Here is a 56,234-nt window from a genome sequence, read left to right on the forward strand (position 1 = left end):
CCTGGTGGGCCTGTCCACCTCGGTGTTTCTGGGCCGCCACGGCATCAGACCTCTGCTGGTCGAGAAGCATTCGGGCACCTCGACGCACCCGCGCGGGCGGGGCATGAACGTACGGACGATGGAGCTGTTCCGGGGCGCCGGTGTGGAGTCGGAGATCCGGCAGGCCGCGGCGGTGCTGGCGGACAATCACGGAATCCTCCAGGCGGGCTCGCTGACCGGCGACGACCAGGAGTGGCTGTTCAAGGAGATCGACCCGGGCGGCGCGCTCAAGCGTTTCAGCCCGACCACCTGGTGTCTGTGCAGCCAGAACGACATCGAGCCCGTGCTGATGGCCCGCTCCCGCGAGCAGGGTGCCGACCTGCGCTTCTCCACCGAACTGCTCTCGTTCGACCAGGACGCGACGGGTGTCACCGCAGTCGTGAAGAACCGGGACACCGGCGAGCACACCACCATTCGGGCGGACTATCTGGTCGCGGCCGACGGGCCGCGCAGCCCCGTCAGGGAGCAATTGCAGATCGGGCAGAGTGGCCACGGCGACCTGTTCCACAACGTGAGCATCACCTTCCGCTCCCGGCAGCTCATCGACGTGCTGGGCGAGAAGCGCTTCATCGTCTGCTATCTGACCAAGCCGGACGCGGACGGGGCGCTGCTGCCGGTGGACAACCGGGAGCAGTGGGTCTTCCACGCGCCCTGGCACCCGGACCGTGGCGAGACGCTGGAGGACTTCACGGACGAGCGCTGTGCGGAGCACATCCGCAGGGCGGTCGGCGCGCCCGTGGACGTCGAGATCACCGGCAAGGCTCCGTGGCACGCCGCCGAGCGGGTCGCGCAGCGGTACTCCGGCGGCCGGGTCTTCCTGGCCGGCGACTCGGCCCACGAGATGTCCCCGACCGGGGCGTTCGGCTCCAACACCGGCATCCAGGACGCGCACAACCTGGCCTGGAAACTCGCGATGGTGCTGAACGGCTCGGCGGCGCCCGGGCTGCTCGACACGTACGGCGAGGAGCGGCAGCCGGTGGCCAGGGCCACGAGCGCGCGCGCCTCGGTCCGCTCGGCCGAGCACAGCCACCCTGGTTACGCGCCCGCGAACACCCCCGCCGGCGGCGGGGGACGCCCGGGCGGCATCCTCTCGGTGGCGATGGGGTACGGCTATCCGCACGGCGCGGTCCTGGGCGTCGACCCCGGCCTGCCGGTCGTGCCGGAGCAGATGCAGCTGACAGGCGCCCCGGGCACCCGGTCCCCGCACATGTGGGTGACGAGGGCGGGCGGGCGGATGTCCACGCTCGACCTCTACGAGCGGTCGTTCGTGCTGCTCAGCGCGGAGGGCACGGCGTGGCGGACGGCGGCACGGAAAGTCGCCGAACGGCTGTCGGTACGGATGGACGCATACGCGATCGGTACGGGCCGCGACGCCGACCTGGTCCCCGAAGACGATGTCGACTGGGCCGAGCTGCACGGCACGACGGCCGACGGCGCGCTGCTGGTGCGTCCGGACGGCTTTGTGGCATGGCGGTCGCAGGAGGCCGTCGCCGATCCGGAGCGGGAGCTCCACGAGGTCATGAGCACGGTGCTGCGCCTGGCCTGAGCCCGTTTCATGAACCGGTTTCGGGAGCCGGTCCGGTGAGTCCCTTGCGCCGTTCTGGCGGTGCAAGGGACTCATTCATGTGGTCAACACACCCGGCCGGGCGACGAAAGTTGTCGCGAACGCGTCGCGCATACGCCGTCCGCGCTCTACGGTGCGCAGATAGCTCTGCGTATGCGGGAGGTGTAGAAAGAGGACATGGCCGCACGCTACGGCCGCCCGCGCTCGGTTCTGAGAATGCGAACCGTCGCAGGTCAGGTCTTTCTCCTGCAGGTGGCGATCGTGGTGTTGCTGGTCGCCGCCGCCATGGTGGCCCTTGTGCTGCAGTCCCGGGCCGACAGCGAGCGCGAGGCCCGCAACCGGTCGGTCGCCGTGGCCCAGACCTTCGCCCATGCGCCCGGCATCGAGGCCGCGCTGAAGAGTCCCCACCCGACCGTGGTGCTCCAGCCACTCGCCGAGGAGGCCCGCAAACGCTCCGAGGTCGACTTCATCGTCGTCCTCAACACCGATGCAATCCGCTACACCCACCCCAAGCCCGACCGCATCGGCAAGAAATTCGTCGGCAATGTGCAGCCCGCGCTGGGCGGCGGCATTGTCACCGAGAAGATCAACGGGACGATCGGGCCGCTCGTGCAGGCCGTCGTGCCGGTCATCGGCCGCAACGGGGATGTGGTCGGCCTGGTGTCCGCCGGGATCACCATCGAGCATGTCAGCGGCGTCGCCCAGGACCAGTTCCCGCTGCTGTTCGGCGCCGCCGGGGCAGTGCTGCTGGTCACCACGGGCGGCACGGCGCTGGTGAGCCGGCGGTTGCGCCGCCAGACCCACGGACTCGGCCCCGCCGAGATGACCCGGATGTACGAGCACCACGACGCGGTGCTCCACGCCGTACGGGAAGGCGTGCTCATCGTCGGTGGCGACGGGCGGCTGCTGCTCGCCAACGACGAGGCGCGCAGGCTGCTGAACCTGCCGGCGGACGTGGAGGGCACCGCGGTCACCGATCTCGGTCTCGACCCGGCCACGGCCCGGCTGATGGCCTCCGGACGGGTCGTCACCGACGAGGTGCACCTGGTCGGGGACCGGCTGCTCGCCGTGAACCAGCGTCCGACCGACCAGGACGGCGGGCCGCCGGGCAGCGTGGCGACGCTGCGGGACACCACCGAGCTGCAGGCAGTGAGCGGCAGGGCGGATGTGGCGCGGGCGCGGCTGAAGCTGCTCTACGACGCGGGCACCGAGATCGGCACCACCCTCGATGTGGTGCGCACCTGCGAGGAGCTGGCGGAGTTCGCCGCAGCGCGGTTCGCCGACTTCGTCACCGTCGACCTGGTGGAGGCGGTGCTGCGCGGCGAGGAGCCGACGCCGACCTTGGACGCCGTCCCGGAGATGCGTCGTATGGCCTTCAGCGGTCTGCGGGAGGACACCGCGCTCTACCCGCTGGGCAGGCTGATCCGCTTTGCGCCGTCCACCCGGCTGACCTTCGGCATCGGCAATGGCGAGGCGGTCCTGGAGCCGGATCTGGCCGCCTTCTCCGGCTGGCAGGAGCAGGACCCGAAGCGGGCCCGCAGACTCGTCGAGCACGGAATCCACTCGATGATCGCCGTGCCGCTGAGGGCACGTGGCGTGATTCTGGGCGTGGCGATGTTCTGGCGCGCCCAGAAGCCCGAGCCGTTCGACGAGGAGGACCTGTCGCTCGCGGAGGAGCTGGTCGCCCGGGCGGCCGTGAGCGTCGACAACGCCCGCCGGTACACCCGCGAGCACACCATGGCGGTGACCCTGCAGCGCAGCCTGCTGCCGCGCGTGCTGCCCGAGCAGAGCGCCATCGACGTCGCCTACCGCTACCGGCCCGCGCAGGCCGTTCTGGGCGGTCTCGGCGGCGTCGGCGGGGACTGGTTCGACATCATCCCGCTGCCGGGCGCGCGGGTGGCGCTGGTGGTCGGCGATGTCGTGGGCCACGGTCTGCACGCCGCGGCGACCATGGGCCGGCTGCGCACCGCGGTCCACAACTTCTCCAGCCTGGATCTGCCGCCCGACGAGCTGCTGTGGCACCTCGACGAGCTGGTCACCCGCATCGACCAGGACGAGGCGGACGACGGCTGGGAAGCCACGGACGCGGGAGTGACCGGGGCGACCTGCCTCTACGCGATCTACGACCCGGTCAGCGGCCACTGCTCGATGGCGCGGGCCGGCCACCTCCAGCCGGTGATCGTCCAGCCGGACGGCGCCGCGGTCTTCGCCGATGTGCCCGGCGGCCCGCCGCTGGGACTCGGCGGGCTGCCCTTCGAGACCCTCGATCTGCACCTGGCCGAGGACAGCCGCCTGGTCCTGTACACGGACGGACTCGTCGAGGACCGCGACCGCGACATAGACGACGGCCTGGCGCTGCTCCGCAGCACTCTGGCGGACAACGCCGACCGGACCCCGGAGGAGACCTGCGAGGCGGTCCTCAAGGCGCTCCTGCCGGACAACCCGCGCGACGACATCGCGCTGCTCGTGGGCCGTACGCAGATACTCGACTCCGGCCGGGTGGCCGAATGGGAGGTTCCGTCGGACCCGTCGGCGGTGGGCCAGGTCCGGGCGGCCGTGACCGCCAGGCTGGCCGAGTGGGGCCTGGAGGAAGAGGCGTTCACGACGGAGCTGATCCTCAGCGAGCTGGTCACCAACGCGATCCGGTACGCCACGGGCCCGATCCGCGTACGGCTGATCCGTGACCGCAGCCTGATCTGCGAGGTCTCGGACCACAGCAGCACATCACCGCATCTGCGCCAGGCGGCGATCACGGACGAGGGAGGCCGGGGCCTGTTCCTGGTCGCGCAGTTCGCGGAACGCTGGGGCACCCGGTACACGTCCGACGGCAAGGTCATCTGGACGGAACAGCCGCTGCCGTAGCAGAGGGCCGGGCATGGAGTGTGCCGCGCCCGGCCCCCGTTCCTGCACGTCAGGCGGAGCCGGTGCCCGAGCGGCGCCTGAACCACCACACGGTGAAGCCCGCGGCGACGACCACCGCGGCGGCGACGACCCCGATCACGACCCCGTTGCCGGCGTCGTCGTCCTTCTCGGCCTTCTCGTCCTTCTCGTCCGTCTTCGCGCTCGGCGCCGGGGCGGCCTTCGGCGGCGTGGGAGTCGGCGAGGTGGAGGGCGCGGCCGTGCTCGCGGTCGCGCCCGGGGCCGCGGGCTTCAGGGCCAGGACCGGAGCCGGGTTCTCCGGCTCCGCGCCGCCGCCGGGGAGCTCGATCCAGCGGTCGATCTTGCCGTCGCCATAGGTCTCAATGGTCTTGAAAGCAAGCGACTTGGCATCGGGCAGCTGCGTGACGGTGATGCTGTGCACGGCGTCCGTGCCGGTGGCCAGCGCCTTGCCACCGACGGTGTAGCCATCCTTGGACGGCGTCAGCTTCCAGCCCGCCGGGGCCTCCTTCAGGCTCACCGCGTCCGGGGTGATGCCCTCGGGCAGGACGATCTGGAGCTTGGCGATGCCGGCGGTGTCCGACTCGGCCTCGGAGGTGAACGTCAGGGTCACGTTCTTCGCCAGGGCGCGGGGGTCTGAGGCATTCACCTCGACGTGGGCCGCGGCCGGTCCGGCTACGGCGAGCACGGTGGCGAGGGCCGCGGTGGCCGCGAACGCTGTCCGCCGGGTGGCGGCGCGCAGGGGGAAGGTACTCATGGTCGTGGGTCAACTCCTCGAAGCGAACTGTCATGGGTGGGACGGCGACTGCCCATGACCGGGAGGACCGCGGCGGACCACGACATGCGCGAGGACGGCGTACGCGGGCATCCCCGCGGCCTTGCGCGGCCGGCCCCCGGCGCGCGTGGCGTCAGGGCCGGGGCAGGGATGCGTACGCAGCCGGCCGAGCCAACGTGCCACCGTGGCGCGGACGGTGGCCGCGAGCTGGTCCAGGAGCCGTGGGAGCGAGTCCAGTTGGTCGTCCGCCTGCTGGAGCAGCACCGCCACGGCCACGGCGGCCAGCGTGTGAGCGAGCAGCATCACGGCCCCGTCCGGGTGTACGCCGTGCTCGCCGGGAATGGGGTGGCCGGTGCCGTGCAGGGCGCCGTGCCGGTCGGGTCCGGCCTGCGCCAGCACCTCGTGGAGGGCCAGTTGGGCGGCGCACGTCGCGGTCACGACGGCGGCGAGGGAGCGCGGCCGCGCGGCCCAGGGCAGTGCGCCGAGGAAGGCGGTGGCGGCGGCGAGGAACAACAGCCGCCAGGGGACGGTTTCGCCCGACGCGACATGGTGACCGGCAGCGGCGAGAGCTGCGCTCGCGACGGCGAACACACCGGCTCGAGCGCTCCGCACGCTCCACCGGGCGCGCGGCGCGCTGTGGGTGGGGGGAGGGAGGGTTCGCGGCATGCCGGGGCCATCATTCACGAGATGGGGCGGGTGGGTGTGCGGTCCTGGACATCTGCGGCGGGCTTGTTCCCCGGGGCGGAGCCCCCGGAAGGCGGGGTCCGGGGCGGAGCCCCGGTTCAGGGAAGGGGCGGGGTGGAGGAAGGCCCCGCCTCCGGTGCCAGCCGCCGCCCGCACCGCAGGTTCCACCGTCCCGCCCTCCCGCTCAGCTCCGTCAGCGTCAGCGGAGCCACATCCAGGCGCCAGAACACCTCCGGCGCCAACCCCAGGCCCCGCACCACAGCCGCCCGGACCACCGTCGGCTCCACCACCGCCAGCACCCGCCCCGCGTCCAGCGAGTCCAGCCAGTCGCCCACCCGGGCGCACAGCGCCACCAGCGATTCGCCGCCGTGCGGCGCGGCCGACGGGTCCGAGAGCCAGGCGGACACCGCCTCGGGCTCGCTCGCGCTCACTTCCTCCAGGCGGCGTCCACGCCAACGGCCCATGTCCCAGTCGCCCAGTTCCTCCGCGACCTGCGCCTGCGCGCCCAGCTCCGCCGCCGTCTCGCGGCAGCGCGCGGACGGGCCGCTCAGGACCCGGTCCGCGCGCGGCAACGCCCCCGCCGCGGCGCGGGCGCGGCGCACCCCCGCCTCGTCCAGCGGGCCGTCGCCCGCGAAGCGGACCTCCCGCAGCGCCGCGGTCGTCGCAGGTGAGATCAACATCACCCGTACCGTCATCGCGTACGTTCCTCTCCCCAAGTGGGCCATGACGCAAGCACATCACGGCCGTTCAGGCGCCCAGGCGTGCGCCCGTGCGCCGTAGCGGTGCGGGCCCGCAAGCGGTACGGTCTCGTGGACATGACGACGGTGTGACGGAAGTCCGGTGAGAATCCGGCACGGTCGCGCCACTGTGAACCAAGGTTCCCCTGTGGGAAACGCGGGAAGTCAGACCCAGCACCTTCGTCTCAGGCACCACGATCGGGACGCGTGTTCCCCCAGGAGGTTCTGCCATGGCACAGTCTGCCGCGCCCGCCACCGCCGCACCTGTCATCACCCCCATCTCGCTGAAGGCAATCGCCCCGTGGGCACTTTTCTTCGGCATTCTGATGCTGGTTCTGCTCTACTTCGTCGGCGCCGAGCAGGGCGCAGTCTCCGTCATCTCCGGTGAGAACGTGCACGAGTGGGTCCACGACGGACGCCACCTGCTCGGCTTCCCCTGCCACTGATACACCCCTGGGGAAGACTCATGAACTCCATATCTGTCAGAGCCCTGCTGGTCCGCGGCATGATCGCGGGCCTGATCGCGGGTGTCTTCGCGCTGGCCGTCGCATACACGCTCGGCGAGTCCCCGGTGGACGCCGCCATTGCCTTCGAGGAGTCCCACAGCCATGAGCACGGCGGCGAGGAACTCGTCAGCCGTGCCATGCAGTCCACGGCCGGCCTCGCCACCGGTGTGCTGGTCTTCGGTCTCGCGATCGGCGGCATCGCCGCCCTCGCGTTCTGTGTCGCGCTCGGCCGCATCGGCCGGTTCGGGCCGCGCGCCACGGCCGCGCTGGTCGCGCTCGGCGCGCTGCTGAGCGTGTACGTCGTGCCGTATCTGAAGTACCCGCCGAACCCGCCTGCCGTCGGTGACCCGGAGACGATCGGCCAACGGACAACGCTGTACTTCCTGATGATCCTGCTCAGCGTCCTGCTGGCGGTCGCCGCGGTGATCCTCGGCAAGCGGCTGGCTCCCCGGCTCGGCAACTGGAATGCGACCGCCGCCGCCACGGCCGCATTCGTGGTCGCCACCGGTCTTGCCTTCGCCTTCCTGCCGTCGTTCAACGAGGTGCCGAAGGACTTCCCGGCCACCGTGATCTGGGAGTTCCGGGTGGCCACGCTTGCCGTCCAGGTGACCTTCTGGGCCCTGTTCGGGCTGGCCTTCGGCCACCTCGCCGAGCGGCTCCTGACGCCGGGCGCCGCCACGGCATCCGAAGGAAAGGACACGGCTGCCGAGGGGACGGGCACGGCCTCGCGTACGACCGCTGCCGCGAGCTGACGCACAGCGCCACCACTGCGAGAGCCCGCCGGGGCATCCCCGGCGGGCTCTCGCATGTGATCTCAGCCGATCTCAGCCGCTCTGGGTAGCAGCGGCGGGCAGCGACACCTCGAAGCGGCAGCCGCCCGTGACATTGCGTACGTCGGCGTGCCCGGCGTGCGCCTCGACGATGCCGCGGACGATGGCGAGGCCAAGACCCGCGCCGGCCGGGGGCGTACGGGCCTGGGTGCCGCGCCAGCCGGTGTCGAAGACGCGCGGCAGGTCGTCCTCGGGGATGCCGCCGCAGCCGTCCGTGACGGAGAGGACCACTCGGTCCTCGCGGCGCTCCGCGGCGACGGCGACCGTGCCGTCGGCAGGCGTTCGGCGGATCGCGTTGACCAGAAGGTTCGCCAGGACGCGGGTCATCTCCTTGCCGTCCACCTCGACCGGGACCTGCTCCACCCGGTCGCCCACGAGGCGTACGCCGTGCTCGCGCGCGAGCGGGTCCACGCCTGCCAGCGCCTCCCCCACCAGGTCGTACACCGACATCCGGGTCGGGGTGAGAGCCAGGGTGCCCGCGTGGATGCGGGAGAGCTCGAAGAGGTCGCCGACCATGGAGTTGAGGCGGTCGACCTCGGTGCGGATCTGGCGGAAGTAGCGCTCCGGCTCCTGGACGACGCCGTCCTCCAGGGCCTCGGACATCGCGCGCAGCCCCGCCAGCGGGGTGCGCAGGTCGTGCGAGATCCAGGCGACGAGCTCGCGGCGGGAAGTCTCCAGGGCGCGTTCACGTTCGCGGGACTCGGCGAGCCGGTCGCTGGTGGCGGCGAGTTCGCGGCTGAGGGCGGCCAGTTCGGCGGTGGACGCGCCGTCGGGGGCGGCGAAGGATCCGCCGTCGCCGAACGAGCGTGCCGCCAGCGCGAGTTCGCGGCTGCGCGCGACGACCCAGCGCCCGAGGAGCAGCGCGGTGGCGAGCGATACGACCGCCGCCATCGCGACGACGGTGGTGACCACGGTCAGGTCGTGCGCGGACAGGAACATGGCCTGGGCGACGGCGAGGGTTCCGGCGAGCATGGCGGTGACCGCGACGGCGGCGACGACGGTGAGGGAGACGGCAACGGACCGGTGGCGCAGCAGGCGCAGGACCAGCGCGCCGACGAGGCCGACGGCGCCGGCCCCGAGGAAGGCGAACAGGGCGATGAGAAGCATGTCGCTCACGATGATCAGGCCTCTTCCCGCGGCAGCGCGCTCCGGTCCTGCGGCACGTCGAAGCGGTAGCCCACGCCCCACACCGTCTGGATCAGCCGCGGCCTGGCCGGATCGTCCTCGATCTTGCCGCGCAGCCGCCGTACATGGACGGTGACGGTGGACAGATCGCCGAACTCCCAGCCCCATACGTCCTGCATCAGCCGCTCCCGGCCGATCGCCTGCCCCGGGTGCCGCATCAGATGCGCGAGCAGGTCGAACTCCCGTAGGGTCAGGCCCAGTTCATGCCCGTCCTTGGTGGCCCGCCGCGCCGCCGGGTCGAGCACGATGCCCGCCGCGGCCAGCCGTGGCCCGGCCCGCCGCTCGGCCGCCGCGCCGCCCCTGCGGAGCACGGACTCGACACGCAGCACCAGCTCGCGCGGGCTGAACGGCTTGGTCACATAGTCGTCCGCCCCGATTTCGAGCCCGAGGATCCGGTCGTCCTCGTCGCCGCGCGCGGTCAGCATGATCACCGGTACGGCGGCGAGCGTGCCCGCCCGGAGCCTGCGGCACACCTCAAGGCCGTCCATGCCCGGCAGCATCAGATCGAGGACGACCAGATCCGGCGCGCGGTCGGCGGCGAGGCGGAGCGCCTGGGGCCCGTCGGCGGCCCGGTCCACGCTGAAGCCGGCGCGCTCCAGATAGCCGGTGACGACTTCGGCGACGGTCGGATCGTCGTCGACGACCAGAATGTTGTGCATATCGCCAGTGTCCTCTGAACGGCACGCGGTCCACGGCCCGGACCGCCTTACGAAACTGTGACGCCCCCCGAGAACCGGATCCGGCAGGACCGAGGACGTCCGATTCGTTCAAGACCGCAGGTCCCGGCTCTGCCTACGGTGAGGTCATGACTCCACGACTCGACGCGATCGGCCTCGTCGTCGCCGACATGGCCACCTCTCTCGCCTTCTACCGCCGCCTCGGCCTGGACATCCCGGCCGACGCCGACACCGCGCCCCACGCCGAGGCCACGCTTCCCAGCGGGCTGCGCGTGCTGTGGGACACCGAGGAGACCATCCGCTCCTTCGACCCCGAGTGGGCAAGGCCCACCGGTGGCGAACGTGTGGGGCTCGCCTTCCTCTGCGACAGCCCCGCCGAGGTGGATTCGGTCTACGCCGAGCTGACCGGCGCCGGATACAAAGGGCACCTCGAGCCCTGGGACGCCGACTGGGGACAGCGTTACGCGCTCGTTCTGGACCCCGACGGCTGCGCCGTGTCGCTGTTCGCCAACGCCGCATAGGTCCCGAGCGTGATTCCGGCCAGATCGCGCATTTCACGGGCGAGATGCGCCTGGTCGGCACAGCCCGCGCCGAGCGCTGCCTCGGCGTACGGCACACCGTCCCGTACGCGCGTCAGCGCCCGCTGCAGCCGCAGCACCCGGGCCAGCGTCTTGGGCCCGTACCCGAAGGCGTCCAGGGAACGGCGGTGCAGCTGGCGGGCGCCGAGACCGACCGCGTCGGCCGCGCCTGCGACCGTGCCGCCCGCGTCCAGGCGACGGACCACCTCGGCCAGCAGCGGGTCCGGCGGTCCGGCCGCCGCCGCCCTGTGCAGCGCCAGCGCCTCCAGTCCCGCCACCCGGTCCGCGGCCTCGTCGATGCGCTCGGTGAGGCGGCGCGCCTCGGCCGCGCCCCACAGATCGGAAAGGTCCACCCGCCGGTCACGCAGCTCGTGCGCCGGTACGCCGAGGAAGGCGGGCGCGGTGCCGGGCGCGAAACGCACGCCCACATACCGCACGCCCCATACATCGGGGACGTACCCATGAGTGTCCGGTCCGGCCACGAGGAGGCGGCCGTCGGTCCAGAGCAGGTCCATACAGCCGTCGGGCAGGACCGGGCGTACCGCACCTGTGCGGGCGGCCGTGGCGTCCTCCGTCCGGGTCCAGACGACGGCGCCTTCGAGCAGCGACGCCCGTTCCTCGTACATGACAGCGAGGCTAATCGCTTCCGTACACCGCGGCATTGATCCGGATCGGCCGCCCTGCGCCGGCCCTTCCCCCGCCCCCTACTCCTTCGTCTCCTTGCCGTGCTCCCGACCCGTGTGCAGCCTCGACTTCACATCGTCCGGCGGCAGGAAGCGCGACCACCGCTCCGGGAACTCCGACGGCATGTCCCCGCCGCCCTCCTCGTCCTCGGACTCGCCTTCCCCGAAAACCCTGACCGCCTCGGTCCGTGCCACGAGCAGCGCCGCATGCGCGGCCCGCGCGCGCTCATTCGCCGCGCGTGCCGCCGCCGTGGCCACCGACGGCCAGACGCGGTCGATCGCCGCGTTGACCGCCGCGCCCACCAGGACCGCGAACGCGGAGATCCCGATCCACAGCAGGACGGCGATGGGCGCGGCCAGCGAGCCGTAGATCGTCGGGCCCTCGACCGTGCTGGTGAGGTAGATGCGCAGCAGGAAGCTGCCGAGGACCCACATGCCGAGTGCCACCAGCGCGCCCGGCACGTCCTCGATCCACGGCGACCGGACGGGGACCGACACGTGATACAGCGTGGTCAGGAAGGCGATCGAGAGCAGGATCACCACCGGCCAGTACAGGACGGCGACGACTTCCGTGCCCCAGGGAAGCAGCTCCACCACCCGGTCGGGACCGACCACCGCCAGCGGCAGCACCACCGCGCCGATCAGCAGCGCGACGATGTAGAGGAGGAAGGCGAGCAGCCGGGTCTTGACGATGCCCCGCTGCCCGTCGAGTCCGTACATCACGGTGATGGTGTCGATGAAGACGTTCACCGCCCGCGATCCCGACCAGAGCGCGATGGCGAAGCCGATGGAGATGAGCTCGGGCCGCTTGCCCTTGGTGACGTCCGTCAGGAGCGGTTCGGCGATGTCGTGGACGCCCCGGTCGGACAGGACCGTGCGGGCGGCGTTGAGGATGTTCTCCTCGATGGAGGCGACGGTGTTGGTGTTCGTCCAGCCGTCGACATACCCGAGGAGGCCGATCATGCCGAGCAGCAGTGGCGGCAACGACAGCAGCGTGAAGAACGCCGCCTCGGCCGCGAGGCCCAGGATGCGATACTCGATGCACGAGTTGACCGTGTCCTTCAGCAGCAGCCATGCCATCTTCCGCTTGGAGACGTTGCGGTAGAGGACTCGGGCCCGGTGGAGTCGGCCCGATGGCCGCTCGGGTGTTTCATTTGCTGCCTGCACCTCCTTACCGTATCGGCATGGCAGCTACCACCCACACAGTGACCAACCAGGCTCCGCCCCTGGTGGGGTACGACGTCTACTCCGGCGACCGGGCTCTGACGGAGGCCGTGGAACGGCATGTCGCGCCCGAACTCCTCGACGAGGCACAGCAGGAGCTCTCCGGGCTCGGCACCACCGCCGGCTCCGCCCAGGCCCAGGAGTGGGGCACGCAGGCCAATGAGAATCCGCCGCAACTCAAGACCCACGACCGCTACGGCAACCGGATCGACGAGGTGGACTTCCATCCGGCCTGGCACCGGCTCCTCGGCAAGGCCGTCGCCTCCGGGCTGACCAACGCCTGGGGCCGGCCGGCCGGCCATGTACGGCGTGCGGCCGGGTTCCTGGTCTGGACGCAGGCGGAGGCCGGGCACGGCTGTCCGGTCTCGATGACGCACGCCTCGGTGCCCGCGCTGCGTACGGACCCGGCGCTGGCGGCCGAGTGGGAGCCGCGGCTGACCTCGCAGGTGTACGAGGAGGGGCTGCGGCCGGCCGCGGTGAAGGCGGGGTCCCTGTTCGGGATGGGGATGACGGAGAAGCAGGGCGGCAGCGACGTCAGGGCGAACTCGACGCGGGCCGAGCCGCTCGCCGGGGACGAGGAGTATCTGCTCACCGGTCACAAGTGGTTCTGTTCCGCTCCGATGAGTGACGGTTTTCTGGTACTCGCCCAGGCGGCCGGAGGATTGACCTGCTTCCTGGTGCCGCGGGTGCTGGAGGACGAGACCAGGAACGTGTTCCGGATCCAGCGGCTCAAGGACAAACTGGGCAACAAGTCGAACGCGTCGAGCGAGGTCGAGTTCGACGGGACGTGGGCGCGCCGGGTCGGCGACGAGGGGCGTGGGGTGCGCACCATCATCGAGATGGTGGCGGCGACCCGGCTGGACTGTGTCATCGGGTCGGCCGCGCTGATGCGCCAGGCGGTGGCGCAGGCGATCCACCACAGTGCGTACCGCAGCGCGTTCGGCGGGCTGCTGATCGACAAGCCGCTGATGCGCAACGTACTGGCCGATCTGGCGCTGGAGTCGGAGGCCGCGACGACGCTGGGGCTGCGGCTCGCCGCCGCGTACGACGCCGATACGGAGGAGGAGCGGGCCTTTCTGCGTCTCGCGGTGCCCGCCGCCAAGTACTGGGTGACCAAACGGTGTACGCCGACGGTGGCGGAGGCCCTGGAGTGTCTGGGCGGCAATGGCTACGTCGAGGAGTCGGGGCTGCCGCGGCTGCTGCGTGAGTCGCCGCTCAACTCGATCTGGGAGGGCTCGGGCAATGTCCAGGCGCTGGATGTCCTGCGCGCGCTCCAGAGGGAGCCGCAGGCGCTGAACGCCTTCCTCCAGGAGGTCGGCAAGGCCCGCGGGGCCGATCACCGGCTGGACGGGGCGATCAAGGACCTGCTGACCGAGCTGGCCGATCTGAACGGCATCGAGGCGCGGGCGCGCCGGCTGGTGGAGCGGATGGCGCTGGTACTGCAGGGCTCGCTGCTGGTGCGCTGGGCGCCGCCGGAGGTCGCGGACGCGTTCTGCGCGTCACGGCTGGGGCGTGACTGGGGCACGGCCTTCGGGACGCTGCCGCACACGCTCGATCTGGCGTCGGTCGTGGAGCGGGCGCGGGCGGAGGTCTGACACCCCTGTCTGAGACATCCGCCCGAGACCCCTGGTGAATGTCGGGGTGGTGCTGCGCCGACACGGCACCACCCCGCGCTCCGTCATGCACCCGGCAGTGCGGGCAGTGCGGCGCATGACTCACCGGCGAACCGGCGCACCGTCACTTTCGTACACACGCACGCGCGTTCGCGAGGGTTGCAAAGGGTTGCAGCCTTGTCTGCCGTATCACCACGCAAGGCAGGCGGAGAGGGGCAGGATTGAGCCAGCCCCCCCGCTTTGGACGCTGGCGTCGCCAGGAGGACCCCAGTGCAGAACACAACGCTCGACATGGCCAGGCTCGCCGCCATGGACACCGCGGAGGCAACCCGCCTGCTGAAGGGGGTACGGGATGCGGCGCTCAGCGGCCGCCGTTCGCGCGTCGGCCCGCGCGCGGACATCGAGGAGTCGTGGCAGCGGTTGCTGCGCGGCGGTATGGATCCGGACCGGGACCGCAGGGCAGGGCTGCTGCCGCTGGAGGAGATAGAGCGCCGCAGGCACGCCTCGCCGCTGCGGGAGCTGCTGCCCGTGCTGCGGGACGGCCTGGTCTCGATCGCGGACTCGGCGCAGCACATCATGGTGGTGGCCGACCCCGAGGGGCGGCTGCTGTGGCGCGAGGGCAAGTCGAGCGTGCTGCGCAAGGGCGACTCGCACGGCTTCGTACTCGGCGCCGACTGGAACGAGGGTCAGGTCGGCACGAACGGCGTGGGCACTCCGCTGGTGTCCCGGCGGCCGGTGCAGGTGCACTCCGCCGAGCACTTCGTCTCCAGCCATCACACCTGGACCTGCGCCGGGGCTCCGGTCACGGACCCCCGCGACGGGCGGCTGATCGGCGTTGTCGACGTCAGCGGGCCGCTGTCCGCGATGCACCCGGCGACGCTCACGCTCGTCACGTCGGTCACCCGGCTCGCGGAGGCCGAGCTGCGCAACCGGCACTTCGCGGCGCTCGACAGGCTGCGCAGCGTGGCGTCGCCGCTGCTCGGCCGGCTGACCGGCCGGGCGCTGGCGGTGGATGTGAACGGCTGGCCGGCCGCGGTGATCGGCATGCAGCCGCCCGGGCGTCTTGCGCTGCCGAAGTCCATCGGCTCCGGCCTGCTCTGGCTGCCGACGCTCGGCATGTGCACGGCCGAGCCACTGCCCGGCGGCTGGCTGCTGCGGGTGACGGAGCACTCCGCGACCGCGACCCGCGTCGTGCTCGATCTGAGCGGGCCGCGGCCTCCGTCGCTCACGGTGTCGGGCGAGGCGGGCAGCTGGGTGAAGGAGCTCAGCCCCCGCCATGCCGAGCTGCTGTACGTCCTGGCCGTGCACCGGGACGGGCGCAGCGCCGCGCAACTGGCGCAGGACGTCTTCGGGGACCCGACACGGACGGTGACGGTACGGGCCGAGATGTCGCGCCTGCGGCGTCATCTGGCCCAGGTACTCGCTCACCGCCCGTACCGCTTCACCGAGGAGGTGGAGGTGGAACTGGTCCGTCCGGAACAGCCTGCCGCCCTGCTCCCCGACTCCATGGCCCCGGCGGTACGGACCGCCCGCGGGGAAGCGGACTGACGCGCACCGACGCGCACTGACGCCCAAGGGGCCGGGCACGCCGCATGCCGTGGGCGCCCGGCCCGCACCCGGTGCCGATGACCCCGGCCCGGCCCGGCCGGCCCGCACCCGGAAGCCGGGTACTCGCCCCCGACGCCGAGTGAACCGAGGCTCGGCATTGGCCGGATCGTGACGTCATGATTCCCTGGGGCTCATGAGCATCACTGTCACGACCTGGTCCCTGGAACAGACCTCGCCCGCGGATCAGCGGCCTGCCGCCGAGCCCGGCGGAGATCTGCGCATCGTCCGCGCCGAGCTGCCCTCGCCCGAGTTCAGCCGGTTTCTGTATACGGCCGTCGGTGGCGACATCCACTGGAACGACCGGCTCGGCATGACCTACGCGCAGTGGGAGCAGGACCTCGCCAGGCCGGGCACCGAGACCTGGGTGGTGTACGAGAAGGGCACCCCGGCGGGCTATGTGGAGCTTCAGGCGCAGGACGGGGGCTCTGTCGAGATCGTCTACTTCGGGCTGATCCCCTCCTTCCGGGGCCGCCGGATCGGCGGTCATCTCCTGTCGTACTCAGTCGCCAGGGCATGGGACCTCGGGGAGCGCTGGCCGGCGCTGCCGCCGACGAAGCGGGTCTGGCTGCACACCTGCTCCAAGGACGGCCCGCACGCCATGGACAACTATCTGCGGCGCGGCTTCACCGTCTTCGACACCAAGGTGGAAGAGGAGATCGAGACTCCCACGCCCGGACCCTGGCCCGGCGCCCACCGCTGAAGCGGAGCTGAGTGACGGACAACACACCGTCTCGCGATGCGGGACAGTGTTGTCCACATTGTGGATAGCGGTGGACTGTCATCGGATCGCCGTGACACGCTTCCGTCATGTCTGGAACTGGAATTGCCTTGGTGAGTCGGCGACACGTCGATCTCGGCCGCATGTCCAGCGCCATCTGTCCGGCCTGCTGACAGCCCAGCACAGCCGAGCATTCTGCACCCCCCAATCCCCCTGCGCACCGCCGCGCCTCAGCGCGAGTGTGCAGCTCAGAGCCGCCCTCCTGCAGTCTCGAAGGACGTACACCCATGGCCGCCACCGAAAAGCCCGCCCTCGCCACGCCCCGCCGCAAGGCCGGACGCCACCGCGGCGAGGGCCAGTGGGCTGTTGGCCATATGACGCCGCTGAACGCCAACGAGCAGACCAAGAAGGACGACGACGGTCTCAATGTGCGGACACGCATTGAGACGATCTACGCGCACCGTGGCTTCGACTCGATCGACGGCGCCGACCTGCGCGGCCGGATGCGCTGGTGGGGGCTCTACACCCAGCGCAAGCCCGGTATCGACGGCGGCAAGACGGCGATTCTGGAGCCGGAGGAGCTGGACGACAAGTACTTCATGCTGCGCGTCCGTATCGACGGTGGCCGGCTGACCACCGAGCAGCTGCGGGTCATCGGCGAGATCTCGCAGGAGTTCGCGCGCGGCACCGCCGACATCACCGACCGGCAGAACGTCCAGTACCACTGGATCCGGATCGAGGACGTCCCGGAGATCTGGCGGCGGCTCGAAGAGGTCGGTCTCTCGACGACCGAGGCCTGCGGTGACACTCCCCGCGTCATCCTCGGCTCGCCCGTCGCCGGGATCGCCGAGGACGAGATCATCGACGGCACCCCCGCCGTCGACGAGATCCACCGCCGCATCATCGGCAACAAGGACTTCTCCAACCTGCCGCGCAAGTTCAAGTCCGCGATCTCCGGGTCGCCGCTGCTGGATGTCGCGCACGAGATCAATGACATCGCCTTCGTCGGCGTGAACCACCCCGAGCACGGCCCCGGCTTCGACCTGTGGGTGGGTGGCGGGCTCTCCACCAACCCCAAGATCGGTGTGCGGCTGGGCGCCTGGGTTCCTCTCGACGAGGTGCCCGACGTGTACGAGGGCGTCATCTCCATCTTCCGCGACTACGGCTACCGCCGGCTGCGCACCCGCGCCCGGCTGAAGTTCCTGGTCGCCGACTGGGGCGCGGAGAAGTTCCGCCAGGTCCTTGAGGACGAGTACCTTCAGCGCAAGCTGGTGGACGGACCCGCCCCGGAGCAGCCCGTACAGGAGTGGCGCGACCACGTCGGTGTGCACCGGCAGAAGGACGGACGTTTCTACGTCGGGTTCGCGCCGCGCGTCGGACGGGTGGACGGCGCCACGCTCACCAAGATCGCCGAGCTGGCGGCCGCGCACGGCTCGGGCCGGCTGCGCACCACCGTCGAGCAGAAGATGATCGTGCTGGATGTCGACGAGGCACAGGTCGACTCGCTCGTCTCCGGTCTCGAGGCGCTGGACCTTCAGGTCAATCCGTCGCCGTTCCGCCGGGGCACGATGGCCTGCACCGGTATCGAGTTCTGCAAGCTGGCGATCGTCGAGACCAAGGCACGTGGCGCTTCGCTGATCGACGAACTCGAGCGCCGCATCCCCGAGTTCGACCAGCCGATCACCATCAACATCAACGGCTGCCCCAACGCCTGCGCCCGTATCCAGGTCGCGGACATCGGTCTCAAGGGCCAGCTGGTCCTGGACGACAAGGGCGAGCAGGTCGAGGGCTACCAGGTGCACCTGGGGGGCGCGCTCGGCCTGGAGCCCGGCTTCGGACGCAAGGTCCGCGGTCTGAAGGTGACCGCCGATGAGCTTCCGGACTACGTCGAGCGGGTGCTCAAGCGCTTCCAGGCGGAACGCGAGGACGGCGAGCGCTTCGCCACCTGGGCCGCTCGCGCGTCCGAGGAGGCGCTGTCGTGAGCGAGCGTGCCGCGCCCTTTTACTGCCCGTACTGCGGCGACGAGGACCTGCGTCCCAACGAGCAGGGCCACGGCGCGTGGGAATGCGCAGCCTGCAATCGAGCCTTCCAGTTGAAGTTCCTCGGGCTGCTGACCCGGGGACTTCAGCGCACCGACGGTGGAGGGAACGAGACATGACAACCACTCAGGCAACAGATCTGCGGGAGCTCGCCGAGCAGGCAGGGCGGGACCTCGAGGACGCCTCCGCACTGGAGATCCTGAAGTGGGCGGCCGACACGTTCGGTCCGCGCTTCTGCGTCACCTCTTCGATGGAGGACGCGGTGGTCGCCCATCTCGCCTCCCGTGTACTGCCCGGCGTGGACGTCGTCTTCCTCGACACCGGCTACCACTTCCCCGAGACCATCGGGACCCGGGACGCCGTCGAGGCCGTGATGGACGTCAACCTCATCACGCTCACGCCCCGCCAGTCGGTGGCCGAGCAGGATGCCGAGTACGGCCCGAAGCTGCACGACCGCGACCCCGACCTGTGCTGCGCCCTGCGCAAGGTCAAGCCCCTTGAGGAGGGACTGACCGCGTACGACGCATGGGCGACGGGTCTGCGCCGTGACGAGTCCCCGACCCGGGCGAACACCCCGGTCGTCGGCTGGGACGAGAAGCGTCAGAAGGTCAAGATCTCGCCGATCGCCCGCTGGACGCAGGACGACGTGGACGCGTATGTCGCCGAGCACGGCGTCCTCACCAACCCGCTGCTGATGGACGGTTACGCCTCCGTGGGCTGCGCGCCCTGCACCCGCCGGGTGCTGGAGGGCGAGGATGCCCGGGCCGGCCGCTGGGCCGGGCGCGGCAAGACCGAATGCGGGCTGCACGGATGACGATTCTGGGAGACAAGCACGTGACTGGGGCCACCATCTGGCTCACCGGTCTGCCGAGCGCGGGCAAGACCACCATCGCCTACGAGCTGGCGGAGCGGCTGCGCGCCGACGGCCACCGCACCGAGGTGCTCGACGGCGACGAGATCCGCGAGTTCCTGTCCGCGGGCCTCGGCTTCAGCCGCGAGGACCGGCACACCAATGTGCAGCGGATCGGCTTCGTGGCCGAACTGCTGGCGTCCAACGGCGTCAAGGCGCTGGTCCCGGTGATCGCCCCGTACGAGGACAGCCGCGAGGCTGTGCGCAAGCGCCACGCCGCTGAGGGCACGCCGTATGTGGAGGTGCATGTCGCGACTCCGGTGGAGGTCTGCTCCGTACGCGATGTGAAGGGTCTGTACGCCAAGCAGGCGGCCGGCGAGATCAGCGGTCTCACCGGTGTCGACGACCCGTACGAGGAGCCGCAGAACCCGGATCTGCGGATCGAGTCGCACCAGCAGAGCGTTCAGGAGTCCGCGTCGGCGCTGCATGCGCTGCTCACCGAGAGGGGTCTGGCATGACGACCAGCGTCAACGTAGTGAGCGAAGGCACCGACAGCCCGTACGCCCTGTCGCACCTGGACGCTCTGGAGTCCGAGGCGGTGCACATCTTCCGTGAGGTGGCGGGCGAGTTCGAGCGGCCGGTGATCCTTTTCTCCGGCGGCAAGGACTCGATCGTCATGCTGCATCTCGCGCTGAAGGCGTTCGCGCCCGCCGCGATCCCCTTCTCGCTGCTGCATGTCGACACCGGGCACAACTTCCCCGAGGTGCTGGAGTACCGCGACCGCGTGGTGGCCGCACATGGGCTGCGGCTCCATGTGGCCTCCGTGCAGGACTACATCGACAGCGGAAAGCTGCGCGAGCGTCCCGACGGCACCCGCAACCCGCTGCAGACCGTGCCTCTGACCGAGGCCATCCAGCACCACCGCTTCGACGCGGTGTTCGGCGGCGGCCGCCGGGACGAGGAGAAGGCGCGCGCCAAGGAGCGGGTGTTCTCGCTGCGGGACGAGTTCTCGCAGTGGGACCCGCGCCGCCAGCGCCCCGAGCTGTGGCAGCTCTACAACGGCCGGCACGCGCCGGGCGAGCATGTGCGCGTCTTCCCGCTGTCCAACTGGACCGAGCTGGACGTCTGGCAGTACATCGCCCGCGAGAACATCGACCTGCCCCAGATCTACTTCGCGCACGAGCGTGAGGTCTTCAAGCGGGCCAACATGTGGCTGACCGCCGGTGAGTGGGGCGGCCCGCGCGGGAACGAGGTCGTCGAGAAGCGGCGCGTCCGCTACCGCACGGTCGGCGACATGTCCTGCACCGGTGCCGTCGACTCCGACGCGACCACGCTGGACGCCGTCATCGCCGAGATCGCCGCGTCGCGTCTCACCGAGCGGGGCGCGACCCGCGCCGACGACAAGATGTCCGAGGCCGCGATGGAAGACCGCAAGCGCGAGGGGTACTTCTAGTCATGACGAGCACCACCGAACCCACCGAGCCGCTGTCGGTCGAGCAGTTGTCGGCGACCACCCTGCTGCGCTTCGCCACCGCGGGCTCTGTCGACGACGGCAAGTCCACCCTTGTCGGGCGGCTGCTGCACGACTCCAAGTCGGTCCTGACGGACCAGCTGGAGGCCGTCGAGCGCGTCTCCCAGAGCCGCGGCCAGGACGCCCCCGACCTCGCTCTCCTCACCGACGGCCTGCGCGCAGAGCGCGAGCAGGGCATCACCATCGACGTGGCGTACCGGTACTTCGCGACCGCGCGACGCCGGTTCATCCTGGCCGACACCCCCGGCCATGTGCAGTACACGCGGAACATGGTCACCGGCGCCTCGACCGCCGACCTGGCCGTCGTCCTCGTGGACGCCCGCAACGGCGTCATCGAGCAGACCCGCCGCCACGCCGCCGTCGCCGCGCTGCTGCGCGTCCCGCACGTCGTCCTCGCCGTGAACAAGATGGACCTCGTCGACTACAAGGAGTCCGTCTTCGCCGCGATCGCCGAGGAGTTCACGGCGTACGCCTCCGAACTCGGCGTCCCTGAGATCACCGCGATCCCGATCTCGGCGCTCGCCGGTGACAACGTGGTGGACGCCTCAGCGAACATGGACTGGTACGGCGGCCCCACGGTCCTGGAGCACCTGGAGACCGTGCCGGTCAGCCATGACCTGGCCCACTGCCACGCGCGCCTTCCCGTGCAGTACGTAATCCGCCCGCAGACCGCCGAGCACCCCGACTACCGGGGCTACGCAGGCCAGATCGCGGCCGGCACGTTCCGGGTCGGCGAGAGCGTGACCGTGCTGCCGTCCGGCCGCACCACGAAGCTCGCCGGGATCGACCTGCTGGGCAAGCGGGTCGACGTCGCCTGGACCCCGCAGTCGGTGACTCTCCTGCTGGAGGACGACATCGACATCTCGCGCGGCGACCTGATCGTGCCGAGCAAGGACGCGCCCGCGACCACCCAGGACGTCGAGGCGACCGTCTGCCATGTCGCCGACCAGCCGCTCACCGTCGGCCACCGGGTGCTGCTCAAGCACGGCACCCGCACGGTCAAGGCGATCGTCAAGGACATCCCGTCCCGGCTGACCCTCGACGACCTGTCCCTGCACCCGCACCCCGGGCAGCTGGTCGCCAACGACATCGGCCGCGTCAAGATCCGTACCGCCGAGCCGCTGCCGCTCGACTCGTACGCCGACTCCCGCCGCACCGGCTCGTTCATCCTGATCGACCCGGCCGACGGCACCACGCTCACCGCGGGCATGGTCGGCGAGTCCTTCGCGAGCCCCGAGCCGGTCAAGGACGAGACCGACGACGACGGCTGGGACTTTTGATGACCACGGACTTCTACGCGACGTTCGCGAAGGAGGGCGGCCGCGTCGGCAGCGGCGCCCTCGGCGCGGGCACGGGCGGGGTGGCGCGATGTGCGCGATGACGTACGCGCACTGCCTGCGCGCCCTCACCCCCCGCACCCTGCACAAACGAAGACCGCCGACACCCCGGCCGCGTCCGACGTGACGCAAGAACCGGGCCTCCGAGAGGAAACGCCTCCCGTGCCTGCCAACCGTACGAACCTGCGCCGCAGTCTCGCCGCTGCCGCCGCCCTTCCGCTGCTCGCCGTGGCGCTCACCGCCTGCGGCTACGGCTCCGAGGCCAAGAAGGACGACAACGTCGCTCCCGCCGCCAAGGGTGAGAAGCTCTCCGCCGACACCGTGAAGATCGGCTACTTCCCGAACCTCACGCACGCCACGGCTCTGGTGGGCCTCCAGGAGGGCCTCATCGCGAAGGAGCTGGGCGGCACCAAGGTGGCCCCCCAGGCGTTCAACGCCGGCCCGTCCGAGATCGAGGCCCTCAACGGGGGCAGCATCGACATCGGCTTCATCGGCCCATCGCCGTCCATCAACGGTTACACCAAGGCCAAGGGCCAGAACCTGCGGATCATCTCCGGCTCCGCATCGGGCGGCGTGAAGCTCGTCGTCAACCCGGACAAGATCAAGACCCTGGACGACGTCAAGGGCAAGAAGATCGCCACCCCGCAGCTCGGCAACACCCAGGATGTGGCCTTCCTCAACTGGATCTCCGAGAAGGGCTGGAAGGTCGACGCCCAGAGCGGCAAGGGCGACGTCTCCGTGGTCCGCACGGACAACAAGGTGACCCCGGACGCCTACAAGTCCGGCTCCATCGACGGCGCCTGGGTGCCGGAGCCGACCGCGTCCAAGCTGGTCGCCGAGGGCGGCAAGGTGCTGCTCGACGAGTCCACCCTGTGGCCCGGCAAGAAGTTCGTGATCACGAACATCATCGTCAAGCAGAGCTTCCTCAAGGAGCACCCGGACGTCGTCGAGGCCGTACTGCGCGGCACGGTGAAGACCAACGCGTGGATCAACGCCAACCCGGACAAGGCGAAGGCCTCGGCCAACGCCGCCCTGAAGAAGGAGACCGGCAAGGAGCTCCCTGCCAAGGTCATCGACCTGGCCTGGCCGAGCATCCAGATCACCGATGACCCGCTGGCCGCCACGCTGAACACGCAGGCGCAGCACTCGGTCGCCTCCGGTCTGCTCAAGGATCCCGACCTGAAGGGCATCTACGACCTCACGCTCCTCAACAAGGTGCTCAAGGCCGCAGGGCAGCCCGAGGTCGCCGACGCCGGTCTCGGCGTCAAGTAAGCAGCGAATCCGGACCGTTCCCAGGAGGTGACGACCATGGCATCCACAATCGTCAAGGCTGCCGACGGCGGCACGGCGGTGTCGCACGCCGCCCGTATCGAGCATGTCTCGAAGTCCTTCGCCGGACCCGCCGGAGCGCAGCTCGTACTGGACGACATCACGCTCGATGTCGCTCCGGGCGAGTTCGTCACCCTCCTGGGAGCCTCCGGGTGCGGCAAGTCCACCCTGCTCAATCTGGTCGCAGGACTGGACAGGCCGACCTCCGGAAGCATTGAGACCCCGGGCGGGCGCCCGGCCCTGATGTTCCAGGAACACGCCCTCTTCCCGTGGCTGACCGCGGGCAAGAACATCGAGCTGGCGCTGCGGCTGCGCGGCGTCGCGAAGACGGAGCGCCGAACCGAGGCCGAGCGGCTGCTGGAGCTCGTACGGCTGAAGGGCGCGTACGGCAAGCGGGTGCACGAGCTGTCGGGCGGTATGCGCCAGCGCGTGGCGCTGGCCCGTGCGCTGGCCCAGGACAGCGAACTGCTGCTGATGGACGAGCCGTTCGCCGCGCTCGACGCCATCACCCGGGACGTGCTGCACGACGAGCTGACCCGGATCTGGCGCGAGACGAACGTCTCGGTCCTGTTCGTCACCCACAACGTCCGCGAGGCCGTGCGGCTCGCCGAGCGTGTGGTGCTGCTGTCCTCCCGGCCGGGCCGGATCGCGCAGGAATGGACCGTGGACATTCCGCAGCCGCGCCGCATCGAGGACGCCGAGGTCGCGGAGCTGTCCGTCGAGATCACCGAACAACTGCGTGGGGAGATCCGCCGCCATGGCCAGCACTGAGGTTCGCGACGACGTCGCAAAGGCAGGCACGAAGGCCGACGACCTCGCCGGCCTCGAAGCAGGACTGGACGCGCTGGACGCGGTACAGGTCAGTCGCACCCCGGTGCGCCATGTGCTGCTGCAGAAGGTGCTGCCGCCCGTCCTGGCGATAGCCCTCGTGCTGGTCGTCTGGCAGCTGCTGGTCGAGGCGAAGATCACCGAGGACTACAAGCTGCCCGCCCCGTCGGCGGTGTGGGACAGCGCGGCCGAACAGTGGGCGCAGGGCACGCTGCTCGACGTCGTCTGGACCAGCGTCTCGCGCGGCCTGCTCGGCTTTCTGTTCGCACTCGCCATCGGCACCCCGCTCGGACTGCTCGTCGCCCGGGTGAAGTTCGTCCGCGCGGCGATCGGGCCGATCCTCTCCGGTCTCCAGGCGCTGCCCTCGGTCGCCTGGGTGGCTCCGGCGGTGATCTGGCTCGGCCTCAACGACTCGATGATGTATGCGGTGATCCTGCTCGGTGCGGTCCCCTCGATCGCCAACGGGCTGGTCTCCGGAGTGGACCAGGTGCCGCCGCTGTTCCTGCGGGCCGGCCGGACCTTGGGCGCGACCGGTCTGAGTGGCATTCGCCATGTGGTCATGCCGGCCGCGCTGCCCGGCTATCTGGCGGGCCTCAAGCAGGGCTGGGCGTTCTCCTGGCGCTCCCTGATGGCCGCCGAGATCATCGCGTCCTCGCCCGATCTGGGCCTGGGTCTCGGCCAGTTGCTGGAGAACGGGCGCAACAACGCCGACATGCCCGGCGTGCTGCTCGCCATCATCCTCATCCTGATCGTCGGCGTCGCGATCGACCTGCTGATCTTCAGTCCGGTGGAGCGGTCGGTGCTGCGCAGCCGCGGTCTCCTGGTCAAGAGCTGAGACGCCTCATGCACAACCCCGTCCTCCTCGTCATCGCTCACGGCAGCCGCGACCCGCGGCACGCCGCGACCGTGCACGCCCTGGTGGAGCGTGCCCGGTCGCTGCGGCCGGGGCTGCGCGTGGAGACGGGCTTCCTGGACTTCAACGCACCGTTCGTGCCGAGGGTGCTGGAGCGTCTTGCGGCCGAGGGTGTACGGGACGTGGTGGCGCTGCCGCTGCTGCTGACCCGCGCCTTCCACGCCAAGGCCGACATCCCCGCGGTGCTGCGGGCCGCTCCCCCGGTCCTGCGCATCCATCAGGCCGAGGTGCTCGGCCCGTCCCCGCTTCTCCTTTCCGCTCTGGAGCGGCGGCTGTACGAAGCCGGGCTCGGCCCGGCCCAGAAGCGCTCGACGGGGCTGGTCCTGGCCTCGACGGGCTCAACAGACCCGGAGGCGATCGCAGTGATCGCTGAAATCGCGCGGGAGCTGCGGCACACCGGTTGGTGCGCCGTGCGGCCTGCGTTCGCCTCCGCATCTCTTCCGCGCACCGAGGACGCCGTGCGGCAACTGCGGGCCGAGGGCTGCGAGCGGGTGGCGGTGGCTCCGTACGTCATCGCGCCGGGCCGTCTCCCGGACCGCATCGCGCAGGGCGCCCGGGACGCCGATGTGCTGGCCGACGTCCTCGGTCCAGCCCCGGAGGTGGCGCGGCTGCTGCTGGAGCGCTACGACGAGGCGCGGACGCGGACGCTCGTCGCGGCGTCGGCCTAGGCCTGGGGCTGGGCCTGGGCCCGGGCCTGGGGCTTCATGCCTGCGGGTCACGCCCGCTCGTCGCCAGCGCCCGTTCGAAGGCCGTCGCGCCGTCCGCCGTCGCCACCGGGTCCGCGAAGCCTTCGTACTGGCGATAGACCTCGGCATGTTCCTCGACGACAGCGAGGACGAACTCGCCCGTCCCGTCCGGCACCTTGAAGTCCTGGCCCGTGGAGCGGGCCAGATCCCAGCCGTGCAGGGCGAGTTCCTTGACGATGAGCGAGGCGATCTCGGAGGCCGGCATCTTCGTGAAGCCGAGGTCCACCTCGCCCTCCCAGGCCGCCGGGTCCTGCCAGGCGGCGAGGGCACGGTCGAGCTGGGTGGCGTACCGCTCGGCCCAGTCGGAGTCCGTGGTGAAGTCGCGCTGGGTGAGCTCTTCGGGGAGCTGCTTGCGCAGCGCGCGGTGCTCCAGGCCGTACGAGGAGTACAGGACGAGGTGGTTGACGAGGTCCCGGACCTTCCAGTCCGCACAGACGGAGGGCTCGGACAGCGACTCGGCGCGGACGCCGCGGGCGACACGGGCCGCTTCGGCGGCACAGACGGTCAGGTGCGAGTGGATGCTGTTCATGCCACGGAAGCTATGCCCGGGGGTCCCGGCCGGTCTTGAAGGAACGCGACAGCGGGCTGCACCGTTCACCTGTGCTGTGTCCGACGCCGGGCACCGGGTCTCTCGGACACCTGGAGGAGAACCTGCGGGCGGCGTCGGTCCGGCTCACCGATGAGGACGCCACAGCCCTTGGATGACGCCGGCCTCGCCAGTGAACCGCGTGCCCTGGTGGAAATAGAGCAGCCAGCCGTCCATCGTCAGCCGCCACAGGGAGCTGCGGTGGGCCCGATGCGTGCCCGAGTCGGTGTCGAAGGTCAGATGCACCACATCGGGCGCCAGCTGGGCGCCTTTCATACCTGAGGTGGTGACCGGCCGCGGCGAGGGTGAGTCGAGCCCGGTAAGGGCCGCGATGATCGAGTCGCGGTCCCAGATCCGGCCCGAGGTGCCGAACTCCCGGTAGTCCGGGTGGAGCAGGCCGGCCAGTCGTTCCGGCGACAGGCGCACCGCCGGGTCGAGGAGGCTCAGTTCCGCCTCCATGGCGGCGCTGACGGCTTCCGTGGGGTCAGTCACGTGTCAGCTCCACCAGTTTCACCACGGTGTTCCAGTTGCGGCTGGTCGCGACGATGCCCTTGAACAGGCTCGGCTTCCCCAGCGCCTCCGCGAGTTTGGAGCGGCCGAGGCCGTTCGGCGCGTACAGATACAGCGCGCGGTCGCCGAGCCGGAACTCCTCCGGCACAAATGCCGCCGCGTCGATCGACGCGAGCCGCTCGGGGCCGACGGGCTCCGAGAAGTACATGACATGCAGCTGCTTGCCCTCCAGCGACGCGGCCGGGAAGGGGCAGTCGTCGGCCACCGCGCTCAGATACTCATGGCTGCGCACCAGAGTGTCGACGGCGAAGCCGAAGCGCTTCTCGACGGCCCGCTCCAGAGCCTTGCCGAGTGCCTTCTCGTCGTCCGACTCGCTGGAGAAGACGGCGTTGCCGCTCTGCAGATACGTGGCCACGTCACCGTGGCCCAGTTCCTTCAGCAGTTCGCGGAGTTCGGCCATCGGGACCTTCTTGTGGCCACCGACGTTGATCCCGCGCAGGAGTGCCGCATACCTCGTGGTCATCGGCACACCTTAAGGCGGCCGCCGTGCCCCGTGGGGGAGGGCACGGCGACCGCCGGCTCAGCGACTCGCTCCCTGGGTTACTCGACGACCTTCAGCAGCTTGTTGGGCGTGCCCGCGCTGGGGTTGCTGATCTTGTCGGGCGTGGCGCCGTCGGTCAGCGCCTTGGACACCTGCTCCGGGGTCGCGTCCTGGTGGGCGCCGAGGTAGACCGCCGCGGCGCCGACGACGTGCGGCGTCGCCATCGAGGTGCCGGAGATGGTCTTGGTGCCCTCGTCGCTGTCGTTCCAGGCCGAGGTGATCTCCGAGCCCGGGGCGTAGATGTCCACGATCTCGCCGAAGTTGGAGAAGTCCGACTGCTTGTCGTCCTCGGTGGAGGAGGCGACGGTGATGGCCTCCTTGACGCGCGCCGGAGAGCCCTGGCTCGCGTCCGTGGACTCGTTGCCCGCCGCGACGGCGAAGGTGACGCCGGACGCGATCGCCTTGCGGACGGCCTCGTCGAGCGCCTCGTCGGCACCGCCGCCGAGGCTCATGTTGGCGACGGACGGGCCCTTGTGGTTCTTGGTGACCCAGTCGATGCCCGCGACGACCTGCTCCGTGGTGCCGGAGCCGTTGTCGTCGAGGACGCGGACGGCGACGATCTTCGCCTTCTTGGCGACACCGTACGTGGACCCGGCGATGGTGCCCGCGACATGGGTGCCGTGACCGTTGCCGTCGTCGGCGGAGTCGTCGTTGTCGACGGCGTCGAAGCCGTGCGCCGCGCGGCCGCCGAAGTCCTTGTGCGAGATGCGGACTCCGGTGTCGATGACGTACGCCGTCACACCCTCACCGGCGCTGTCCGGGTAGGTGTACTTCTTGTCGCCTGCGGTGTCGGCCTGGTCGATCCGGTCCAGGCCCCACGACGGCGGGTTGTCCTGGGTTTCGTTGATCGAGAACTTCTTGTTCTGGACGACCTTGGCGACGGCCGGGTCGGCGGCGAGGCGCTTGGCCTCGGTCTCCGAAAGGCCGCTGGCGGAGAAGCCGTTGATGGCGGAGCTGTAGTTGCGCTGCAGCTTGCCGCCGTACTCCTCGGCCAGGTCCTGCTTGTCGGCCTTCTGGTCCAGCATCACGATGTAGCTGCCGGCGACGGCGCCTTCGGCGTTCGCGCCGTAGACAGTGCCCTCGGCGGGAGTCGCGGCTCCCGCGAAGGACGTGCCGAGTACGGTCACTCCGGCTGCGGCAGCCACGGCAGTTATGGCCGCGGTCAGCTTGATCCTGCTCGCGCGCTTGTGAGTTGCCATGAAGAGGGGACTCCTCGTCATTCAGTTTTTGTGGGGGGAATGGCTCGCGGACGAAAAAATTCCGCGGGCCGACTCGAAACCCTGACCGATTGACGCGCGCAGATCAAGACCTTCATACAGCTGTGACTTACTCAACAAGGTTTCGTAATAAGAAATCGGCCAGGACCCCACAAATCCGACTTCACCCCCCAACCACCTTTAGATGTAAGGGGCTTCCATCCTTCTTTTCGGGGATGCGACCGGTCCCAAAGGAGTAGAGACCCACCTGAGAGGTCACCGGCGAGCAGGAGGAGACGGCCTGAATGTGCCCTTAGTTTCTTAACGGAGACGACGGTGCCTGACCGACGTCACGCTCGAGGGGCAAGGCTGTCATGGGGAAAGCAGGAGGGGGCCCGCGCGGAGTAGCCGCGCGGGCAGGCGGATGGAGCGCGCAGCACCGCTGGGCCGCCGTGGGGATCTGGGTGCTGTTCGTCCTTCTTGCCATGGTGGCCGGTTCGGCTGTGGGCACCGTCAAGCTCAAGGACGACGAACAGCTGAAGGGTGAGACCACCCAGGCCGCGAAGATCACAGCGAAGGCGGGAGTCGAGGAGCCGGCCGGCGAGACGGTACTCGTCCAGGCGCGCAACGGCTCGGTGAAAGCCACCGACGCGGGATTCCGCAAGGCCGTCGACGAGGTGGTCAAGGCGGTCGGCGACACGGGTGCGGTCACCGCGGTGACGTCTCCGTACGACACCAAGAGCATCTCGAAGGACGGACGCAGCGCGCTCGTCCAGTTCGATGTGCGCGGGGACCCCGAGACGGCGGGTGACCGGATCGAGCCGGTGCTCAAGGCCGTTGCCACGGTCCAGGACCGGCACAAGGAGCTGCGGATCGAGGAGATCGGCGGCGCCAGTATGCGAAAGACCTTCGACGACGCGTTCGGCGACGACTTCCAGCAGGCGGAGCTCTCGGCGGTGCCGGTCGCGCTCGGCATTCTGCTGATCGCCTTCGGCGCCCTGGTGGCGGCACTGCTGCCGGTAGCTCTGGCCATCACCGCGATCATGGCGACGACGGGGCTGATGGGCGTCGTCAGCCACTTCCAGCCGATGAGCGACAGCGCGAGCTCCGTGATGCTGCTGGTGGGTCTGGCGGTCGGCGTCGACTACTGCCTGTTCTATCTGCGGCGCGAGCGCGAGGAACGGGCCGCGGGTCACGACGCGCACACCGCGATGCAGATCGCCGCGGCGACCAGTGGCCGGGCCGTCATCGTCTCCGGTGTGACGGTGTGCGTGGCGATGGCCGGCATGCTCTTCACCGGCATCGGCACCTTCGAGTCGATGGGCCTGGCCTCGCTGATCGTGGTGGCCGTGGCGATGGTGGGCTCGGTAACGGTGCTGCCGGCGCTGCTTTCGCTGCTCGGCGAGCGGGTGGAGAAGGGGCGCATCCCCTTCCTGAACCGCAAGAAGCGCGCCGGGAACGGCACCGACAGCGGCAGCCGCGTGTGGACCCGGGTCCTCGGTGGCGTACTGAAGCGTCCCGCGGTGTCGCTGGTGGTGGCCGCGGGAGCGCTGGTCGCCATCGCGCTGCCCGCGCTCGGCATGAAGACGCAGAACCTCACGCTGGACCAGGAGTTCGGCGACTCGGTGCCGATCGTGGCGACCTACGGGCGGATCAATGAGGCGTTCCCGGGCGGTGCGGACCCGGCGGTGGTCATCGTCAAGGCGGACGACATCAACGCGGGGCCGGTGAAGCAGGGGATCGACGACTTCCGTAAGCAGGCGGTGAGTTCGGGCGCGTCCCGGGGGCCCGTCGAAGTGGTCCGGCACGACGCGCAGGGCATCGCATTTGTATACGTACCGCTGGTGGGCGGCTCCGACCAGGACAAGGCGGAGAAGAGCCTGGACATCCTGCGCAAGGAGGTTCGTCCGGCGACACTCGGCAAGATCGACGGGCTGCAGGCGCCGATCACCGGTCAGGTCGCGGGCTCGAAGGACTTCAACGACCAGCTCACCGGGGCCGTGACACCCGTCTTCGCCTTTGTGGTGGTGTTCGCCTTCATCCTGATGCTGCTGTCGTTCCGGTCGCTGACGATCGCGATCACCTCGATCGTGCTCAACCTGCTGTCGGTGGGTGCGGCGTACGGCATTCTCACCGCGGTCTTCCAGCACGGCTGGGGAGCGTCGCTGGTCGGCGCGGAGGGCGTGGGCGCCATCATCACGTGGCTGCCGCTGTTCCTCTTCGTGATCCTGTTCGGGCTCTCGATGGACTACCACGTGTTCGTGGTGTCCCGGATCCGCGAGGCGAAGGTTCAGGGGCGTGACACGCGGGACGCGATCACCCATGGCGTGGTGACGACGGCGGGCGTGGTGACGAGCGCGGCGGTCATCATGGTCGCGGTGTTCGCGATCTTCGGCACGCTGTCGATGCAGTCGATGAAGCAGATGGGCGTCGGCCTCGCGGCGGCGGTCCTGATCGACGCGACGGTCATCCGCGGGGTGCTGCTGCCGGCGATCATGGCGCTGCTGGGCGACAAGAACTGGTACTTCCCGAAGTGGCTGCGGTGGCTGCCGGATCTGACGCACGACGAGTCCGCGGCGGCTCCGGCCCCGGTGGCGGGACCACGCCACGACGACGACCGCCCGGACCCGGTGCGGGTCTGACGAGGGGTGAGCGGGCGGGGCCCGGTGTCGGGGCTCCGCCCCGAACCCTCCCCCTACGCCCTACGGGCGTAGGGGGACCCCCGCTCCTCAATCGCCGGAGGGGCTCTCTTCGTCAGCGCTGATACCGCGCAAGCACCTGATTCCCGTCCTTCACAAGCCGTTTACACAGCTCGCTCTCGTCGATCGCGCCGCTGTAGTACTCCTGCAGCGCGGGCGTGGCCACCTTGTCCTTCCATTCCGGATAGCCCCGCACCGACTGCGTGGGCGCGGACCGCAGATCCCGTGCGAGCGCCGCGCCGGTGGCCCAGCCGTCCTTCTCCGTGTGCAGCGCGGGGTCCGCCAGCGCCCGCGTGCCGGTCGGCAGCATCCAGTCGCCCTTCGCGAGCCGCACCATGTTCTGCGGCTGCAGCATGAAGTCGATGAACCGCGCCGCCTCCTTCTTGTACGGACTGTCCTCGGCGATCGAGAGCGTCTGCGGGCTCACCCCCTGGGCCAGGCCCCCGTCCCCGGCCGGGGCGGGCAGCACCGTCCACTCGAGCCCCTTGGGCGCCTGCTGCACGATCTGCTGCCGGTACGAGAAGCCGAGCGGGACCATCGCGTACTTGCCGCCGAAGAAGCCGGGCAGGGTGTCGGAGCCACCCGAGCCGAGAGTGGTGCGCGATGCGCTCCGGTCGGTGTTGACCTGTGCGTTGATGGTTCGGGGCACCACCTGGTCGGCCGTGTCGAAACGGACTTGGACCTTGCCGTCGGCGCCGCGGTGGAAGACCTGGCCGCCGGTGGAGAGGGAGAGGTTGAGAGTGGCCGAGACCGGCTCCTTGAGCGGCCAGGCGATGCCGTACTTCCCCTCCCCCATCTTCTGCGTCAGTGCCTTGGTGACCTGCCGGAACTCCTCCCAGCTCCACGGCTGCCGAGCAGTCGGCACGCGCACCCCCGAGGAGTGAAGAAGCCTCTTGTTGGCGATGAGGACGCGCGGCTCCTGGAGGAAGGGGACGCCGTAGATCCCCTCGCCGAAGGTCGCGGTCTGCCAGCTCTGCCGCGGGATGCCGGACCTGAGGCGCTGGGGCAGCAGCTCCCCGATATCGGCGAGATAGCCGCCGTACGCGAAGTCGGCGAGGTCGTCGGAGGCGTCGTGGATGATGTCCGGCGCCTCGCCGCCCTCGAAGGCGGTCAGCAACTGGTCATGGACGCTGTCCCAGCTGCCCTGGATGTACGTCACCCGGATGTCGGGATGACGCGCGTTCCACTCCGCCACCAGCTCCTTGTTGGCGTCGACGGACTCCTTCTGCCAAGCCAGCGACTGGAAGCGGAGCGTGACTCTCCCCTCGGTGTTCTTGCCGTCGTCCGAACAGCCGGTCAGCAGGAGGACGAGCGCGGTCGCCGCGGCTGCGAGCAGTCGTACGCGCATCAGCTCTTCACCGCCCCGGCCAGCATCCCGCCCGTGATCCGCCGCTGGATGACGGCGAAGACGACGAGCGAGGGCAGCGTCGCAAGGAACGCGGCCGCCGCGAGCGGCCCGAGGTCGGCGACGCCCTCCGCGCCGAGGAAGTGGGTGAGGACGACCGGCAGCGTCTGCTTCTCCGGGGTCTTGAGCAGGACGAGCGCGAAGAAGAACTCGTTCCATGCGGTGATGAAGGCGAACAGCGCGGTCGCGACGATGCCGGGGGCGAGCAGCGGCGCGGTGACCGAGACAAGGGTGCGGACCCGGCTCGCGCCGTCGACGGCCGCGGCCTCCTCCAACTCGCGGGGCACGGCCCGTACGTACCCGACCAGCATCCAGAGCGCGAACGGCAGCGCCCACACCACATACACCATGATCAGGCCGGACAGAGTGTTGATCAGCTGCAGGTTCTTCAGGACCAGGAACAGCGGAATGATCACCAGGACGAACGGGAACGCCTGGCTGACCACGACCCAGCCGGTGGCGGCGGTGGAGAGCCTCGTGCGGTTGCGGGCCATGACATAGGCCATGGGGGTCGCGATCAGCACGGCGACGACGGCCGCGGCCAGGGCCGCGACGAGGCTGTTGGCGGCGGCCTGGAGAAGGGGCTGTTCGTCGAAGGCCTGCCGGAAGTTGTCGAGGGTCGGGTCCTCGGGGATCCAGGAGGGGTGCAGCGAGCCCAGTTCGCGCGGCGGCTTGACGGCGGTGGACAGCAGCCAGAGGAAGGGAAAGGCGAGAAAGACGAGATAGCACAGGAGCGCGAGGTACTGGCCTGCGCGGGCGGACCTGCTGGTGCGGAGGGCCGTCACTTCTCGTCGCCTCCCTTGAGCCGTCCTGCGAGATAGAGGGCGAGCATCATCGAGATGACCGCGACCATGACGCAGCCCATGGCGGCGGCGTATCCGAACTGGCCGTAGCGGAACGCCTCTTCGTAGGCGAAGAGCATGGGCAGGCGGGTGCGGCCGCCGGGTCCGCCGCCCGTGAGCACGTAGACCAGGGCGAAGGAGTTGAAGTTCCAGATGAAGTTGAGCGCGGTGATGGCGAGGGCGACGGGTCTGAGGGCGGGCCAGGTGACCGTGCGGAAGCGGCGCCAGGCCCCGGCGCCGTCGAGGGCGGCGGCTTCGTGGAGTTCGTGCGGGGTGTTCTGGAGCCCGGCGAGGAGGGCGACGGTGGTCTGCGGCATACCGGCCCAGACGCCGACGAGGACGACTGCGGGCAGGGCGGTGGCAAGTCCGGAGAGCCAGTCGCGTCCGTCGCCGAGCCCGAGGTCGCGGATGGTCTCGTTGAGGATGCCGGCGTCCGGGTTGTAGACGAGCCGCCACATGATGCCGACGACGACTTCCGGCATGGCCCAGGGAATGATCGCGAGGGCACGGGCGAGAAAGCGTAATCGGAGGTTCTGGTTGAGCAGCAGGGCGAGGCCGAGAGCCAGCGCGAACTGGGGGACGGTCACTCCGAGCGCCCAGAGCAGGCCGATCCTGAACGAGTCCCAGAAGAGGGTGTCGTGGACCAGGTCCCGGAAGTTGAGGGTCCCGATCCATTCGGTGGGTTCGGTGCGGCCGGCCTGGGAGTCGGTGAAGGCGAGTGAGATGCCGTAGAGCAGGGGGCCGACGCTGAGGACGAGGATCGGGATCAGGGCGGGAAGTACGAGGAACCAGGTTCCGTGGTCCGACTGCCTTCCGGCCCGTGGCCGTGTGGACCCTGGCCGTGTGGAGCGTGCCCTCGCGGACCGTGGCTTTCCGGACCGTGGTGTGAGGCTCGCCAATGTCACGGATTCGACTCCTTCGGGCGGCTCATCCTGTTCCGGCCCCGGCGGCCCCCGTCATCGTGCTGACGGTCCGTCGGTTCGTCAAGGCAACCTGCATGAATGCGAGACTCTGTCGCCATGGATGAGACACGGGCCCGCGACGTACTGGCGGCTGCGGGACTGCCTGCCGGCGCGACGCTGCTGGCGCTCGGCGAGAACGCGGTGTTCGGGGCGAGCGAGGTCGTCGTCAAAGTCGGCCGGGACGCGGAGCTGCTGGCGCGGGCGGACCGCGAGCTGGCGGTCGGGGCGTGGCTGGCGGAGGCGGGTGTGCCGGCGGTCCGGCCCGCGGAGCCGAAGGCGCGCCTGGTCGAGGGGCACCCGGTGACGGTGTGGCACCGGCTGCCGGACGCGGTGCGGGTGGCGGAGCCGGCGGACCTGGCGCGGCTGCTGCGTCTGGTTCATGCGCTGCCGTCCCCTCCCTTCCCGCTTCCGCGGCGGGAGTTGCTGGGAGGTGTGGAACGGTGGCTGCGGCTGGCGGGGGACGCGATCGATCCGGCGGACGCGGCGTATCTGCGCGCCCGCCGCGACGGTTTCGCGGCGGCGGCGTCCGCGCTGACACCGCACCTCCCGCCGGGCCCGATCCACGGCGACGCGCTCCCCCGCAACATTCACGTGGGCCCGGACGGCCCTGTCCTGGTCGACCTCGAGACGTTCTCGTCGGACTTCCGGGAGCACGACCTGGTGGTCATGGCGCTGACGCGCGACCGGTACGGCCTTGCGCCGGACGCGTACGAGTCGTTCACGGAGGCGTACGGGTGGGATGTGCGCGAGTGGGAGGGCTGCGGGGTCCTGCGGGGCGCACGCGAAACGGCGAGCTGCGCATGGGTGGCGCAGCACGCCCCGACGAACCCGGCGGCGCGGGAGGAGTTCGCCCGGCGGGTCGCGTCACTGCGTGAGGGGGCGGAGGGGGTGCGCTGGCACGCGTTCTGACGGTGCGGGGGCGGACGCGCCGTAACCAAGGGGCTTCGCCCCCTGGACCCCCGAACGCGCTTCGCGCGTGTCCTCAATCTCCCCCAAACTTCGTCCGGGGGGACCCCAGACGGGCTTGAATTGTGCGGCTCGGCCGCACAATTCAAGCCCCGCCGGCGTTTGAGGCGTGTGGGTCCCCCACGCCCGCAGGGCGTAGGGGGAGGGTCCGGGGCGGAGCCCCGGGCTCAGCCCGCCGACGGCACCAGCTCCCGCACCGGCCACGACGCGTCCACCACCGCGTCCGCACTGCCCTTGCGGCGCAGAAAGCGCTGGAAGTCCGTCGCCCACTCCGCGTACCACGAGATCTGGCGCTCATGCAGCTCCGCCGGTGTCAGCGCGGCCACCACCTCGTGCCGTTCCGCTATCGCACACGCCACCCGGACCGCTGCCAAGGCGTCCGCGCTCGCGTCGTGGGCCGACTCCAGTACTACGCCGTATTCCGTGCAGACCGCCTCCAGCGTCCGCTTGCCCTTGCGGTAGCGGTCGACTGCGCGGTCGATCGTGTAGGGGTCGATCACCGGGCCGATCTCGCGGCCGCCCAGGCGGGCACTCAGCGACGGCAGGCCGTGTCGCTGCAACTCGGCCGTCAGCAGGGTCAGATCGAAGGCCGCGTTGTACGCCACGACCGGCACGCCCTGCGCCCAGTACCCCGTCAGCGTCTGAGCGATCTCGTCCGCCACGTCCCGCGCCGGACGGCCCTCCGCCGAAGCGCGTTCGCTGCTGATGCCGTGGATCGCCGATGCCTGCGCCGGGATGTGGATCCCCGGGTCCGCCAGCCATCCGAGCCGCCGCACCGGCTCCCCCGGCCGGACCCCGACGATCGCGGCCGTCACGATCCGCGCCTCCAGCGGCTCCGTACCCGTCGTCTCCAGATCGAAGCCGACCAGCGGTTCCCCGTGCCAAGCCATCGTGGCCCCCTCCCTTGTGGTGCTCCCCGTGGTGCATCCCCCGTGGGTGTTCACCCTCCCACGCGCCACTGACAACTCAGGAAACCGGCCGCGAGTCCGCCCACACGGACTCGAACTCCTCGCGATATGTCTGAAACAGCCCGTGCTCGCTGTCGTGGCCCGCACGCACGACCGCACGCCCGCCACCCCGCAGCACCAGCACCGGCGCCTCCATGCCACGGGCCCGGCGCAGATAGGACTGGATGACGGCGAGGCCGTCAGGTCCGTCGCCGTCGACCAGATAGGCCGTGAAGCGGGGGGTCTCGTCGAAGACCTGGATCTCGAAGGCCCCCGGGTCCCGCAGCTTGGAGCGGACCCGGCGCATATGGAGGATGTTCATCTCCACCGTACGGCTCAACTCGCCCTTCTTGAGGCCCAGTTCCCGCTCGCGCCGCTTCACCGCGCTGCTCGCCGGGTTGAGGAAGATGAGGCGGACCCGGCAGCCGGACTCGGCGAGGCGGACCAGCCTGCGGCCGGAGAAGTTCTGGACCAGGAGGTTCAGGCCGATGCCGATCGCGTCGAGGCGCCGCGCGCCCCCGAACAGGTCTTCGGCCGGGAGCTGCCGTTGCAGCCTGACCCGGTCGGGGTGGACCGAGACCACGTCCGCGTAGCGGTCGCCGACGAGATCCTCCACCGCGTCGACCGGCAGCCGGTCCGCTGCGGCGACACCCGCACCGCTGCCGAGTATCTCGAGCAGCCGCGCGGAGGCACGCTCCGCCTGCGCGAGGACCGTCTCGTTCAGCGCACGGTTGCGGGAGACCACATTGCGCGCGACCTCCAGCTCGTCCAGCGCCAGCTCCACATCACGCCGGTCGTCGAAGTACGGCTCGAAGCACGGCCAGTGCTGGACCATCAGCTCACGCAGCTGAGGAAGGGTCAGAAAGGACAGGACATTGTCGTCCGCCGGATCGAGCAGATAGCCCTTGCGGCGCGAGACCTCCCGCACCGCGACTGCCCGCTGCACCCACTCCTGCCCGGCCGGGCCCGCCGCGGCCACCACCCAGTCGTCGCCGTGCACCGGTTCGTAGATCGGGCGCAGCACCGCGGCCACCACCGCCCGCAGCCGCTGCTCCACCAGGTTCAGCCAGATGTAGGCCCGCCCGGCACGCTGCGCGCGTGTACGGACCTCGCTCCAGGCGTCCGCGCCCCAGTCCAGTTCCGCCCCGATCTCCATCGGTCTGGCGAGGGATACCGCTCCGGGCGGCACATCGGCGGAGTCCCCCTCGTGACCTGCGTCACCGGGGGGTAGCTCCAGCCCTCCCGAGCTCACCCGTGCACCGCCTTTTCCGCCCCCACCCAACGATCAAGGAAGACTACTCCGCCTGCGGGAGGCGGTGCAGCCGGATGGGCAGTGTACTTTCCCAACTCCCTTGCCAATTCCGACCGTTCTGCCAGGCGAGATCTGCCGGAGTGAGCGGATTCATAGTGGTTGCTGCCATGGTCGATACGGGGGCGAATCAAGGAACCCGATGTTGACCGCGTCGTCCGCGGTCACCGAGGCCACTTAGCGGCAATACTTTCGGTGAGGATCTGGGCCAAGTGCCCCCCAGCACCCGGATCAGAAGTGGAAGAGTCATATCTATGCAGGTCTGGCCGGGACAGGCGTATCCCCTCGGTGCCACGTACGACGGCGCCGGAACCAACTTCGCGGTGTACTCCGAAGCCGCGCGGCGCATCGAGCTGTGCTTGCTGCACGACGACGGCTCGGAGACCGCGGTGGAGCTGCGTGAGACCGACGCTTTCGTGCGGCATGCCTATCTGCCGGGCGTGATGCCGGGTCAGCGGTACGGATTCCGGGTCCACGGCCCGTACGAACCTGAGCGCGGGCAGCGGTGCAACTCCGCCAAGCTGCTCCTCGATCCGTACGCACGTGCGGTCAGCGGTTCCATCGACTGGGGCGAGTCGGTGTACGGCTACCACTTCGGCAAGCCGGACTCGCGCAACGACCTGGACTCGGCGCCGCACACGATGACATCGGTGGTGGTCAATCCGTACTTCGACTGGGGCGACGACCGTCCGCCGCGTACCGACTATCACCGCACGGTGATCTACGAGGCCCATGTGAAGGGCCTGACCATGCTGCATCAGGAGCTGCCGCCGGAGCTGCGCGGCACCTACGCCGGTCTGGCGCACCCCTCCGTGATCTCGCATCTGACCGAACTGGGCGTCACGACGCTCGAGTTGATGCCGGTCCACCAGTTCGTCAACGACCACCGTCTGGTGGACTCCAAGCTGAACAACTACTGGGGCTACAACACCATCGGGTTCTTCGCCCCGCACAATGCCTACGCCTCCTGGGGCGACCGCGGCGAGCAGGTGCTGGAGTTCAAGCAGGCGGTGCGGGCCCTGCACCAGGCGGGCATCGAGGTCATTCTCGACGTGGTCTACAACCACACCGCCGAGGGCAACCACCTGGGCCCCACGCTCTCCTTCCGGGGCCTGGACAACGCCTCGTACTACCGGCTGTCCGAGGATCCCCGTTATTACACGGACACCACGGGCACCGGAAACTCGCTGCTGATGCGCAGCCCCCACGTGCTGCAACTGATCATGGACTCGCTGCGGTACTGGGTGACCGAGATGCACGTGGACGGCTTCCGCTTCGACCTCGCGGCGACACTGGCCCGGCAGTTCCACGAGGTGGACCGGCTGTCGTCGTTCTTCGACCTGGTGCAGCAGGATCCGGTGGTCAGCCAGGTGAAGCTGATCGCCGAGCCGTGGGACGTGGGCGAGGGCGGCTACCAGGTGGGGAACTTCCCGCCGCTGTGGACCGAGTGGAACGGCAAGTACCGCGACACCGTACGGGACCTGTGGCGGGGCGAACCGCGGACGCTCGCGGAGTTCGCTTCGCGGCTGACCGGCTCGTCCGATCTCTACCAGGACGACGGCCGGCGCCCGCTGGCCTCCATCAACTTCACCACCTGCCACGACGGTTTTACGCTGCACGATCTGGTCTCGTACAACGAGAAGCACAACGAGGCGAACGGCGAGGGAAACCGCGACGGCGAGAGCCACAACCGGTCCTGGAACTGTGGCGTCGAGGGCGACACGGACGACCCCGAGGTGGTCGATCTGCGGGACCGGCAGATGCGCAACTTCATCGCGACGCTGATGCTCTCGCAGGGTGTGCCGATGCTCAGCCACGGAGACGAGTTCGCGCGTACGCAGGGCGGCAACAACAACGCGTACTGCCAGGACAACGAGGTGTCCTGGGTGCGCTGGCCGGAGCCGGGCGCGGACGAGGACGGCACGCTGCTGGACTTCACCCGCGCGATGGTGTGGCTGCGGCGCGACCACCCGGTGTTCCGGCGGCGACGCTTCTTCCACGGGCGCCCGGTGGAGGGGACGCACGACGAGCTCTCCGACATCGCGTGGTTCACTCCCGAGGGTGAAGAGATGGTCCAGCGGGACTGGCAGGCGGCGCATGCCAAGGCGCTGTCGGTGTTTTTGAACGGACATGCGATTTCGGAGCCCGGGCCCCGGGGTGAGCGGATCTCCGACGACTCGTTCCTGCTGATGTTCAATGCGAGCGCCGAGGACCTGGACTTCGCGGTGCCGGTGAATCACGGCCGGCAGTGGCAGGTCGTCGTGGACACGGCACGCAAGGAGGGCGTCCCGCCGGGCCAGGGCCCGAAGGTGGCGGCCGGGGACCGGGTGCGGCTGATCGGCCGGAGTCTGACGGTGCTGCGGCGACCCGCATAGGTCCCCGTCCGGTCGTCAGGACGCCCGGCCGAGCGCCAGGCCCTCGCCCGGCGGCACGCGTGCCGCCGGGCAAACGTAGCCCGAACGGCGGGTACCGGCGCATGGGCCGATGACACAGATGCCCTCAAGGTGGGTACGTACGTTCGCATGACGCCCACCGCCACCTACCGGCTGCAGCTGCAGCCGGACTTTCCGTTCGCGGCCGCCGCGCTGGCAGTGCCGTACCTCGCCGAGCTCGGGGTCTCGCATCTGCATCTGTCGCCCGTCCTCGAGGCGGTGCCGGGTTCGACCCACGGCTATGACGTCGTCGACCCGACGCGGGTGCGCGAGGAGCTGGGCGGCGAGGCGGGCCTGCGGGAGCTGGCCCGCACGGCCCGCGAGCACGGTCTTGGGCTCGTCCTGGACATCGTCCCGAACCACATGGCCGCCGTGCCGCGTCACAACCGGGCCCTGTGGGAGGTGCTGCGCGAGGGTCCGCTCTCCCCGTACGCGCGCTGGTTCGACATCGACTGGGAGGCGGGCGGCGGAAAGGTCCTGCTGCCGGTGCTCACGGGCCGGTTCGGGGAGGAGCTGGAGTCGCTGTGGGTCGAGGGGGATGTGCTGCACTACGGGGAGCAGAGCTTCCCGCTGCGCGAGTCCACCGAGAAACTGCCGCTGCCCGAGCTGCTCGACGCCCAGTGGTACCGGCTCGGCTGGTGGCGGCTCGCCCGTACCGAGCTCAACTACCGGCGTTTTTTCACCATTTCGGACCTGATCGGGGTACGGGTGGAGGACCCGGAGGTCTTCGACGCCACCCATTCCAAGATCCTTGAGCTGGTACGGGACGGGGTGGTGGACGGCCTGCGGGTGGACCACCCGGACGGGCTGGCCGACCCCGAGGAGTATCTGCGGCGGCTCGACGAGGCGACGGACGGGGCGTGCTGGACGATCGTCGAGAAGATCCTCACGGGTGACGAGCACCTCCCGGCGGGCTGGCCCGTGGCCGGCACGACGGGATACGACGCGCTGCGGCACCTCGACGGCCTGTTCGTCGACCCGGCGGGCGCGGCCGAACTGCTTCGCCTGTACCGGGAGTTCGCCGGTCCGGCAGGCGACCGGGGCGGCTACTGGGAAGCTACGGTGCGCCGCGCCGCGTACAAAGTGGTCACGCATGATCTGGCTGCCGAGACCGCGACGCTGACCCGCCTCGCGGAACGCGTCTGCGCGGCGGATCCCACCCTGCGCGACCACGCGCCGTGGGCGCTGCGGGCCGCGGTGCGCGAGCTGCTGGTACGGGTGCCCGTCTACCGGCCGTACCGCGTCGGCGGCGAGGACGCGCTGCCGCTGCGGGCGGCCGCCGGAGCGAAGGCGGCGTTCGCTGTCACCGAGGAGTCCTCGGCCGTCGAGGTGGTGCGGGACCTGGCGCTGGGGCGGCTCGGCGACGGTCCCGACCATGCCGCCTTCCGTGCCCGCTTCGCCCAGACGTCGTCCGCCCTGCGCGCCAAGTCCGTCGAGGACACGGCCTTCTACCGCTACGCGCCGCTGATCTCGGCGAACGAGGTGGGCGGGGACCCGGGCAGTCCGGCGGTGGCTCCGGAGCGGTTCCATGCGTACTGCGCCCGGATCGCGCGCGACTGGCCCGCCACCGGGACGGTGCTGACGACGCACGACACGAAGCGCAGCTCGGATGTGCGGGCCAGGATCGCCGTGCTCTCCGAGTGCCCGGAGCGGTGGGCGGACTTCCTGGGGCGGATCACTGAGGAGTCGGGCCGCGCGGAGGGCGGCAGCGCACCCGATCCGCATCTGGCGTGGGTGACCTGGCAGACGGCGCTCGGGTTCGGTATCCCGTACGGCGAAAGGCTTCAGACGGCGCTGCTCAAGGCCGTGCGCGAAGCGGCGCTGCACACCACCTGGACGGAGCCGGACCCGGCGTACGAGCGGGCCGTCACCGAGTTCGTGGGCGCGGGGCCCGCGGGGCCGCCCCTGTACTCGGTCGCACTCTTCGCCCGTGAGCTGGATCCGTACACCCGGGCCAATTCACTCGGCGGGACGCTGCTGCACCTGACGATGCCAGGGGTGCCGGACCTCTACCAGGACACGGAGCGCGAGTATCTGGCCCTGGTGGACCCGGACAACCGGCGGCCGTTCCGTGAGGGTCCGCCGACCGAGAAGACCGCGATCACGGAGGCGGCGCTGCGGCTGCGCGGGGAACGGCCGGAGGTCTTCGGCGAGTCGGGGACGTACGCACCGCTCGGCGCGAGCGGCCCCGCGGCCGACCACTGTGTGGCGTTCTGCCGCACGGGCGAGGTGGTCACGGCCATCACGCGGCTTTCGCGCCGGCTGGCGCAGGCGGGGGGCTGGGCGGACACGGAACTGTCACTGCCGGACGGCCGGTGGGCCGATCTGCTCGCTCCGGAGCGGGAGTTCGGGGGCGGGCCCGTGCCGCTGGCCGAGCTCTTCGCCGACCGCCCGGTGGCGCTGCTGAGCCGCAGGGCCGTTGATCGCAGCTAGACCTGTCCGGTGCTGGGGCGAGGTTCAGCGGGCGGTGAGGCGGAAGCTCATCCGGCCGAAGCCCACCATGTCCCCGTCGTGCACGACGACCGATCCGGTCACCCGGCGCCCGTTGACCGTGGTGCCGTTGGTCGAGCCCAGATCGCGCAGGATCCACAGGTTGCCCTGCCTGCTCAGCTCGGCGTGCAGGCGCGAGACGGTGTCATGGCTCAGCCGCAGCCCGTTGCCGGGGTCACGGCCGATCCGCAGGGGGTACGGGCCGGGTTCCGGCAGCAGGAGCGGCGGCAGCTTCTCGGCCTGCCAGGCGCGGCGCAGCCGTTCGGAGAAGGCGGACACCCGGCCCACCGCCCGGTACAGATGCTGTGACCAGCGGCCATCGGTGCCGAGGTCCGCGGTGAGCGCCCGCAGTTCGTCGGACCGGCGGGCGACCAGGGCGAGTTCCATCCGCCGTATGAAGGTGTCGTGCGACAACTTCCCCTGGGCCGCGCCCTCTCTGAGCACACCGAGCACACGGTCGCGCTCGGCATCAGAGAGCCGCGCGGGATACGTGTTGAACTCGTAGGAGGACGTCACGTACGCGATTGTCGGGCCGAAGGGCCACGGGTGTCCAGAACAACCGGCGTTCCTTCCGTCCCGAGCAGCTGTGTGACCTGCGCGGAAGCGCAATTTCGCCTGCCGGGGCGCGAAGAAGGCACTGGACTGTCCCTCAGTGGCCCTCTAGCGTGATCGCGACGCCACGGACCCGACGGAAGGAGGCGAGTGCAGTGCAGATGACCCGATCCCCGCGCTCCCGCCCCGTCCACCGCGCGTTCACAGTCTGACCGGGAGCGCACACCGCAGATCTCGTCCCGAGATCTCATTCCGGAGGACTTCCCTCATGACCGAACTGGTCATCCGCGCGCTCTCCGAGAGCGACGCGCATCTCTTCGACACCCTGCCCGACCCGCTGGATGTGGGCCTCGCTCTGGCGCTCGCCACGCACCGGCCCGAATGGGAGCGGGTTGCGCTGCGCGACGGCAAAGTCGTCGCACGGGGCGCCTGGTGGGGCGGACCCGATGACGAATCCCCCGTCAACATCAACTGGTTCGACTTCGCCGAGGGCGAGGAGGCGGCGGGCGTCGAGCTGCTGCGCACCTCCCCTCACCAGGTCGAGTACGAACTGAACCTGCCCGCGGGCTGGCGTGCCGACCCGGTGACCCTGGCAGCCGGTGAGGCCAGGATGCGGGCCGCGGCCGCGGCCGGGATGAAGATCCTGGTGGAGCGTTACCAGTACCGGTGGACGCCGGAGTGCGGACTGCCGAAGCGGCCGGGGCGGCTTCGGTTCACCACCGAGCCCGACGACGCCGTGATTCTCGACGTGCTGTGCCGGGTCCACTCCGCGACACTCGACGCGCACGCGCTGCACGCCATCGCCGAAGGGGGTGTGGACCAGGCGGCGCAGGAGGAGCTGGACTTCTTCCACTGGTATCCGTCGCCGCGCGAGTGGTGGCAGCTCGCCTGCACGCCGGAGGGCGAGCTGGTCGGCCTGCACATCCCGGCGCACAATCAGTCGGGGCCGTGCATCGGCTTCATCGGCGTCGTGCCGGAGCAGCGCGGCCACGGCTATGCGTACGACCTGCTCGTGGAGTGCACGCACTTCCTGGCCGAGCGGGGCGCACAGTTCATCGGGGGTGCCACCGATCAGGGCAACTTCCCGATGGCGGCGAACTTCGCGAAGGCCGGTCATCCGATCGTCCGGGAGCGGATCAACCTCATCGCCGCTGCGCAGCATTGATCAGGAGCGGGGGTGTCCGTAAGCTCCGGACACCCCCGAGCTGAATTGGCGAGCCCCCATGACAACGCAAGAGCTGCACTCCGAGCCAAAGGTCCGCGTCGGCGGCGGCTGGATATCCGCTCTGGTGCTCGCCAACCTCGGTCTGTTCATGGCCTTCCTCACCCCGATCCAGGTGCTTCTCGCCGAGCAGATCGACGCGATCGACCCGTCGGGCAAGGAGATCGCGCTCGGCTGGACCACCGGCATCGGTGCGCTTGTCGCCGTCGTCGCCAATCCGCTGGCGGGCGCGCTGTCGGACCGTACGGGCAGCCGTTTCGGCCGCCGTCGCCCCTGGATTCTGGGCGGGGCGGCGGCCGGAGCGGCCGGGCTCGCGGTGACGGCGGCGCAGACCACGGTGGTAGGGGTGACGCTCGGCTGGTGTCTGGCGCAGCTCGGGCTGAACGCGATGCTCGCCGGCGCCAGTGCCGTCGTCCCCGACCAGGTACCGGTCGGGCAGCGGGCTGCGGTCTCCGGGTTCATCGGGATACCCCCGACACTGGGCCTGGTGGTCGGAGCGCTGCTGGTGACGATGGTGGTGACGGGCACTGCGGCGGGCTATCTGCTGCTGGCCGCGCTGACGGTGCTCTGCGCGCTGCCGTTCGTACTGCTCACCCACGACCCTCAAGTGCCGACGTCCGCACGGGAGTCGGTGCGGGCGGCGGACTTCTGGGTGAGCCCGCGGGCCCACCCGGACTTCGGCTGGGCATGGGTGACCCGTTTCCTGGTGATGCTCGGCAACGCGACCGGCACGCTCTATCTGCTCTATTTCCTCAAGGACGCGGTGCATTACGCCGATCCGGACGAGGGTGTGCTGATTCTGACGCTGCTCTACACGGCGGGTGCGGTGGTGACGGCGGTCGGGGGCGGAGTGGTCTCGGACCGGTGGGGTCGGCGCAGGGCGCTCGTGTCGGTGAGTTCGGTGGTGATGGCCATGGCCTCACTGCTGCTGGCGTTCTCGCACACCTGGCCGGTAGCCATGGGCGCCGCACTGCTGCTGGGTCTTGGTTTCGGCGTGTACATCGGGGTCGACCAGGCGCTGATCACCCAGGTGCTGCCGCGCGCCGGGGATCGTGCCAAGGACCTGGGCGTCATCAATATCGCCAACTCGGCCCCCCAGGTCCTCGGTCCCGCGCTGGCCGCACCGATCGTGACGTACGCGGGCGGATACGGGGGGCTGTATCTGACGTCCGCCGTCGTGACGGTCCTGGGTGGGGTGCTGGTCTGGAAGATCCGCTCAGTGCCGTGACCGTTCAGTGCCGTGCCCGTTCAGTGCCGTGACTTCTGGGCGGCGATGGCGTCCCGGTACCAGCCGTACGAGGCCTTCGGCGTGCGCTCCAGGCTCTCGTAGTCGACATGCACCAGCCCGAAGCGCTGGGAGGCGCCCTCGACCCACTCGATGTTGTCGGTGAGCGACCAGGTGAAGTAGCCGCGTACATCGACTCCCGCGTCGATTGCCTGGTGCAGTGAGCGCAGATGTGCGTCGAGGAAGTCGATACGGCGCCGGTCCTCGATTCCGTCGTACGAGCAGCCGTTCTCCGTGATGTAGAGCGGCGGCAGCCGGTCGCCGAAGCGCTCCTTCAGCAGGACGAGCTGTTCGCGCAGTCCGTCGGGGACCACCGGCCAGCCGAAGGCCGTGCGCTCGTCGGCCTCGATGTCCCGCAGCCCGAAGGGGAGTTCGGCGGGCAGGCCGACACCGGCGAAGTCCCCGAGGGCGTCCGTGGACGGTGCGCCGACGAGCATCGGCTGGTAGTAGTTCACGCCGTACCAGTCGAGCGGGCCGGAGATGACGGCGAGGTCCTCGGCGACCGGGCCAGGCATCAGGGCGGCGAAGTTCTCGTCGGGGTAGCGGCCGGTGAGGATCGGGTCGGCGAACATCCAGTTGGTGATGGTGTCGTACAGCTCGGCGCCGAAGCGGTCCTCCTCGCTCGTCCCCGCGGCGCGTACGGGCGAGTGGGAGACGGCGATTCCGATGTTCGCGGCGCCGGCGGCGCGCAGCGCCTGGACGGCGAGGCCGTGGGCGAGCAGCTGGTGGTGGGCCGCGGGAAGCGCGTCGAAGAGGAGCTGCTTGCCGGGCGCGTGCTCGCCGAGGGCATAGCCGAGGAGGGTGACCTCGGCCGGCTCGTTGATGGTGATCCACATCGGTACGCGGTCGGCGAGCCGTTCGGCGACGACACAGGCGTACTCGGCGAAACGGGCGGCCGTGTCCCGGTTGAGCCAGCCGCCCTGCTCGTCCAGGGGGAGCGGGGTGTCCCAGTGGTAGAGCGTGGGCGCGGGCGTGATGCCGTGGGCGCACAGCTCGTCGACGAGCCGGTCGTAGAAGTCGAGCCCGGCGGAGTTCACCGGGCCGCTGCCGCCCGGGATCACACGCGGCCAGCTGACCGAGAAGCGGAAGGCGTCCGCGCCGAGCCCCGCGAGCAGCGCGACGTCCTCGCGGTAGCGGGCGTGGAAGCCGGTGCCTCGCGAGGCGTCGGCACCGTCCTTGATCCGGCCCTGGGCGGCGAAGGCGTCCCAGCCGGAAGGCCCCTTGCCGTCGGTGTCGGCGGCTCCCTCGGTCTGGAACGCGGAGGCGGACGCGCCCCAGAGGAAGCCGGGCGGGAAGGCGGGCAGCGGCGGCATGGTCATGACCCGTGACCTTAATGGCCCTGACGACACCTCATCCAGACCCGGATCTTGCCAGGATGGGAGCCGGCATCGACGACGAGGGGACCGCCAGTGCTTTTCGAAGTGTGGGCGCCACAGGCCGAGGACCGGGTCGCGCTGTGGCTGGATGGCACGGAACGCCCGATGGCGCGCGAGGAAGGGCGCCCGGGCTGGTGGAGCGCGGAGGCCGATGCGGGCGACGGGGCGCGGTACGGCTTCGCGCTGGACGGCGGGGCCGTGCTGCCCGATCCGCGGTCGCGGCGCCAGCCGGACGGCCCGGACGGCGCCAGCGCGGTCGTCGACCAGGGCGGGTACGAGTGGCAGCACGCGTGGGCGGGGCGGGGGCTGGGCGGCGCGGTGCTGTTCGAGCTGCACATCGGCACGTACACCCCCGAGGGCACGCTGGACGCGGCGGCCGAACGGCTGGGCGAGCTGGCCGAGTTGGGGATCACTCATATCGAGCTGATGCCGCTGTGCCCCTTCCCCGGGGTGCACGGCTGGGGCTACGAGGGCGTGTCGCTGTGGGCGGTCCATGAGCCGTACGGCGGACCTGAGGCGCTCAAGCGCTTTGTCGACACGGCACACGGCCATGGCCTCGGCGTGGTCCTGGACGTGGTCCACAACCACCTCGGCCCGTCCGGGAACCATCTGCCCGCCTTCGGCCCGTACTTCACCGACACCCATCACACGCCGTGGGGCTCGGCGGTCAACCTCGACGCCCCCGGCTCGGACGAGGTCCGCGCGTATCTGCTGGGCAGCGCGCTGGCGTGGCTGCGCGACCACCGTCTTGACGGGCTGCGGCTCGACGCGGTGCACGCCCTGGCCGACACGCGGGCGCTGTCGTTCCTGGAGGAGCTGTCGGCGGCCGTCGACACGCTCTCCGGCGAGCTGGGGCGGCCGCTGTTCCTGATCGCCGAGTCGGATCTGTGCGACCCGCGGACGACGACGCCGCGCGAGGCGGGTGGCCTCGGACTGCACGCGCAGTGGAACGACGACTTCCACCATGCCCTGCACACCGTGCTGACCGGCGAGTCCCAGGGCTACTACGCCGACTTCGCGGCCGCTCCCCTCGCCGCGTTCGCCAAGACCCTCACCCGTGTCTTCTTCCACGACGGTACGTACTCGAGCTTCCGCGGCCGCAGCCACGGCCGGCCCGTCGAGGTGACGAGCACCCCCGCGCAGCGCTTCCTCGGCTATGCCCAGACGCACGACCAGATCGGCAACCGCGCGCTGGGCGACCGGCTCTCGGCCACGCTCTCCCCCGGGCTGCTGGCGTGCGCGGCCGCGCTGGTGCTGACCGGTCCGTTCACCCCGATGCTGTTCATGGGCGAGGAGTGGGGCGCGCGTACGCCCTGGCAGTTCTTCACCGACCACACGGATCCTGAGCTCGCACAGGCCGTACGCAACGGCAGACGGCGGGAGTTCGCGGCGCACGGCTGGGCGGCCGAGGAGATCCCGGACCCGCAGGACCCGGCGACCCGGGACCGCTCCTGCCTGGACCGTTCCGAACGGGAGCGGGAGCCGCATGCCCGGCTGCTGTCCTGGTACCGCGAGCTGATCGCGCTGCGCCGTACGCAGCCCGATCTGAGGGATCCGGATCTGGCCGCGGTGAAGGTGGCGTACGACGAACAGGCGCGCTGGCTGGCGTACCGGCGCGGGGACCTGCGGGTCGCGGTCAACTTCGCGAAGGAGCAGACGGCGATTCCGCTGGGCGGGGGTGGGCGGGTGCTGGCGGCGTGGGAGGGGGTCCAACCACCGGGCGCGGACGGTCTGCTGCGCCTGCCGCCGGAGTCCTGCGTGCTCCTGGCGGACGGCTGAGCCCTCCCGAACTGGGGCTCCGCCCCAGACCCTCCCCCTACGCCCTGCGGGCGTGGTGGGACCCCCACGCCTCAATCGCCGGCGAGGCTTGAATTTCCCGCCGGTCGGCCTGAAGATTCAGGCCGACCGGCGGAAATCCAGCCCGTCTGGAGGTCCCCCCGGACGAAGTTTGGGGAAGATTGAGGACACGCGGCCGAAGGTCGCGTTCGGGGGTCTGGGGGCGAAGCCCCCAAGTCCGCGCCACGAAGCGGGCGCACAGGGGTCTGGGGCGGAGCCCCAGTTCGGGAAGGGGCTGGGAACAAGCCCGCCGCATGCGCTCCGCGTGCCCACCGCCCCGCTACGCGACGATCGCCATCTCACGCGACGTCGTGTTCAGGCGCCGCCCACCCTCCCCCGTCACCGTCACAATGTCCTCGATCCGGACGCCGAAGCGCCCCGGCAGATAGATCCCCGGCTCCACCGAGAAGCACATCCCGGGCACCATCAGCCGTGTCTCGCCCTCGATCATGTACGGCGGCTCGTGCGTCGTGACGCCGATGCCGTGACCGGTGCGGTGGATGAACAGGTCGCCGTACCCCGCCTCCTCGATGATCTCGCGCGCCGCCCGGTCGACCTCCTGGCAGGCCACGCCCGGCTTCACCGCCTCGACTCCGGCCCGCTGTGCCTCCTGTACGACGTCATGGATGTGCTGCTCGGCGGGGGTCGGCTCGCCGACGTGGACCGTACGGGAGGTGTCCGAGCCGTAGCCGTCCTTGAGGCCGCCGAAGTCGAGTACGACCATGTCGCCCCGCTCGATGGTCCGGTCACCGGCCTCGTGGTGCGGACTGGCACCGTTCGGACCGGAGCCGACGATCGTGAAGTCCACCTGGGAGTGGCCGAACTGCCCCAGCAGCGCGGCGAGATCGGCCGCGACCTCCGTCTCCTTGCGCCCGGAGAAGCGGACTTTCAGAATCTCCTCGTACGTCGCGTCGGCGGCGGCGCCGGCCGCGGCGAGGCGTTCCAGCTCGGCCGCGTCCTTCACCGCCCGCAGCATCGGCAACGCCTCGGTCAGCGATACGTACGAAGTCTCCGGCAACTCCTGCTGAAGACCGAGCAGATGCATCGCCCAGGCGTTGTCGCTGATCCCGAACCGCCCGTCCACATCGAGGAGTGGCGCGGTGGCCGCGTAAGGGTCCTTGCCGTCGGTCCAGTCCCGCAGGGTGAGGGCGGACGCGCCGGGAGCGCGCTCCGCGTCCGGGGCCTCCAGGGTCGGCACGACGAGCACCGGGTCCTGGCCGGCGGCGAGAACGAGGAGGGTGAGCCGCTCGGTGGCGGCGGGCCGGTAGCCGGTGAGATACATCAGGTCGGGGCCGGGCGCGACGAGCACTCCCGCGAGCCCCGCATCGGCTGCGGAGTCGGCGGCGCGGGCCATCCGGGCCCGGTAGTCGTCAGCGGTGAAGGGCGGGGGTGTGGTCGGCATGGGGCCATCCTGCCCGCAGGCAACGGGGCGCGCGAGCCGGCCCCGCGGGCTCGGTCCCTTGCCACGGGCTCAGTCCTGGCCCTTGGCCACCAGCCGTTCCAGCAGCTCCTGGAACTCCTCACCGACCACGATCCGCAGGCTCTCGCCGTCCTCGTCGCGGTCGCTGAGCTGGGTGAGCACCCCGTCGCGCCACCAGTAGACGTACGGGCTGATCGCGCCGGGCGTGTCGGCGTATCCGGAAGCCGCGAAGGAGGCCATCGCGTTGAGCGCGGGGATCACGCCGGCGTCGTGGATGGCGTGGAAGGCGAGCTGGTGCCGGAACGGCATCGCCACCAGCGCTCCGTCGGCGGTCAGCTGCTCGCCGGTGACCTGACCTACGAGGCTGTCGAGCGCGAGTACCCGGCTTGCGGTGTAGAAGGAGTCGCCGAGGACCACCTCGAAGCGCATGCCGCCGGAGTCCTTGACCGTCTCGTGGCCCTCGACGGGCAGGCCCCTGAGGTTGTACAGCGCCTGGTCGCGCAGGTACTGGAGGTCCCCGAGGGGTTCCAGGGCCTCGTCGGTGAGCATCATGACGCTCTCCGGGAGGTCGAGCGCGATGATCTCGTACAGGCCGGGGGCAAGGGCGCGTGCGTAGCCGAAGTTCTTGGCGTCGAAGCCGTCGGGGCCGACGACGCGCGGGTAGAGCTGAGCACGGATCTGCTCGGTGGGCAGGGTGTCCAGGGCGGAGGGCGCGTCCATGGTGCGCAGGACCATCCCGACGTGCTGGCGGACGAGCTCGGGCCAGGCCCGCGGCCCGCGGTCGTCGTTGTGCAGAACCGCGGCGAGATTGACGAGTCCGAACTGGCGGCCCGCGCTGTCGGAGACCACATCGGCGTAGACGGTCACCTCAAGGCCCTGTTCGGCGAATGCCTCGCGCACCTGGGCGCGGAAGCGGGTGCCCTCGGCCACCGAGAAGAACGAGAACTCCGGGTCCCGGGGCGCATCGCGTCCGTCGCGCTTCGGCCCTCGCCGGAACAACCCCACGTCAGCCGCCTTCCGCTCGCGTGCCAGGACTTCGAGGATTCGAGCGTACAGACCGCGTACCAAGGAGTCGGGCCATGCACGCGTCCGGTCGGCCAACTCCTTGGCAACTCGACCCGGGCGACGCACTTCCGGCCGGAGCTGCACGGGAGCGGGACCCGCCCGATCCGGTCGTGCGGGCGCCTGCGGCTGCGGCTGAACCGGCGGTAGCGGTGGCATACGCGAGCCGGCGGGCTACGGGGACTGTGTGACCACGAAGTCGGCGCGGTTGCGGCCGCGGGCGACCAGCCGGGCGTTGGGCTCGTCGGAGTCATGGACCCAGCGCTCGGCGTACGGGCGCTGCTTGCCGAACCGCACATGCCGGTCGACCAGGCGGCGTACGCGTACGGCGTCGTCGATCTCCAGGTACCAGACCTCGTCGAGGAGCGGGCGGACCTGCGCCCAGGGGCCATCGTCGTGGAGAAGGTAATTGCCCTCGGTGACGACGAGAGGGACCTCTGGGGCGACCGGAATGCTGCCGGCCACCGCTTCCTCCAGGGCGCGGTCGAAGGCGGGGGCGTAGACCGTGGTGTCCCGGGCGGGGGCCCGCAGCCGGGCGAGCAGGGCGGCGTATCCGGCGGCGTCGAAGGTGTCGGGGGCGCCCTTGCGGCCGGCCCGGCCGAGGCGCTCGAGCTCGGCCTGGGCGAGGTGGAAGCCGTCCATGGGGACGAGGACGGCGAGGCCGTCGAGGGAGTCGACGATATGGGCGGCGAGGGTCGACTTCCCGGCACCGGGGGCTCCTGCGATGCCCAGGATGACGCGACGGCCGGGGACGGCGAGGGCGCGGGCACGGTACAGGACGTGCGGTGGGTACTGCGGGGGCGGTGGCGCATGCATGGGCCGCATTGTTCCATCGCATTGATCGATCATGGTCATACGTATAACGTGGCCGCATGTCGTTCATCGCCCTGGTCACCCTCGTCGTCCGCGACTACGACGAGGCCATCGCCTTCTACACCGACGCCCTCGGTTTCGAACTCGTCGAGGACACCGACCGCGGGGACGGCTCGCGCTGGGTGGTGGTCCGCCCGCGCGGGACGGGGCACGGCACCGCGCTGCTGCTGGCCCGCGCCACGGACGAGGTCCAGCGCTCGAGCGTGGGCGCACAGACGGGCGGCCGGGTCGGCTTCTTCCTGCACACCGAGGACTTCGCGGCCGACCACGCCCGGATGACGGCGGCGGGCGTCCGCTTCCTGGAGGAGCCGCGGCACGAGCCGTACGGCTCGGTCGCGGTCTTCGAGGATCTGTACGGCAACCGCTGGGACCTGCTGCAGCCCAAGTAGTGTCCGGGCGCATGACCGCACGTGCCCTTGAGCTGCTGAGGCAGCAGCAGCGTCTGGCCGAACTGGCCGCGTTCACCTTCCACTTCGACCTTCGGCGGGTGTCACTGCGAGGAGGTCCGCCTCGCGTCCGGTGCGTTGGAGCCGATGGCGCGCGGCAAGACCTTCCTGAAGCTGATCGGCAAAGAGTTCCGCAAGAAGCTCAGCCCCCTGTCCACGGAGGCGAAGTGGGCCGTTGTCCACGGAGGCGAAGTGAGCCGTTGCCGGGCTGAAGCGCTCGTAGCGGCGCGGGCTCGGGCCGGGCTGTCGTCCGTCTCCCCCACACTTCGTCCGCGTCCCTTCGACGGGCTCGACGGGGTGCCGTAAACGTTGACGCTTCACCCTTCTCGGTCTCCTCTCCCGCCCCGGCTGCCCAATGGCTCTGATCGTTCTACTCTCATAGCAGAAGGCGGGCGGAAGGCCGGCCTGTCGACCGCCAGCCTCTACTGAGAGGAGGCGGACATGAAGACGCCGATACGGCGGTCCGCGATCTTCACCAGCGCGGCCGTGCTCCTGCTGGCAGCCTGCGGGACGAGTGGCAGTTCCGGGGCGGCTGCTCCCGAGAAGGACGGGGACGGTCAGCTCAAGTTCGGATACGTCCTGCCGGAGACGGGACCGCTGGCCTTTCTCGGCCCACCGCAGATCCAGTCGATGAAGTTCGCGATCACAGCGATCAACGCCGACGGCGGAGTGCTCGGGAAGCCGATACCGGCTGTGGTCTCGGGCGACGAGGCCGGGCAGGAAGCAGTTGCCGCACAATCCGCCGACCGGGTCCTCAACTCCGGCGTGGACGCGATCATCGGCGCGGCGGCCTCCGGCATGTCCCTGGCATTCATCGACCGGGTGACCGGAGACGGCGTGGTCCAGTGTTCGGGGTCGAACACCGCACCCACGTTCACCGACTACGACGACGGCGGGTTCTACTTCCGTACCGCGCCGAGTGACGCGCTGCAGGGGCCGATCCTGGCGAAGACCGTCCTCGGGGACGGCCATAAGCGGGTGGCCCTGGTGGCACGTGCCGACGACTACGGCAAGGGACTGCTCGACGCCACCAAGAAGGCCCTTGAGGCCGGCGGCGCGACCGTGGTCGTCTCCGAGACCTACGACCCGAAGGCGACGAACTACGACCAGGTCGTGCAGAAGGTGAAGAACTCCAAGCCGGATGCCACCGTGGTGATCGCCTTCGAGGAGGGCGCGCAGATCCTGCAGGGTCTCATCGAGGCAGGTCTCGGGCCCGATCAGATTGGCGTGTACGGAGCCGACGGACTGCGCAGCGAGGAGCTGCCCGCCCTGGTTTCCCCGAAGAATCCCGCCAGGCTCGCCGGGATGAAGGGCACCGCACCGGCATCGGCGGCCAACAAGCAGTTCGTGACGGAGCTGAAGAAGTTTGCACCGAGTCTGAAGGAGCTGCAGTTCGCACCGCAGGTCTTCGACTGTGTGACGACCATCGCGCTCGCCGCCGAGCAGGCGAAGTCCGACGACCCGGGCAAGTTTGCGAAGGAGATGGTCGGCGTCACCAAGGACGGCGAGAAGTGCAACAGTTTCGCCGCGTGCAAGAAGCTGATCGCAGCCGGCAAGGACATCGACTACGACGGCGTGAGCGGTCCGCTCGACTTCACCGACGCCGGCGAACCCGGTCAGGCGACGATCGAGGTGTACACCTACAACGACAAGGGCCAGCTGCAGACTCTGCGCACCGAAGTGAGCAAGGGCCAGCAGTGACCCCGAGCACCAACAAGCCCTCCGAGGAGGATGTTCAGCGGACGCGGGCGAGGGTGCCGAGGTACAACTCGATCACCTTCTCGTCGTGCAGCAGAGACATGCCTGTGCCGGTGTACGCGTTGCGGCCCTGGTCGAGCACATAGCCACGGTCGCAGATCTGCAGGCACCTGCGGGCGTTCTGCTCGACCATCAGCACGGCGACGCCCGCGTCGTTGATCTCCTTGACCCGCTCGAACACATGGTCCTGATGGATCGGGGACAGGCCGGCCGACGGCTCGTCCAGCAGCAGCAGCTCCGGCTCCATCATGAGTGCGCGCGCCATGGCGAGCATCTGCCGCTCGCCGCCGGACATCGAGCCGGCCTTCTGTTTGCGGCGCTGGGCAAGCAACGGGAAGAGCTCCTCCACCGCCCCGGTACGCCGGTCAAAGGCCTTGGGCCGCAGATAGCAGCCCATTCGCAGGTTCTCCTCGACGGTCAGGGCGGGAAAGACGTTCTGCAGCTGCGGTACATACCCCACGCCCCGGCTGACCAGCTGGTGCGCCGGCCGGTTGGTGACGTCCTCACCATGCAGCCGCACCGCCCCGGTGCGTACCCGCAGCAGGCCGAAAACCGTCTTGATCAGTGTCGACTTGCCGGCGCCGTTGGGACCGATCACGCCGACCAGCTCGCCGGGCCGCACCTCGATATTGCACCCGCGCAGCACGTCGACTCCGGCCAGGTACCCGGCGACGATTTCGTCGGCCACCAGCACCGGGCCTTCCTCGTTCGCGGACATCGGCCACTCCTCCTACGCGGTTGCCCCGGGTTCGTCGTGCCGCTTGCCCAGATAGGCGTCCACGACGGCGGTGTTCCTGCCGATCGTGTAGGGCGGTCCCTCGGCCACCAGGCGGCCGTCGGCCATCACGGCCACCCAGTCACTGATGCCCATCACCACGTCCATGTCGTGCTCGACGAAGCACACGGTCAGCCCCTCGTCCCGCAGCTGGGTGATGTGTCCGAGCAACGACTGGGTCAGGGCGGGGTTCACGCCGGCCATCGGCTCGTCGAGCAGGACCATGACCGGCCGGGCCATCAGTGCACGCGCCAGTTCCAGCAGTTTGCGCTGTCCGCCGGAGAGCGTGCCTGCATAGTCGTCGCGCAGACGCGCGAGCCTGAACCGTTCGAGCAGCTCGTCGGCCCTCCCCACGATCTCGCGCTCCTGCCCTCGCCACATCGGCCGCAGCAGTGCCGTCACCACCCGCTCGCCGCGCTGCCCGGTCGCGGCGAGCAGCATGTTCTCCAGCACGCTGAGCCGGGCGAGCGTCCGGGTCAGCTGGAACGTACGGACCAGACCCCTGCGCGCCACCTTGTGTGCCGGGCGGCCGGCGAGCGGCTGTCCGTCGAACGACCAGCGGCCTCCGCCGGCCCGGTCGAAACCGCTGATCACGTTGAACAGCGTTGTCTTTCCGGCACCGTTGGGGCCGATGAGCGCAGTGATGGTTCCCCGCTGCACCTCGAGATGGTCGACCCGTACCGCGGCGAGTCCGCCGAAGGCGCGGGTCACGTCGTCCATGACGAGCAGCGGGTCGGGCTTGTGCACCCCTGGCTCGGGCCGGAGCCCGGCAAGCCGGCCACCGACCGCAGTGGGAACCGCGGGGGGCGGCGG

General features: G+C 70.3%; 52 protein-coding genes (2 of these 52 cut by a window edge). 29 read left to right on the forward strand and 23 right to left on the reverse strand.

The window, feature by feature from the left end:
* Positions 1-1,585, forward strand: partial view of an FAD-dependent oxidoreductase gene (locus ACI2LP_RS02730; protein ID WP_404722716.1) — the 3' portion only. 68 nt of this gene lie to the left of the window's left edge; only the last 1,585 of its 1,653 coding nucleotides appear in the window; its start codon lies beyond the left edge, outside the window; its stop codon occupies positions 1,583-1,585.
* Between the two features lie 195 nt (positions 1,586-1,780).
* Positions 1,781-4,465, forward strand: a complete 2,685-nt coding sequence (locus tag ACI2LP_RS02735) for a SpoIIE family protein phosphatase (protein ID WP_404722717.1) — start codon at positions 1,781-1,783, stop codon at positions 4,463-4,465.
* A 49-nt stretch (positions 4,466-4,514) separates the two neighbouring features.
* On the opposite strand, the gene ACI2LP_RS02740 is transcribed toward ACI2LP_RS02735, so the two are convergent.
* The 3 genes from ACI2LP_RS02740 to ACI2LP_RS02750 form a co-directional block, all read right to left on the reverse strand.
* Positions 4,515-5,237, reverse strand: a complete 723-nt coding sequence (locus ACI2LP_RS02740; protein WP_404722718.1) for a DUF1775 domain-containing protein — start codon at positions 5,235-5,237, stop codon at positions 4,515-4,517.
* A gap of 30 nt (positions 5,238-5,267) precedes the next feature.
* Positions 5,268-5,867, reverse strand: a complete 600-nt coding sequence (locus ACI2LP_RS02745; protein ID WP_404722719.1) for a hypothetical protein — start codon at positions 5,865-5,867, stop codon at positions 5,268-5,270.
* A 170-nt stretch (positions 5,868-6,037) separates the two neighbouring features.
* Positions 6,038-6,634 (reverse strand): histidine phosphatase family protein, encoded by a 597-nt coding sequence (locus ACI2LP_RS02750; RefSeq protein WP_404722720.1) that lies wholly within the window; start codon positions 6,632-6,634, stop codon positions 6,038-6,040.
* Between the two features lie 272 nt (positions 6,635-6,906).
* Here ACI2LP_RS02750 and ACI2LP_RS02755 point away from each other — a divergent pair, with 272 nt between their 5' ends.
* Together ACI2LP_RS02755 and ACI2LP_RS02760 are read left to right on the forward strand one after the other, a co-directional pair.
* The gene (locus tag ACI2LP_RS02755) at positions 6,907-7,122 is read left to right on the forward strand and encodes a CbtB domain-containing protein (protein WP_360869036.1); all 216 of its coding nucleotides are present in this window, start codon (positions 6,907-6,909) and stop codon (positions 7,120-7,122) included.
* Positions 7,123-7,142: 20 nt separating this feature from the next.
* Entirely contained in the window at positions 7,143-7,934 is a 792-nt protein-coding gene (locus tag ACI2LP_RS02760) for a CbtA family protein (protein ID WP_404722721.1), read from the forward strand.
* Positions 7,935-8,006: 72 nt separating this feature from the next.
* Here ACI2LP_RS02760 and ACI2LP_RS02765 read toward each other — a convergent pair whose 3' ends face one another.
* Complete coding sequence (locus ACI2LP_RS02765; RefSeq protein ID WP_404722722.1) at positions 8,007-9,128, reverse strand: sensor histidine kinase; 1,122 nt, start codon at positions 9,126-9,128, stop codon at positions 8,007-8,009.
* 5 nt (positions 9,129-9,133) lie between these two features.
* Positions 9,134-9,856: a response regulator transcription factor gene (locus ACI2LP_RS02770; RefSeq protein WP_404722723.1), complete on the reverse strand. Its 723-nt coding sequence runs from the start codon at positions 9,854-9,856 to the stop codon at positions 9,134-9,136.
* A 146-nt stretch (positions 9,857-10,002) separates the two neighbouring features.
* Between ACI2LP_RS02770 and ACI2LP_RS02775 the strand changes: the two genes are divergently transcribed.
* Entirely contained in the window at positions 10,003-10,395 is a 393-nt protein-coding gene (locus tag ACI2LP_RS02775) for a VOC family protein (RefSeq protein ID WP_404722724.1), read from the forward strand.
* On the opposite strand, the gene ACI2LP_RS02780 is transcribed toward ACI2LP_RS02775, so the two are convergent.
* Both ACI2LP_RS02780 and ACI2LP_RS02785 read right to left on the reverse strand, forming a co-directional pair.
* Positions 10,335-11,078 (reverse strand): DUF6597 domain-containing transcriptional factor, encoded by a 744-nt coding sequence (locus tag ACI2LP_RS02780; protein WP_404722725.1) that lies wholly within the window; start codon positions 11,076-11,078, stop codon positions 10,335-10,337. The two genes, ACI2LP_RS02775 and ACI2LP_RS02780, sit on opposite strands and share 61 nt — an antisense overlap.
* Before the next feature lie 78 nt (positions 11,079-11,156).
* Positions 11,157-12,302, reverse strand: a complete 1,146-nt coding sequence (locus tag ACI2LP_RS02785) for a YihY/virulence factor BrkB family protein (RefSeq protein WP_404722726.1) — start codon at positions 12,300-12,302, stop codon at positions 11,157-11,159.
* Positions 12,303-12,319: 17 nt separating this feature from the next.
* Between ACI2LP_RS02785 and ACI2LP_RS02790 the strand changes: the two genes are divergently transcribed.
* From ACI2LP_RS02790 to ACI2LP_RS02855, 14 genes are all read left to right on the forward strand, one after another.
* A complete protein-coding gene (locus ACI2LP_RS02790) occupies positions 12,320-13,954 on the forward strand; it encodes an acyl-CoA dehydrogenase family protein (protein WP_404722727.1) in 1,635 nt (544 codons plus the stop codon).
* Positions 13,955-14,242: 288 nt separating this feature from the next.
* Positions 14,243-15,520 (forward strand): GAF domain-containing protein, encoded by a 1,278-nt coding sequence (locus tag ACI2LP_RS02795; protein WP_404722728.1) that lies wholly within the window; start codon positions 14,243-14,245, stop codon positions 15,518-15,520.
* Between the two features lie 193 nt (positions 15,521-15,713).
* The gene (locus ACI2LP_RS02800; RefSeq protein ID WP_404722729.1) at positions 15,714-16,280 is read left to right on the forward strand and encodes a GNAT family N-acetyltransferase; all 567 of its coding nucleotides are present in this window, start codon (positions 15,714-15,716) and stop codon (positions 16,278-16,280) included.
* A gap of 107 nt (positions 16,281-16,387) precedes the next feature.
* Positions 16,388-16,471: a putative leader peptide gene (locus ACI2LP_RS02805; RefSeq protein ID WP_313904670.1), complete on the forward strand. Its 84-nt coding sequence runs from the start codon at positions 16,388-16,390 to the stop codon at positions 16,469-16,471.
* 114 nt (positions 16,472-16,585) lie between these two features.
* Complete coding sequence (locus tag ACI2LP_RS02810; RefSeq protein WP_404722730.1) at positions 16,586-18,280, forward strand: nitrite/sulfite reductase; 1,695 nt, start codon at positions 16,586-16,588, stop codon at positions 18,278-18,280.
* Positions 18,277-18,456: a hypothetical protein gene (locus tag ACI2LP_RS02815; protein ID WP_404722731.1), complete on the forward strand. Its 180-nt coding sequence runs from the start codon at positions 18,277-18,279 to the stop codon at positions 18,454-18,456. The genes ACI2LP_RS02810 and ACI2LP_RS02815 overlap by 4 nt, the downstream gene beginning before the upstream one ends.
* Complete coding sequence (locus tag ACI2LP_RS02820) at positions 18,453-19,151, forward strand: phosphoadenylyl-sulfate reductase (RefSeq protein ID WP_404722732.1); 699 nt, start codon at positions 18,453-18,455, stop codon at positions 19,149-19,151. Before ACI2LP_RS02815 ends, ACI2LP_RS02820 begins: the two co-directional genes overlap by 4 nt.
* Positions 19,133-19,705: an adenylyl-sulfate kinase gene (gene cysC / locus ACI2LP_RS02825; RefSeq protein WP_404722733.1), complete on the forward strand. Its 573-nt coding sequence runs from the start codon at positions 19,133-19,135 to the stop codon at positions 19,703-19,705. The genes ACI2LP_RS02820 and cysC overlap by 19 nt, the downstream gene beginning before the upstream one ends.
* Positions 19,702-20,640, forward strand: coding sequence for a sulfate adenylyltransferase subunit CysD (cysD, locus tag ACI2LP_RS02830; RefSeq protein WP_404722734.1), 939 nt, complete (start codon positions 19,702-19,704; stop codon positions 20,638-20,640). Before cysC ends, cysD begins: the two co-directional genes overlap by 4 nt.
* A gap of 2 nt (positions 20,641-20,642) precedes the next feature.
* Positions 20,643-21,998 carry a sulfate adenylyltransferase subunit 1 gene (locus ACI2LP_RS02835; protein WP_404722735.1) on the forward strand — a complete coding sequence of 452 codons (1,356 nt, stop codon included), beginning with the start codon at positions 20,643-20,645 and terminating at the stop codon, positions 21,996-21,998.
* Between the two features lie 219 nt (positions 21,999-22,217).
* Complete coding sequence (locus ACI2LP_RS02840) at positions 22,218-23,327, forward strand: aliphatic sulfonate ABC transporter substrate-binding protein (RefSeq protein ID WP_404722736.1); 1,110 nt, start codon at positions 22,218-22,220, stop codon at positions 23,325-23,327.
* Between the two features lie 36 nt (positions 23,328-23,363).
* Positions 23,364-24,155 carry an ABC transporter ATP-binding protein gene (locus ACI2LP_RS02845; protein ID WP_404722737.1) on the forward strand — a complete coding sequence of 264 codons (792 nt, stop codon included), beginning with the start codon at positions 23,364-23,366 and terminating at the stop codon, positions 24,153-24,155.
* The gene (locus ACI2LP_RS02850; protein WP_404722738.1) at positions 24,142-25,047 is read left to right on the forward strand and encodes an ABC transporter permease; all 906 of its coding nucleotides are present in this window, start codon (positions 24,142-24,144) and stop codon (positions 25,045-25,047) included. The genes ACI2LP_RS02845 and ACI2LP_RS02850 overlap by 14 nt, the downstream gene beginning before the upstream one ends.
* A gap of 8 nt (positions 25,048-25,055) precedes the next feature.
* Positions 25,056-25,793, forward strand: a complete 738-nt coding sequence (locus ACI2LP_RS02855) for a sirohydrochlorin chelatase (RefSeq protein ID WP_404722739.1) — start codon at positions 25,056-25,058, stop codon at positions 25,791-25,793.
* Between the two features lie 34 nt (positions 25,794-25,827).
* On the opposite strand, the gene ACI2LP_RS02860 is transcribed toward ACI2LP_RS02855, so the two are convergent.
* From ACI2LP_RS02860 to ACI2LP_RS02875, 4 genes are all read right to left on the reverse strand, one after another.
* Complete coding sequence (locus ACI2LP_RS02860) at positions 25,828-26,400, reverse strand: TIGR03086 family metal-binding protein (protein WP_404722740.1); 573 nt, start codon at positions 26,398-26,400, stop codon at positions 25,828-25,830.
* Between the two features lie 144 nt (positions 26,401-26,544).
* The gene (locus ACI2LP_RS02865) at positions 26,545-26,949 is read right to left on the reverse strand and encodes a DUF4440 domain-containing protein (RefSeq protein WP_404722741.1); all 405 of its coding nucleotides are present in this window, start codon (positions 26,947-26,949) and stop codon (positions 26,545-26,547) included.
* Positions 26,942-27,490 carry a DUF1697 domain-containing protein gene (locus ACI2LP_RS02870; protein ID WP_404722742.1) on the reverse strand — a complete coding sequence of 183 codons (549 nt, stop codon included), beginning with the start codon at positions 27,488-27,490 and terminating at the stop codon, positions 26,942-26,944. The genes ACI2LP_RS02865 and ACI2LP_RS02870 overlap by 8 nt, the downstream gene beginning before the upstream one ends.
* 77 nt (positions 27,491-27,567) lie before the next feature.
* On the reverse strand, positions 27,568-28,767 hold the full coding sequence (locus ACI2LP_RS02875; RefSeq protein WP_404722743.1) for a S8 family peptidase: 1,200 nt from the start codon (positions 28,765-28,767) through the stop codon (positions 27,568-27,570).
* Positions 28,768-29,138: 371 nt separating this feature from the next.
* Here ACI2LP_RS02875 and ACI2LP_RS02880 point away from each other — a divergent pair, with 371 nt between their 5' ends.
* Positions 29,139-31,406 carry an MMPL family transporter gene (locus tag ACI2LP_RS02880; protein WP_404722744.1) on the forward strand — a complete coding sequence of 756 codons (2,268 nt, stop codon included), beginning with the start codon at positions 29,139-29,141 and terminating at the stop codon, positions 31,404-31,406.
* Between the two features lie 112 nt (positions 31,407-31,518).
* On the opposite strand, the gene ACI2LP_RS02885 is transcribed toward ACI2LP_RS02880, so the two are convergent.
* From ACI2LP_RS02885 to ACI2LP_RS02895, 3 genes are read right to left on the reverse strand one after another with little or no spacing between them, the layout of a single operon-like run.
* Complete coding sequence (locus ACI2LP_RS02885) at positions 31,519-32,811, reverse strand: extracellular solute-binding protein (RefSeq protein WP_404722745.1); 1,293 nt, start codon at positions 32,809-32,811, stop codon at positions 31,519-31,521.
* Positions 32,811-33,653: a carbohydrate ABC transporter permease gene (locus tag ACI2LP_RS02890; RefSeq protein ID WP_404722746.1), complete on the reverse strand. Its 843-nt coding sequence runs from the start codon at positions 33,651-33,653 to the stop codon at positions 32,811-32,813. Before ACI2LP_RS02890 ends, ACI2LP_RS02885 begins: the two co-directional genes overlap by 1 nt.
* Positions 33,650-34,615 carry a carbohydrate ABC transporter permease gene (locus ACI2LP_RS02895; protein ID WP_404722747.1) on the reverse strand — a complete coding sequence of 322 codons (966 nt, stop codon included), beginning with the start codon at positions 34,613-34,615 and terminating at the stop codon, positions 33,650-33,652. Before ACI2LP_RS02895 ends, ACI2LP_RS02890 begins: the two co-directional genes overlap by 4 nt.
* Positions 34,616-34,729: 114 nt before the next feature.
* On the opposite strand from ACI2LP_RS02895, the gene ACI2LP_RS02900 reads away from it, so the two are divergent.
* Entirely contained in the window at positions 34,730-35,581 is an 852-nt protein-coding gene (locus ACI2LP_RS02900) for a phosphotransferase enzyme family protein (RefSeq protein ID WP_404722748.1), read from the forward strand.
* 224 nt (positions 35,582-35,805) lie between these two features.
* On the opposite strand, the gene ACI2LP_RS02905 is transcribed toward ACI2LP_RS02900, so the two are convergent.
* Both ACI2LP_RS02905 and ACI2LP_RS02910 read right to left on the reverse strand, forming a co-directional pair.
* Positions 35,806-36,528, reverse strand: coding sequence for a 3'-5' exonuclease (locus tag ACI2LP_RS02905; RefSeq protein WP_404722749.1), 723 nt, complete (start codon positions 36,526-36,528; stop codon positions 35,806-35,808).
* A gap of 76 nt (positions 36,529-36,604) precedes the next feature.
* Positions 36,605-37,837: an SAV2148 family HEPN domain-containing protein gene (locus ACI2LP_RS02910; protein ID WP_404722750.1), complete on the reverse strand. Its 1,233-nt coding sequence runs from the start codon at positions 37,835-37,837 to the stop codon at positions 36,605-36,607.
* 311 nt (positions 37,838-38,148) lie between these two features.
* Between ACI2LP_RS02910 and glgX the strand changes: the two genes are divergently transcribed.
* Together glgX and treY are read left to right on the forward strand one after the other, a co-directional pair.
* Positions 38,149-40,269, forward strand: a complete 2,121-nt coding sequence (gene glgX / locus ACI2LP_RS02915) for a glycogen debranching protein GlgX (protein WP_404722751.1) — start codon at positions 38,149-38,151, stop codon at positions 40,267-40,269.
* A gap of 147 nt (positions 40,270-40,416) precedes the next feature.
* The gene (gene treY, locus ACI2LP_RS02920; RefSeq protein ID WP_404722752.1) at positions 40,417-42,759 is read left to right on the forward strand and encodes a malto-oligosyltrehalose synthase; all 2,343 of its coding nucleotides are present in this window, start codon (positions 40,417-40,419) and stop codon (positions 42,757-42,759) included.
* Between the two features lie 24 nt (positions 42,760-42,783).
* Here the strand turns inward: treY and ACI2LP_RS02925 are convergent, their stop codons facing one another.
* Entirely contained in the window at positions 42,784-43,332 is a 549-nt protein-coding gene (locus ACI2LP_RS02925) for a DUF1707 and FHA domain-containing protein (RefSeq protein WP_404722753.1), read from the reverse strand.
* Positions 43,333-43,636: 304 nt separating this feature from the next.
* Here ACI2LP_RS02925 and ACI2LP_RS02930 point away from each other — a divergent pair, with 304 nt between their 5' ends.
* Positions 43,637-44,533, forward strand: coding sequence for a GNAT family N-acetyltransferase (locus ACI2LP_RS02930; protein ID WP_404722754.1), 897 nt, complete (start codon positions 43,637-43,639; stop codon positions 44,531-44,533).
* 58 nt (positions 44,534-44,591) lie between these two features.
* A complete protein-coding gene (locus ACI2LP_RS02935) occupies positions 44,592-45,818 on the forward strand; it encodes an MFS transporter (protein ID WP_404722755.1) in 1,227 nt (408 codons plus the stop codon).
* A 20-nt stretch (positions 45,819-45,838) separates the two neighbouring features.
* Here ACI2LP_RS02935 and ACI2LP_RS02940 read toward each other — a convergent pair whose 3' ends face one another.
* Positions 45,839-47,194 (reverse strand): GH1 family beta-glucosidase, encoded by a 1,356-nt coding sequence (locus ACI2LP_RS02940; RefSeq protein ID WP_404722756.1) that lies wholly within the window; start codon positions 47,192-47,194, stop codon positions 45,839-45,841.
* Between the two features lie 90 nt (positions 47,195-47,284).
* Between ACI2LP_RS02940 and treZ the strand changes: the two genes are divergently transcribed.
* Entirely contained in the window at positions 47,285-49,030 is a 1,746-nt protein-coding gene (treZ, locus tag ACI2LP_RS02945; protein WP_404722757.1) for a malto-oligosyltrehalose trehalohydrolase, read from the forward strand.
* A 337-nt stretch (positions 49,031-49,367) separates the two neighbouring features.
* Here treZ and ACI2LP_RS02950 read toward each other — a convergent pair whose 3' ends face one another.
* From ACI2LP_RS02950 to ACI2LP_RS02960, 3 genes are all read right to left on the reverse strand, one after another.
* Entirely contained in the window at positions 49,368-50,489 is a 1,122-nt protein-coding gene (locus ACI2LP_RS02950) for an aminopeptidase P family protein (protein ID WP_404722758.1), read from the reverse strand.
* A 69-nt stretch (positions 50,490-50,558) separates the two neighbouring features.
* The gene (locus ACI2LP_RS02955; protein WP_404722759.1) at positions 50,559-51,512 is read right to left on the reverse strand and encodes a hypothetical protein; all 954 of its coding nucleotides are present in this window, start codon (positions 51,510-51,512) and stop codon (positions 50,559-50,561) included.
* A gap of 231 nt (positions 51,513-51,743) precedes the next feature.
* Positions 51,744-52,385, reverse strand: coding sequence for a nucleoside/nucleotide kinase family protein (locus ACI2LP_RS02960; protein ID WP_404722760.1), 642 nt, complete (start codon positions 52,383-52,385; stop codon positions 51,744-51,746).
* Positions 52,386-52,441: 56 nt separating this feature from the next.
* Between ACI2LP_RS02960 and ACI2LP_RS02965 the strand changes: the two genes are divergently transcribed.
* From ACI2LP_RS02965 to ACI2LP_RS02975, 3 genes are all read left to right on the forward strand, one after another.
* Complete coding sequence (locus tag ACI2LP_RS02965) at positions 52,442-52,831, forward strand: VOC family protein (RefSeq protein WP_404722761.1); 390 nt, start codon at positions 52,442-52,444, stop codon at positions 52,829-52,831.
* Positions 52,832-52,975: 144 nt separating this feature from the next.
* On the forward strand, positions 52,976-53,194 hold the full coding sequence (locus tag ACI2LP_RS02970; RefSeq protein ID WP_404722762.1) for a hypothetical protein: 219 nt from the start codon (positions 52,976-52,978) through the stop codon (positions 53,192-53,194).
* Between the two features lie 135 nt (positions 53,195-53,329).
* Positions 53,330-54,589, forward strand: a complete 1,260-nt coding sequence (locus ACI2LP_RS02975; RefSeq protein ID WP_404722763.1) for an ABC transporter substrate-binding protein — start codon at positions 53,330-53,332, stop codon at positions 54,587-54,589.
* A gap of 34 nt (positions 54,590-54,623) precedes the next feature.
* Here the strand turns inward: ACI2LP_RS02975 and ACI2LP_RS02980 are convergent, their stop codons facing one another.
* Together ACI2LP_RS02980 and ACI2LP_RS02985 are read right to left on the reverse strand one after the other, a co-directional pair.
* Entirely contained in the window at positions 54,624-55,364 is a 741-nt protein-coding gene (locus ACI2LP_RS02980; RefSeq protein WP_404722764.1) for an ABC transporter ATP-binding protein, read from the reverse strand.
* Positions 55,365-55,376: 12 nt separating this feature from the next.
* Positions 55,377-56,234 carry the 3' portion of an ABC transporter ATP-binding protein gene (locus ACI2LP_RS02985; RefSeq protein ID WP_404722765.1) on the reverse strand. It continues 39 nt past the right edge of the window, so only the last 858 of its 897 coding nucleotides appear in the window; its start codon lies off the right edge, out of view; its stop codon occupies positions 55,377-55,379.

The sequence above is a fragment of the Streptomyces sp. NPDC019890 genome, from assembly GCF_044903445.1.
GTDB lineage: Bacteria > Actinomycetota > Actinomycetes > Streptomycetales > Streptomycetaceae > Streptomyces.

Bases quoted from the DNA above. Each gene is read 5' to 3' on its own strand.
- ACI2LP_RS02735 (WP_404722717.1), top strand. From the start codon at position 1,781: ATGGCCGCACGCTACGGCCGCCCGCGCTCGGTTCTGAGAATGCGAACC.
- ACI2LP_RS02740 (WP_404722718.1), bottom strand. From the start codon at position 5,237: ATGAGTACCTTCCCCCTGCGCGCCGCCACCCGGCGGACAGCGTTCGCG.
- ACI2LP_RS02750 (WP_404722720.1), bottom strand. From the start codon at position 6,634: ATGACGGTACGGGTGATGTTGATCTCACCTGCGACGACCGCGGCGCTG.
- ACI2LP_RS02755 (WP_360869036.1), top strand. From the start codon at position 6,907: ATGGCACAGTCTGCCGCGCCCGCCACCGCCGCACCTGTCATCACCCCC.
- ACI2LP_RS02760 (WP_404722721.1), top strand. From the start codon at position 7,143: ATGAACTCCATATCTGTCAGAGCCCTGCTGGTCCGCGGCATGATCGCG.
- ACI2LP_RS02770 (WP_404722723.1), bottom strand. From the start codon at position 9,856: ATGCACAACATTCTGGTCGTCGACGACGATCCGACCGTCGCCGAAGTC.
- ACI2LP_RS02775 (WP_404722724.1), top strand. From the start codon at position 10,003: ATGACTCCACGACTCGACGCGATCGGCCTCGTCGTCGCCGACATGGCC.
- ACI2LP_RS02780 (WP_404722725.1), bottom strand. From the start codon at position 11,078: ATGTACGAGGAACGGGCGTCGCTGCTCGAAGGCGCCGTCGTCTGGACC.
- ACI2LP_RS02790 (WP_404722727.1), top strand. From the start codon at position 12,320: ATGGCAGCTACCACCCACACAGTGACCAACCAGGCTCCGCCCCTGGTG.
- ACI2LP_RS02800 (WP_404722729.1), top strand. From the start codon at position 15,714: ATGAGCATCACTGTCACGACCTGGTCCCTGGAACAGACCTCGCCCGCG.
- ACI2LP_RS02805 (WP_313904670.1), top strand. From the start codon at position 16,388: ATGTCTGGAACTGGAATTGCCTTGGTGAGTCGGCGACACGTCGATCTC.
- ACI2LP_RS02810 (WP_404722730.1), top strand. From the start codon at position 16,586: ATGGCCGCCACCGAAAAGCCCGCCCTCGCCACGCCCCGCCGCAAGGCC.
- ACI2LP_RS02820 (WP_404722732.1), top strand. From the start codon at position 18,453: ATGACAACCACTCAGGCAACAGATCTGCGGGAGCTCGCCGAGCAGGCA.
- cysC (WP_404722733.1), top strand. From the start codon at position 19,133: ATGCGGGCTGCACGGATGACGATTCTGGGAGACAAGCACGTGACTGGG.
- cysD (WP_404722734.1), top strand. From the start codon at position 19,702: ATGACGACCAGCGTCAACGTAGTGAGCGAAGGCACCGACAGCCCGTAC.
- ACI2LP_RS02835 (WP_404722735.1), top strand. From the start codon at position 20,643: ATGACGAGCACCACCGAACCCACCGAGCCGCTGTCGGTCGAGCAGTTG.
- ACI2LP_RS02845 (WP_404722737.1), top strand. From the start codon at position 23,364: ATGGCATCCACAATCGTCAAGGCTGCCGACGGCGGCACGGCGGTGTCG.
- ACI2LP_RS02850 (WP_404722738.1), top strand. From the start codon at position 24,142: ATGGCCAGCACTGAGGTTCGCGACGACGTCGCAAAGGCAGGCACGAAG.
- ACI2LP_RS02855 (WP_404722739.1), top strand. From the start codon at position 25,056: ATGCACAACCCCGTCCTCCTCGTCATCGCTCACGGCAGCCGCGACCCG.
- ACI2LP_RS02860 (WP_404722740.1), bottom strand. From the start codon at position 26,400: ATGAACAGCATCCACTCGCACCTGACCGTCTGTGCCGCCGAAGCGGCC.
- ACI2LP_RS02870 (WP_404722742.1), bottom strand. From the start codon at position 27,490: ATGACCACGAGGTATGCGGCACTCCTGCGCGGGATCAACGTCGGTGGC.
- ACI2LP_RS02875 (WP_404722743.1), bottom strand. From the start codon at position 28,767: ATGGCAACTCACAAGCGCGCGAGCAGGATCAAGCTGACCGCGGCCATA.
- ACI2LP_RS02880 (WP_404722744.1), top strand. From the start codon at position 29,139: ATGGGGAAAGCAGGAGGGGGCCCGCGCGGAGTAGCCGCGCGGGCAGGC.
- ACI2LP_RS02885 (WP_404722745.1), bottom strand. From the start codon at position 32,811: ATGCGCGTACGACTGCTCGCAGCCGCGGCGACCGCGCTCGTCCTCCTG.
- ACI2LP_RS02900 (WP_404722748.1), top strand. From the start codon at position 34,730: ATGGATGAGACACGGGCCCGCGACGTACTGGCGGCTGCGGGACTGCCT.
- ACI2LP_RS02905 (WP_404722749.1), bottom strand. From the start codon at position 36,528: ATGGCTTGGCACGGGGAACCGCTGGTCGGCTTCGATCTGGAGACGACG.
- glgX (WP_404722751.1), top strand. From the start codon at position 38,149: ATGCAGGTCTGGCCGGGACAGGCGTATCCCCTCGGTGCCACGTACGAC.
- treY (WP_404722752.1), top strand. From the start codon at position 40,417: ATGACGCCCACCGCCACCTACCGGCTGCAGCTGCAGCCGGACTTTCCG.
- ACI2LP_RS02930 (WP_404722754.1), top strand. From the start codon at position 43,637: ATGACCGAACTGGTCATCCGCGCGCTCTCCGAGAGCGACGCGCATCTC.
- ACI2LP_RS02935 (WP_404722755.1), top strand. From the start codon at position 44,592: ATGACAACGCAAGAGCTGCACTCCGAGCCAAAGGTCCGCGTCGGCGGC.
- ACI2LP_RS02940 (WP_404722756.1), bottom strand. From the start codon at position 47,194: ATGACCATGCCGCCGCTGCCCGCCTTCCCGCCCGGCTTCCTCTGGGGC.
- ACI2LP_RS02950 (WP_404722758.1), bottom strand. From the start codon at position 50,489: ATGCCGACCACACCCCCGCCCTTCACCGCTGACGACTACCGGGCCCGG.
- ACI2LP_RS02960 (WP_404722760.1), bottom strand. From the start codon at position 52,385: ATGCATGCGCCACCGCCCCCGCAGTACCCACCGCACGTCCTGTACCGT.
- ACI2LP_RS02965 (WP_404722761.1), top strand. From the start codon at position 52,442: ATGTCGTTCATCGCCCTGGTCACCCTCGTCGTCCGCGACTACGACGAG.
- ACI2LP_RS02970 (WP_404722762.1), top strand. From the start codon at position 52,976: ATGGCGCGCGGCAAGACCTTCCTGAAGCTGATCGGCAAAGAGTTCCGC.
- ACI2LP_RS02975 (WP_404722763.1), top strand. From the start codon at position 53,330: ATGAAGACGCCGATACGGCGGTCCGCGATCTTCACCAGCGCGGCCGTG.
- ACI2LP_RS02980 (WP_404722764.1), bottom strand. From the start codon at position 55,364: ATGTCCGCGAACGAGGAAGGCCCGGTGCTGGTGGCCGACGAAATCGTC.